This window comes from Microbacterium sp. Bi128 (assembly GCF_918698205.1).
Genome location: NZ_CAKKMM010000001.1, coordinates 1 through 55600, shown reverse-complemented (window position 1 = coordinate 55600; position 55600 = coordinate 1). Strand labels below are relative to the sequence as shown.

Sequence of the window (55600 nt, the reverse complement as noted above, 5' to 3'; positions counted from 1 at the left end):
TACGAGATCCAGGAGATCCCGGCCGACCTCGCCGACAAGGCCGCCGAGTACCGCCAGCAGCTGCTCGAGACCGTCGCCGAGTCCGACGACGCGCTCCTCGAGAAGTTCTTCGGTGGTGAGGAGCTCACGGTCGCCGAGATCAAGGGCGCCATCCGCAAGATGACGATCAACTCGGAGCTGTACCCGGTCCTCTGTGGCTCGGCGTTCAAGAACCGCGGCGTGCAGCCCATGCTCGACGCGGTCGTGGACTACCTCCCGTCGCCCCTGGACGTGCCCGCCATCGAGGCGCACGACCCCAAGGACGAAGAGATCGTCATCGAGCGTCACGCCGACCGTGAGGAGCCCTTCGCGGCGCTCGCGTTCAAGATCGTGACGCACCCGTTCTTCGGTCGCCTCACCTACATCCGCGTCTACTCGGGTCACCTCGACTCCGGCGCCCAGGTCGTCAACGCGACCAAGGGCAAGAAGGAGCGCATCGGGAAGATCTTCCAGATGCACGCCAACAAGGAGATGCCGGTCGACTCGGTCACCGCCGGTCACATCTATGCCGTCATCGGCCTCAAGGACACCACCACCGGTGACACCCTGTGCGACCCGGCCAACCAGGTCGTCCTCGAGTCGATGACGTTCCCGGAGCCGGTCATCGAGGTCGCCATCGAGCCCAAGACCAAGGCCGACCAGGAGAAGCTGGGTGTCGCCATCCAGAAGCTCGCGGAAGAGGACCCGACGTTCCGCGTCGAGCAGAACTCCGAGACCGGCCAGACGGTCATCAAGGGCATGGGCGAGCTGCACCTCGACATCCTCGTGGACCGCATGAAGCGCGAGTTCAAGGTCGAGGCCAACGTCGGAAAGCCGCAGGTGGCCTACCGCGAGACGATCCGCAAGTCGGTCGACCGCCACGACTACACCCACAAGAAGCAGACCGGTGGTTCGGGTCAGTTCGCGAAGATCCAGTTCGCGCTCGAGCCCCTCGAGGTCACGGCCGACAAGACCTACGAGTTCGAGAACAAGGTCACCGGTGGTCGTATCCCGCGCGAGTACATCTCGCCGACCGACCAGGGCTTCCAGGACGCCATGAACGTCGGCGTGCTCGCCGGCTACCCCATGGTGGGTGTCAAGGCGATCCTGCTCGACGGTGCCTCGCACGACGTCGACTCCTCGGAGATGGCGTTCAAGATCGCCGGTTCGATGGGCTTCAAGGAGGCCGTCCGCAAGGCGAACCCCACGATCCTCGAGCCGATCATGGCCGTCGAGGTCCGTACTCCCGAGGAGTACATGGGTGACGTCATCGGTGACCTGAACTCCCGTCGTGGCCAGATCCAGTCGATGGAAGACGCCGCCGGCGTCAAGGTCGTCCGGGCCAACGTGCCGCTGTCGGAGATGTTCGGCTACATCGGTGACCTGCGCTCGAAGACCTCGGGTCGCGCCGTCTACTCGATGGAGTTCGACAGCTACGCCGATGTCCCGAAGGCCGTGGCCGACGAGATCATCCAGAAGAACAAGGGCGAGTAACACCGCTCTCACGGATGCCGGGAGCTCGTGCCCCGGCCGGGTTCCCGGCATCCGCTCAAACTCAATACCGACTCTCTAGTAACCTGAGAACCATCCCCGTAGAGAACCGGTCGCAATCCAGCGCCCGTGACTCTGCACGACCGTCCTGAGGAGGACCCAGTGGCTAAGGCCAAGTTCGAGCGGACCAAGCCGCACGTGAACATCGGAACGATCGGTCACGTCGACCACGGCAAGACCACGCTCACCGCTGCCATCTCGAAGGTGCTCGCCGACAAGTTCCCGTCGGCCACCAACGTTCAGCGTGACTTCGCGTCGATCGACTCGGCGCCGGAAGAGCGCCAGCGCGGTATCACCATCAACATCTCGCACGTCGAGTACGAGACCCCGAAGCGTCACTACGCTCACGTCGACGCGCCCGGTCACGCCGACTACATCAAGAACATGATCACCGGTGCCGCTCAGATGGACGGCGCGATCCTCGTGGTCGCGGCGACCGACGGCCCGATGGCCCAGACGCGTGAGCACGTGCTGCTCGCCAAGCAGGTCGGCGTCCCCTACCTGCTGGTCGCGCTGAACAAGGCCGACATGGTCGACGACGAGGAGATCCTGGAGCTCGTCGAGCTCGAGGTGCGCGAGCTCCTCTCCTCGCAGGACTTCGATGGCGACAACGCCCCCGTCGTGCGCGTCTCGGGCCTCAAGGCTCTCGAGGGTGACGAGCAGTGGGTCAACTCGATCGTCGAGCTCATGGAGGCCGTCGACGAGTCCATCCCCGACCCGGTGCGTGACAAGGACAAGCCGTTCCTCATGCCCATCGAGGACGTCTTCACCATCACCGGTCGTGGAACGGTCGTCACGGGTCGCGCCGAGCGCGGTACCCTCGCGATCAACTCCGAGGTCGAGATCGTCGGCATCCGCCCGACGCAGAAGACCACGGTCACGGGTATCGAGATGTTCCACAAGCAGCTCGACGAGGCCTGGGCCGGCGAGAACTGTGGTCTGCTCCTGCGCGGCACCAAGCGTGACGACGTCGAGCGCGGCCAGGTCGTCGTGAAGCCCGGTTCGGTCACCCCGCACACCAACTTCGAGGGCACGGCGTACATCCTGTCCAAGGAAGAGGGCGGCCGCCACAACCCGTTCTTCACGAACTACCGCCCGCAGTTCTACTTCCGTACCACGGACGTGACCGGCGTCATCACGCTGCCCGAGGGCACCGAGATGGTCATGCCCGGTGACACCACCGAGATGTCGGTCGAGCTCATCCAGCCGATCGCCATGGAAGAGGGCCTCGGCTACGCGATCCGTGAGGGTGGCCGCACCGTCGGTGCCGGTACCGTCACCAAGATCCTCAAGTAAGTCCTCTTCGGACTGACCGGCAAGGGCCGGGCCTTCGGGCCCGGCCCTTCGTCGTGCGTGGGGGTCGCCCTTCGGGGCCGTGCGATGTCGCCGGGTAGAGTCGCTCGGGTGAAGCCGCTCTCCCGCATCCTCGGCGTCGTGTCCCTCCTGCTCGCGATCGCGGCGGCCGGGGTGCCGGCGATCGGTGCGCTGCTGCTCCTCCAGGCCGATTCCGCCACGATCGTCGACCGGGCGCCGCTGCTCGGCCTGACGGTCGCCGGGGTCGGGGTGGTGCTGGCCGTCGTCGGGTACCTCGTCGGCCGCCGGCCGGGCACGACGGCCCTGCCCATCATCGGTGGGCTCAGCTCGGTCTTCGTCGGGATCGGCTTCGCGCTGGCGCCCCTCTTCGTGTGAGAGATCGCGATGCCGATGGGCGGGCGAACAGAAGCCGTCCAGGTCGTCTGACCTAGGATTCACCGCATGGGTGAGAACCTCCGTCGGGATGCCAGGAACAGTGCGTCGTCGAGTCCGCGCGACGACGCCGAGTCCTCCGCCCTCGCGGCGGAGCACGGCGCGGACACCACCGAGGGGACGGGGGCGACGTCGCGTCGTCGGCGCGCGTGGCCCTGGGTCGTGGGAGGAGTGCTGGGTGTCCTCGGCGGAACGGTCGCGGTGGTCGGCGTCTTGGGCGCCACCCTGACCGTCCAGGCCGTGGAGGTGCGCGAAGACCTCTTGGCCTCGAAGGCCGTCCTCGGAAAGCTCACGTCCCTCGTCGAGGCGAAGGACGAGGCAGGCCTCCAGGCGGCCGCGGAAGACGTGAGCGTGCGCACAGCCCGCGCAGCCGCGACTGTGCAGGGGCCCCTGTGGCAGATGGCATCCGACGTCCCCGTCGTCGGGGCGAACATCGATGCCGTCTCGCGCGTGACCCGGGCGGTCGACATCCTCGTGCGCGACGCGTTGCCGCCCGGGATGCAGATGATCGCCGACCTCGACATCAAGAAGCTCGCGCTCGAGGGCGGCGGGTTCGATCTTCAGCCGTTCCAGCAAGCGCAGGCGTCGATCCCCGCCGTGTCGCAGGCGTTCGCGGCCGCGAAGGCCGAGACGGACGGCATCCGGTCGGATCAGCTCCTCGGACCCGTCGCGGGACCGGTGGGCGAGATCCGCGACGTCATCGATCGGACGGCCCCGACCCTCGACGTCGTGAACCGGTACCTGCCGACCCTGCTGAGCATGGCGGGCGGCGAGGGGAGCAAGACGTATCTCATCGTCTTTCAGAACAACGCCGAGATCCGGGCCACCGGCGGAAACCCGGCGGCGAGCATCATCATGAAGGTCGACCAGGGCAAGTTCGAGCTGCTGGACCAGGCGAGTTCGGCGACGTTCTACGAGGAAGGCACCGCGGGAGAGCAGTTCAGCGACATCCCCGCGGAGACGCTCGGTCTGTATCCGTCCACGTTCGCGCGCTACTCGCAGGACTACACGATGACGCCGAGCTACCCGACGACCGTGCAGCTCTTCCAAGACCTGTGGAGCAGGACGAACGGCGAACGGTTCGACGGGGTGATCTCCATCGATCCGGTCGTGCTGTCGCACATGCTCGCGGTCGCGGGTCCCGTGGACGTCGCGGGCGAGCAGATCACCGGCGACAACGCCGTGAAGGTGCTGCTCAGCGACGCATACGAGCGGTTCCCCTCCGGTCGCGACTCGGATGTGTTCTTCTCCGAGGTTTCGCGGGCCGTCTTCAGCCACCTGACCTCGGGCGCGTGGGATCCGGCGAAGATGCTGGACGCGCTCAGCACCTCGGCGCAGGAGCAGCGTCTGCTGTTGTCGTTCACGGACGAGGAGGCGCAGCGACTCTCGAGGGAGCTCGGGTTGGACGGCGCTCTGCGCACGGAGAACACCGAGGCCACGCAGGTGGGGACCTACCTCAACGACTACTCGGTCGGGAAGCTCGAGTACCACCTCGGCCAATCGGTCGCGGCCACGTGCGACGCCACCGCGCGAACGATCACGACGACGACGACGTTGACGAACTCGATCCCCGACAGTATCCAGAGCAAGTACACGCTCGGCGCCCGGAACGGCAACTTCGGTCTGCCCCGGACGTCGATGATGCTGGACGTGCTGTTCTTCGCGCCGCCGGGCGGTCAGGTGATCGCGACGGAACCCGCGACGAGCGAGGAGTCCGGCTTCGACCGTTCCGGATCCCAGGACGGCAACAGCGCGCTGAGCCGGCTCGTGGTGGTCCCTCAGGGGCAGTCGCGGACGGTGTCGTCGACCGTCCAGCTGCCCGAGGGTCCGCTCGGTCCACTGCAGCTGCGGCACACGCCCACGGCGTCGGAGACTCCGGTCACGGTCGACGCGTCCTGCGGTGCGCTGTTCGCCGCAGCGGGCTGAGAGGCGCTGCGGACGACCGCGCCGCAGGGTCGTGGCATCCGGGGCCGCGTCCTCCGCAGACGGCGCGTTCAGCCGCCGTCGGAGAACAGGCGGAGGCGGTCGAGCGGCCACACGATCGAGACGACTTTCCCGAGCATGTCCCCGCGGGGGACGAAGCGCGCGCACCCGGCCGACGCAGAGGGAATTCCTCGGCAGGCGATCACCGAATCAGCGGAATTCGCCCGATTGTCGCCCATCACGAGGAACTCTCCGTCGGGAACGGTGATCGGTCCGAAGCAGCGGGGCGACAGGGGGGTGGTGGTGCAGTCGCTCACCCCGGGGGTGAAGGGAAGATCGTTCACGACGTACTCTTCGGCGAGAGGGATGCCATTCACCTCGACCGCGCCCTGGTCGGTGCAGCAGCGGACGGTCGACCCCGGTTCGCCGACGATGCGCTTGACGAGCGCATCGTGATTGCTCGGGCCGAACCCGACGATGTCGCCGACCCACCCGACCGCGATGCGGAGAGGGCTGCGCTCCGCAGTCGGGCCCCAGCTCTCCGGGCGTGAGAACACCGCGATGTCGCCGGCCCCGGGAGCGGAGACGGAGTAGGCGATGCGGCTCGCGAGGATGCGGTCACCGGTCTCCAGGGTGGGGGACATGGACTCGGACGGGACCTGGAACGGCTTAATCACGAAACCCTGCACGAGTGCGAGCAGGAGGAGAGCCAGCGCGAGATGCGTGAGGGGGGAACGACGGACGCGTCGCCAGCGGGTCGGCCGGACCGTGGTGTCGGCGGAGGAGGTCATGCGGGCGAGACGAAGCCGTGGGTGCGGAGCTCGTCGAGCGTCTGGGCGATCAGCTCCGCGGCCGCGCCGTCGGCCGGGGCGCCGAACGCGGTGATCGCCGCCGCCGTGATCTGCTCGGACGTCGCGCCCTCGAGGCACATTCTCCAGACGAGACAGCCGCGGTGGTCGAGGGCGGTGACGACGCCATCGCGAAGGATGCATGCGCGGCCCTCGACCAGGATCGCGTCGTCGACCTCGGCGCAGCGCCAGGGGCCCGTCTGCGCAGGGCGCGGCGCCACCGACCACTCCTGAGCGGCGGCGGGCTGCGATGCGAACATCGCCGTCACCATCTCGGGCAGCTCAGCGGCATCCCGGTAGACGAGCCGCGTGACGGCACCCACCTGATCGACGATTCGCGCGACGTACTGCAGGGGGGAGGGGAGCTCGGGCAGATAGCTGATCTGCGGGGTCAGCTCGCAGATGGCGTCGATGAGATCGACGGTCCGAAGACCGGGGTCGTCCGTGTCGGGCTGTCGGTCCAGGAGGGTGATGCCGGCCAGACGCAAGGGCGCATCGGGGAGCGGCCGCAGGCCCAGGTCGCTCGGAGCGATCTGCTGCTTGAACGGCTTTCCGTCGACGATCACCGACAGCGGCTTGCGGTACGGCCACACGGCCAGGTCGAGGTCGACTGCGACGCTCTCGTCGCTGACATACCCGAAGTGCCGGCCGAGGTGGGTCGCGGCGGTCGTCTTACCGCGCCCGGAGGGACCGACCAGCGCGAGGACGCGTCCATCGTCTGCGGTGACACCCGCGGCGTGGAGGAGGAGCCGAGTACCCCGGAGTGCATCCAGGGCGGCGAGGGTGACCTGGGTGGAGAGGTCGGAGAGGCCGCGAGCGAGGTCGGAGAACATCGTCTCGGAGACCTCGAGCGTGCGAAGGGGGCCGCCCACGCCGGTCGGGACGAGGCAGTCCCGCCATACTGTTGCAATCAATCCCCGAGTCTCTTCCGGGAGCTGGCCAGCACCCGTAAGCCGGAACTGCGCCCCGAGGGCATCGATCGAGGGAGGATCGGGCGTGGCGAACTGCATTGTCCCAGTCTCCTCTGCCGTCGGCCCCCACTGTTCTGTTTGGAACAGGACTACGGGTCCGGCTCATGATACCGAGGGCCTGACCCCGGCCGTCACGGCACGGATGGCAGTATCGAAAGGGATGAGACGACGGAGGAAGGACGGAACACCGGTGACGCACGAAACCCTGCGGGAGCACATCTGGCTTGTTCGGGGCGCGCTACGGGACGTCGAGACCGGTGAACTCGTCTTGGTCGTCGGCGGGACGGAAGCGGAGGGGAGGCAGATCGCCGTTGATCGTGCCGGGCGTGTTGACTCCAACGGACGGCTGCGAGAACTTTCCGGCGTAGCCTTCGTTGCCGAAGACAGCTCCCTCGGTGGCGCCGAGGCGATCCACAGGGCCTTCGAGTCGACCGTCCGGGGAGCCGATCGCCCCGGGCTCTTGTCTTTTCTGCGCGCGATGATTGACGAGCAAATGCCGATGGGACCGAAGATCGGGCTCGTCGTTTTCTCGGCCGCCCCGGCTCGCGTTCCCTGGAACGGCGGGTTAGACCTTTCTCGGCGTTCCACTTCCGCGCGGCCGGACGGGCTGTGGCGCGGAGGCGTGAAGGAAGCAGTGCGGGCCGCGACCTCAGTAGTCGTTCTCACGCAGGACAATCGACTCGTTATCCTGGCTGATGACCTCCTGACGGTCTGGTGCCGGCTGAATGGAACACCCGGGGACGAGCTCGCCCGGTCGTTGGGCTTCGCACCGACTCGGCTGAATCACGCTGTTCGGTCGCTCCGCGAGCTTGGTGTGATGGCCGCCGAGGCGCAATGGAGCCTCGGCGATGACGTCGTATGTGCGACGACCGACCAAGCTGAGGTCTATCTCGCCCGTCGCGGGTCAATGGAACCCCCCGTGGTGCTGGACGGCTGGGGAGCGGCCATCTGGTCGATCGTCGCGGAGAGCGGGCCGATCTCCGCGGCACAGATCGTCGCGCGACTGAGTGAGGAAGCGGAGTCTCTGCACGACGACATCGCAAACGACGTGGAGGCGTTCCTCGTAGATCTAGGTCAGCGGGGTCTGGTTCGTTGCTGAGGATGCGGAGTCTTCTCTCCGGCTGAAGCGACCCATTCTTCGCGCATAGGACACCATTCGAGGAATAGCGGCGACGCCACCCTTCCAGCGTCGCGCGTACGCAAGGAAGAGGCCCCAACGGCCAGGACCCACCTCGTGGAAAAGGCGGAACGTCTTCTCGGGAGGGAAGACTGCGCGCCATACCACGACGAATCGTACCCACCCGCGGGCGCGGACCAGTTCGGAAACATGGGCGAGATCGCCGTGCGGCGCATCGGAGATCGCGAGATCCCATTCCGCGAGAAGTCGCTTTTCCTCGCGGCCCGGGGGCGCGAACTGCCACCCCCACGATCCGAGGCGCTCGCGAAGGGGCTGCGCTGCCCCGAGCGTCACCGCTCGCTCTCGAAGACTCAGGAAGGCCTCGGGGGGCATGTTCCGAGCCCCTTCCTCGAGTTGCTCCAGCTGGGCGACATTGCCATCGCGGAGAGAATGGAGCATCGCGAGGAGCCAGTGATCGGCGGTTTGGGGGACGGGGCACCATTGTCCACCCAACTCGACGAACTCTCTTGCGGCCCAGATCTCGTCGAAAAGGTGCGTCGGCGGGGCGAAGAAGCCGGGGTAGCACCGGTGGACGTCCAACGCGATCGGCCAGCCCGGCCCGTTGAGGGTGACCGAGTGAACCGTGAAAACGCTGGCCGGCCCGGTGAGGGGCGCAAGCACCTTCTCGTCGCGGTCGTACCAGCCGCGCGACTTCATCTCAGTGACGAATATCTCGAAGTCTGCCGGTGCCACCCAGATGTCGACGTCGCCGGAAGTACGGGGAGGGCGTAGACCCTGGATGGAGAGGCCCTGTCCCTTGATGATGAGAGCGCGAGATCCGACTTCGCGAGCGACGCCCAGAACGACGGCGGGAAGCAGCTCGACGGCTTCGGCGGTCCGCAACTCCGGCACGCTAAGAGCCCTTCGTCCGCCGTACGCAATCGAGTCCGTTATGTCATTAGACGGACACACATGAATGGTACCGTCTCATCCGCGGCCTAGCCCGATGACCTATCTGGCACCGCACGCGATCACCCGGGGGTATCCACTACATGGCGAGGATCATCTTCCTCCAACCGCACCTAAGGTTCGGCGGCGCGGAACGTCAGACGGTCATCGTAGCCAACTACTTGGCGAGTCAAGGCCACGAGATCCACGTCATCCTCCATCGCGGCGGGCAGGGGCTCGCGTCCGAGATCTCAGATGGCGTGATCGTTCACGATCTCGGGCTCGAGAGCCACCTGGCTACTGCGGACGTCGCTCGTCGTCTTTATGTCGTCCTGCGGCGCATCCCACCCGCACTCGTGATCGTCAAGCTGTGGTCGAGCATCTTGGCCTGCGCCATGGTCGATGGTCTTCCGGGCGCGCGCCACCATGTCTACAACTACTGCGAGGACCTCGACCCGACTGATCACGCCGAGTACATCCGCTTCGGCCGTGCCAAGCAGAACCTCATCGGTTGGATCTTCAATCACCGCGAGCACATCAGCGCCAACACGCAGACCGTGGCGGACTCGATGGTGGACGTCTACCGCCTCCGGACGCGGCCGGCGATCATTCCGAGCACCGTCGATATCGCCAAGACCAACGATCTCGTTGCGTCCGCCTCGGTGGACTTCGGGTCTGGCCAGCACATCGTGTCGGTCAGCAGCCTGATTCGTCGGAAGGGCTTGGACATCACCCGCGATGCGTTGCTCTCCATCGATCGCCCGTTGCACTGGCACATTGTCGGCGAAGGGCCGTTGCGTGAGGAACTCGACGCGTTCCACGACCCGCGCGGGCTCTTGACTATCACGGCGCACGGCGGGCACAGCAACCCGTACCCGTTCATGGCCGCGGCCGATGTCCTCGTCCACAGCGCGCGAAGCGAAGCGTGGGGCATCGTGCTCCTGGAATCCATGGCGGTGGGCACGCCTGTCCTCGCGGCCGACGCCATCGGGCCGGACGAGATGCATCGCGCTCTGGGGGACCGCGACGACATCATGCGCACTTATCCGGTCGGCGATTCCGCTGCCCTGGCCGATGGAGTGGTCGACATGCTCGACGGCGCCGTCGCACCGGCCGAGGAGATGATCGATTACATCCGCCCCTTCTCGATGCAGAGCGCTGCGGACATGTGGGTACAGCGGGCGGAGAGGCTCAGCTCGTGACCACATCTACGCGTGTCCTGTTCGTGTGCAGCAGCGGCGGTCACCTCGACCAGCTGCTTGCTCTTCTACCCCAGCCCGAGGGCGTGGATATCGCGATCGCCACGTTCCTGAAGCCCGACGCGGCCAGCAAGATCAGCGGAATGAGGTCCTACGGCCTGTACTGGCCGACGAATCGAAGCGTCAAGGCGTTGCTCATCAATCTCAAGCGAGCGTTCTCGGTGCTGAGACGAGAGCGCCCAGAGATCATCGTGAGCAGTGGGGCGGCGGCGGCGGTCCCCTTTTTCTTCGCCGGGAAGCTCTTCTTCGATACGAAGAACGTATTCATCGAGTGCTTCGATCGCGTCGACAACGCCACGATGACCGCCAGGCTGACGAAGCCGGTCACGGATCTTTATGTGTGCCAGTGGGATACGCAGCTGACGGACTACCCGCATCGGGAACAGGTGACGAGAAGCCGATGAACATTTACGTCTCCGTCGGAACCCATGAGCAACCGTTCCAGCGCTTGCTCGACGCCGTCGCTCTTGCCGTTGACGAGGCGGGAGACCACCACTACATCGTCCAGTACGGCGTCGGGGAGTGGTCTGCGATTTCCGATCGCGTCGAGCGTGCGGTCGACTATCTTACGCCTCAGGGCGTCGCCGAGTCGCTGGAGTGGGCCGACATCTTCATATCGCAGGCCAGTCCCGGCAATGTCTTTGGCTCCCTGGATGCTGGTGTGTGGCCGTTGGTCCTCGGTCGGCGTCACGCGAACGCCGAGCACGTCGACGATCATCAAGTGCGATTCGCCTCGGTACTGGAAGAGATGGGGCTGGCGACCGACATCCACGACGCTGGCACACTCGCCCAGAAGATCGCCGAGGCGGCTACCGTCGATCCCGAGGAACGCCGGGCACGGATCGCGGATGTCATGCGGTCGAGCGAGGCGCGCCGAGAGATGTTCCGCGAGCAGACGTGGTCGTTGATCCTTGGATTGCGTGGCGCGCGCGCGTGAGCGGCTCGCACGCCCGCCATGTGGCGCTGTCCATCCTGGGCAATGGATTTCCGCCGATAGCCGTCCTCGTCACGGCGCCGATTCTGGCGCGCGCGCTCGATGTCGACGGGCGAGGAGATCTCGCGGCCGCGACGGCGCCGTTCATGCTGGCGGTCGCCATCGCGACGCTGGGCCTGCCTGATGCAGTTACGAACGTCCTCGCCCGGAGATCGTACCTCCGACGCGTGACGTGGCTCGCGCTGGTGTCGTCCCTGCTGGGCACGGGGATGCTCTCCGTAGTGATCGTGTGGCTGGCCTCCCCTATCCTCACGCAAGGCGGTTCGTCCGGGCTCGCTACGCTGATGACCATCGCGACAGTGGCAACGATCCCGGGCCTCTTGGTCGCGTTGTTGCGCGGGACAGCCGCTGGGCTGCACATGTGGGGAGTTGTCGCAACGGAGCGCGTTCTGAACGGCAGCCTGCGCATCGCCGGAATCGTCGGCTTCGCTCTCGCGGGCCAGCTCACGCTTTTTACTGCCACGCTCGTCACCGTGCTCGGTCCAGTTCTTGCCGGTTTCGCCTACGTGCGACTCATCGGGGCGAAGCCGAGTTTGGCTCGTACCTCTCGACCCACATCCTCCCGTCGTACGTTCGCGTATGGGACGAAGGCGTGGCTCGGATCGGTTGCGGGGGTGCTGCTCATGCGCATCGATCAGCTCCTGATCCTCCCCCTGGGAGGTGCGGCGCAGCTGGGTCTCTATGCGGTCGCTGTCAACGTGAGCGAAGTGCCGCTGATCATCAACTCCGCGACGCGAGAGGTTATGTTCTCCAGCGACGCCGCGCAACGGGACAATGCTCGGGCGGGTCTGGCCGCTCGAGCGACCTTCATCGCCTGTCTGCTCTGTGCCATCGTCGTTCTCGCGCCGATCGGGTGGTGGCTCCCGCTCGTTTTCGGCGTCGAGTTCTCGGGGGCTATCCCCATCGCCTTGGTTGCGGCCCTCGCGGTCGTCGTTGGCGTGCCGGGCTCCATCGCGGGCGCGACGCTGAGTGCGCGAGGGCGCCCAGAGCTGCGCAGCTACAGCATCCTCGTCGCCTGCGCACTCAACGTCGTTTTGCTTTTCGTTCTGGTTCCGCCGCTGGGCGGGGTTGGTGCGGCGCTCGCGACGCTGGCGGGTAACCTCGTATCCAGCAATATGTGCATCGCCTTTACTATCAGGAATCACCAGTTCAGTTGGGCAGACTTCTATCGGATTCGTCCGAGCGATTTCAGGTCACTAGCGCGAGCGGGCGCCCGACTGTTGCGGCGAGCATCCGAATGACCGGAAAGTTCATCCAAAGGGTTAGATATGCATAGAGGATTGCAGCGATACAGTGACCTGCTGGCGCGAATGTTGCAGTACGCTCTCGGTTCTGTGACGAACAGGTTCAGTCGACGCCCCGTGACTGGGGATGCGAATGTCGCTATCAGCCTGACGTCACACGGGCGCCGGCTGCGGACGGTCCATCACGCGATTGAGAGCATCGCTGCTGGTGAAGTACGCCCGGGTCGGCTGATCTTGGCTTTGGACAGCGCTCAGGATCGCCAGGCAGCTGATGGCCTGAAGACGCTCCGACGGTTGAGGCGTCGCGGTCTCGAAGTTATCGAAGCGCCAAAGATGGGGCCACATGCAAAGTACTTCCCCTACGTGAATTCGATCGACGATCACACGGTGCCGCTAGTCACGGCAGACGACGATATCGTGTATCCGCGGGATTGGTTGCGAGCTCTGTTGGCGGCTCATTCCGAGAACCCTTCGATCATTCACTGCTTCAGGGCGCACTCCTTTGGAATCAGTGGAGGTAGACCGTCGCTGTACGTGACGTGGGGGCCAGTGCTCACTAAGACAGCTAGTTATGGCACATTTTTAACCGGCGTGTCGGGGGTTATTTACCCACCTTCATTCTTGAATCATCTTCGCAAGGCCGGCGACGCGTTTCGGGAGGTTTCGCCGCAAGCGGATGATGTCTGGCTCCACGCGCAGGCAGTAAATGCGGAAATCCGAGTTTCCCAGATCAGCGATCGCCCCAGAACATTTCCTGTCTTGCTCGGAACCCAGATCTCTGCGTTGTGGCGCCATAACACGCGGGGGCATGATCGGGCGAACGACGCGGGTGTTCTACGTACACCAAATGACGACCAGATCGCGCAAACCTACAGCGATGCACTCGTCAGGCGTATCATCGACGACGGTGTCCTGCCCCCCGCGGGCGGGATCACGTCGAACCCGTAGGAGGCGCGACCATGGCTCAACTAGCCGTCTGGATGGTGGTGTGTGTAGCGATCGCCCTTACGCTACAGAGACGACCGATTCTCGTCCTTGGTGTAATCCTCGCCTTGCGGATTCTCATTCCCTCAACGGGCGGATGGGTCCTTATCGGCAACTGGCAGGGCAGCGCCGCCATTCATCCCGCGACGCTCTTGCTCCTAACCTGGGCGCCCTTCTTCTTCCTGTCCAACGTCCCCTCTGTGGCGGAGGAGTTGCGACGCCATAGGATCATTCACGGACTTCTGAGCCTCGCGGTCGTACTCTTTGCGGTTGTCGCGATTGTCCAGAGCGGGCCGACCTCGCTCATCGGGCTGACGAATTCGGTTCTAGCGGGAGTTTTGTTCTTCTTCTCCCTGCGCGTTTCGGAAATTTTGCGTCCCGGCACGATCACGAAGATTGCCAGAATCCTCATATCCCTGATGATCTTCGAGTCTCTTCTCGTCGTGTTTCAATGGATCACTGGTACGCTGCTCCCTTGGAGCGCCTTGCTCCAATTCGCTCTGGCAGTTCGGCCTCTCGGCACGTTCGACAGCCCCCTCGATCTGGGCTTGGCGGCCGCACTAGTAATTCCACTTCTCGTAGGCGTGCGAAGGGCTGTGCTCCGTTACGTTTTCGCGCTGATCCTCGCGGTCGCGGTCGTGCTCTCCGAGTCGCGCACGCCCACGATTTTTGCGGCTATCGGTCTACTATTTCTCGTCTTTGCCGCAATGAGGACTGTGCGTTCCTTCGTGACCATGATCGTTGTCGTCGGGCTCGGAAGCGCGCTGGTTTTCAATCTGCAGATTTTTTCAGGTCTGGCCGAGCGATTCACGGGAGATGACGGTAACTCCGCTGCGGCTCGAAGTGTGGCGACCGACTACATCATGCAGAACATCGGCTCTGTGCTGATACTCGGGAATGGCTGGGGCTCGAGCTACCAGCTCAAGGGGACGCTGCTCGAAACCAGCCTGGAAAATGGGTATGCGATACTTGCTTTCGATCTTGGAGGCGTCGGAGTCCTCTGTCTCCTGCTTGCGCAGGTACTTATCGTCCTGCGAAGGAAGGGATATCCTGGATCGTGGCTGGCGGCTGTGTTCGCCATTGCAGGGGGCTTTGCGTACTCGGGGATAACGACAATGAGCGCGATATCGATCGTTATGTGGACCGTCTTTGCGTCCCGCCTCCACTCCGACGTGCCTTTGCCCCAAGAGCAGGACGCTACGACGTATTCTGCGTCCCCCGAGGCTCTCCCAAAGCTTGACGAATCGGTATCTGTACGTGCGCGGCCAGTCCACGGGGATTCGGGGAGGATCGGACCGAGACGTATGTGACAGGACTATCGAACACCCCCCCGGATTTTGGTATTGTCGACATGTGAGTGCAGAACGCGGAGACTCGACCGGCGCATTGGCTGTGCGGCTCGTGTACGTTTCAACGAGGCTTGGACGTCTCGGGATCATTCCTCAGAACATCTTGCGGTTTGTGTTCGGAGTCGAGTTCCCTCCCTCTACCCGCGTCGGCACGGGGTTGGATTTGCGTCACGGCGCGAGAGGTCTGGTCGTGCACGATCGCAGTGTGATCGGGAACAACGTAGTACTGCACCACAACGTCACACTGGGTGCTCGTCGTTCGGGTGGCTCGGCACCGACCCTTGGTGACGGAGTTCATGTGGGTGCGGGTGCCGCGATTCTTGGGGAAGTAACGATCGGTGCGGGCGCGACGGTCGGGGCAGGAGCGATCGTATTGACGGACGTCCCGGCTGGAGCAATAGCAGTGGGCAACCCGGCTACGATCCGGACCGGAACGCGAGGGTTCGAGAGCTAACAGCAGTTCGGGGCACCGTCGGGCACCGTGGCAGTTGGAAGTCCTACAACCAAGTTCGGTCGAAGAGCTGTTATGTGGGCCGAGCTTGAATTTCTTGACAAGGGGTCACGCGCTCATGGCGTATCTGCGGAATGCGAAGCGCCCTGGGTCTGATGGAGACTTGCGCTACTTGATTCCCGCTAGCTGATCGCGGCGGGCTTGGTCAGTATAGAACGCCTGCTCGAACTCGACGGGCGGGATGTCGCCGAGGTAGCCGTGGAGGCGTTGCGTGTTGTGCCAGTGCACCCAGCTGAGGGTCGCGAGCTCGAGGTCCTCGATGGTCTTCCATGGCCCGGATCGGGCGGGTCCGCGGACGAGTTCGGCTTTGTAGTAGCCGTTCACCGTCTCTGCCAGGGCGTTGTCATAGCTGTCACCGACGGTGCCGATTGACGGGGTGGCCCCGATCTCCGCTAGCCGTTCGCCATAGCGGATCGATGTGAATTGAGATCCCGCGTCGGAGTGACACCGTAGGTCGTCGTGGTGCCGGCCCCGGGACCGGCGGGCCATCCCGACCGCGTCGAGCACCATCTCGGTGCGCATGTGCGATGCGACCCGCCAGCCCACGATCATGCGACTGAACGCGTCGATGATGAAGCAGACGTAGGTGACGCCTGCCCAGGTCGGCACGAACGTGAGATCCGTCACCCAGAGCCGGTTCGGGGCGGTCGCAATGAACTCCCGCCGCACCAGGTCCGGATGCCGTGCCGACGTCGGACCCGGTCTTGTCGTCTTGACCCGCTTAGACCGTCTCGCGCCCTCGATCCCAGCAGCACGCATCAACCGACCGGTCTGGTCCCGGCCGATCTGAAGCCATGCACGGCCGCCCGCCTCCAGAGCTTGCGAACCCCGTGGCGCAGTAGTCCTCCATCCACAGCCGCACCAGCTCCGGCGTCACGACCGCGTCGTTCACCGTTCGCGCCGACGGCGCCCGATCACGGGCGGCGTAGTACGTGCTCGGAGCCACCTGCAGTACTGCGCAGATGGGCTCGACTCCGAGCGGGCGACCCTCGACGGTTTGGTCCTTGTTCGCGTCGATGAACGCGACTACTTCCGGTGTTGGCGTTCGAGCTCCGCCCCGAAGAAACTCGCCGCACGCTTGAGGATCTCGTTGGCGCGACGCAACTTCCATACTTCTTGCTCCAGCTCCCGCACCCGAGCCGCTAGGGTCCGTCAGGGATGCGTTTGACAATTCCCTCGCGGAGTCGCAGATCGGGCCCTACAAGTCCGAGCTCATCCGCCACGACGGCCCCTGGCGGGACGTCGAACAGGTAGAGGCGGCGACCGCGTCCTGGGTGCTGTGGTTCAACACCGAACGCACCCACGGTTCGATCGACGACTTCACACCACTCGAGGTCGACCAGCTCGACTACGCTCGCATCGAACCGGTCGAGAGAGCCGGCTGACACCAGCAATTCGCTCTCCAGACATGCCGGGGCGAGTCAATGCGCCGGGGCTGGATTCCTTGGTAGCTGCCCAGTAGCATCTGGCCCCGAGCTTCAGTTCAGGGATGCAAAGCTGTACGCGGCAGTTCATGCCCGCACGTCGCCCGATTGTCCGAAGCAGTCCCCGCTCATTCGCCGCACGGTGTTCTCTCTGCGTCCAGGGCAGTGCGTTCCGATTAACCAATGATCGTTTCATCCAGTGTGGTGGCGAGGTTAGTGACGGTATGTTTGCTTTCAGTTTCAGCCCGCGGGGGCGAGGGTGATGTCGATGTAGGGGGCGGTGCCGCCTTCGCGGGTGGTGAGGGTGACAGCGATCGCGGTTGCGCCGGCGTCGTCTTGAGTGAACCCGAGTGTGTAGGCGCCGGGGGTGCCGGTCGCGGCCGCGGCGATCGATGCGGTCAGATCGCTGGTGACGATCTTCTTTGTGCGGTCGACGACGAAGCTGCCGACGGTATCGGTCAGGGTCGGCCGGTTCTGGTAGGTCAGGCCCGCCTCGGTGAAGCTGCCGGTCGTGGCGTGCGCGTCGACCCGGGAGACGTTTTGACTATCGCGGGTCTCGCTGATGACCATCTCGGCGGAGATCACCGCCGACGTCACCGTCTTACCCGCCAGAGTCGACAGATCGAACGTGGCATACGCGACCCGATCCGGGCTCCCGTTCCATGATGCTTTGATCGTGGAACCGCCCTGGAACCCGTACCCAACGGTCGGGGTTGAGCTCTGTGCCCACCCATCGGCCGTGGCATAAACCCGCAACCGCGTCGAATCGACCACCGACACCGACACCTGCGACGACACCGTGACTCCACCCCAGGACGCGATCACACCGACCACGTCGTCACCGACCTTGTTGGCCCGCACCTCTCCCGAGTTCGAGACGGACAAAGCGCCCGAACCGCGAGTGACGAATCGCACCGCGACATTGCTAGGGATTTCGCCCGTCGCACTGAACGTCACGGATGCGCTCGCGCCACTGCCCAGTTCCATTTTGGCAGGCACGCCGCCAACTGAAACGGCGGTCAGAGTGGTGGCGGGGAAGGTGTACCAATCGTCTGTCGGCGTCCGGGCGAACGCTTCGAACTCCCGTATCTCGATGGCCGTGGAGGCGGACAATCTCAGAAACCGCGCACTACTGACTCCGCTCACGGTGAAGATCTGGACATTCGCCGACGTCTTCCGGAGATCTGCGGATACGGACTGCCAAGACTGCCCGTCCGTCGACCATTCGAGCGTGTAAGCGTCTGACGAGGGTACAGCCCCCCACTGCACGACCAAGGAGGACGGTGAGACGGGGCCGGAGAAGTGCCAGGTGATCGCGGCACCGGACGCTGGCGCACTCCACGACGATGCGAGCTTGCCGTCGAACGTGAATGTGGGTGAACCTGCAGCGGTGGCGGTTGCGGTTGCAGCGCGGATGGTCAAATCAGTACGAGGGAAGAGGACCCGATACTTCGAGGTGGAGCAGCCGGAACCGGACACCACGAGGAGCGCGTTGCGGTTGTCTGCGGTGCCCTGCGACACCGAGACGCTCCCCTGCGCCGCAGTCGCGCTCACGGCTGGGGGTGCCGTCCCCACTGGCTGAGGCACCACATAAGAAGCGACAGCGGGATCGAAGCCGTCAATAGTGGCACCGTTGACGGCGAGGGAACTCAGGGTGCACGGAGTCGTGCTCGGCGGCACCCAGGTGCTGAGCGCAGCGCTCCCGCGGAGAGCGGGAGCGGCCTCCGCGCTGGACCCGAGAGGGAGTGGAGTGAGTTGGACGGCGATTGTCGCCGACCCGTCTACGGCCGCCGTGACCGCTAGTTTACGGACGCCAGAGTTTGCCTCTTGCGCCGGCTGCGGCGAGGTCGGCTGCGCGGTGGCCGCCATCGTTGTGAAGGTCCCCGCGCTGGCAGGCAAGAGCCGCGCGAGTAGCCTTTGGCCTCCCAACCAGAGCAGCGCCGATCGTCCATCTGAGGCGACGGAGATGTTCGCGGCGGTGTGCATGGACCACAGGACGTCGGTGTTCGATGAGGCGGAGAATTCGTCTTGGACGAGGAGCTCGGTTCGCCCATTGAACAACTGAACGCCGCGGCGCCACGAATACAGGTTCGAGGTGGCGTTTGTTAGATCGGCGACCGTCGTCGTCGAGTCGACCGACGACCACGAATTCACGAGGTTGCCGACAGTGCCCGAAGGCGGTTCGGCCAGCGAAGGGTGGGTCGATAGTGTGTTGTGCCCCTCGGGGGCGACGCGGTAGTACTGCCAGCGGGGCGCGGCGCTGCCTTCCGAAAGCAGATAGGAGGCCGGCTCTAGACCGAGGTCCATCGCCCACTCTTGACCGAGCGCCTGAAAATTGAAGTCTCCCACATCGAACTGCTGATGACTGGCTGAGGGCGTGCCGCTGTACTTGAAGGCAAAGAACGACGAGTCCGACTGAAAACCCCCGCGACCGGAGGCAATGCTCCCATCGAGAGAGGCGTCGAGCGGCGCTCGGGGCGGAGCCACGCCACCGAGCGTCGCTGGATCCCGCCACAAAAGCTGCTGCGGCGCGAAACCGGTCGAATCGGACGTCGCTGCGAGTGCCACGAGCGAGGGGTCTTGGAGCGCGGCACCAAGGCCACTCAGCGCGCCGCCGATCTGGATGTCTTGGGCGCTGTCCGCATACCCATACGCCGCACCATTCGGACCCACGAGAGACTGAATGAATGCGCCCGTCCGAGGGAAGCCGCCCTCAGAGCTCAGGCCGTAGTCGGAACCCATGCTGCTGCGAAGGGTCGTGATCGCTGAACTCAGGAAACGCGTTGCGTACTCCCAATATGTCGGGCCCTCAGCGAAGCTGCCATCGGCGGAGTATGCCCTGATGCCGACACGAAGGCTTGGAACGGCTTTACTCAGGACCGTGTTGACGACCGTCGAGGTCGAGTCACCTGCCACAGCGGAGGCACCGATGATCATCGCCGAGTTCACGACGACGTTAATGTTGTCGGCGCGCAGCGACCAATTGCCCAGGAACTTGAACGGCGACGCTGATGTTGTTGAGTCATATACGCGCAACGACGGTGCGAGCCCCTTGTCAACGATTGCCGTCCGCATGGCGCTGCGCTGCTGGTCGGTCCACGCGCTATATCCCCAGTCGTAGGCGATGCTCACGGCCTGGGTCATTTCCGCGGTCACGAGAAAGTGGTCGGGGTACCAGTCGGCGAGAGCGGTGGCCGCGGAGATGTCGGAGGCGAGTCGATCCAGGAAGGAACGGTCATTGGTCAGCCGCCACGCCATCGCGAGCGTGGTGCTTCGACTCGACAATGTCCGCGCTGAGGCGAGCATCGAGCCCGCGTCGGATCTGTCGAAGGTGACGACACCCGAAGACATCATCTGACCAGCGTCCTGCAGCGTGCGCGCGCGCAGGATGTTCGAGTAGGCATCCGTTCCGTGCTGGGAAGGGACGGCTTCGAAGCGCCCTGGTGTCGCTAGAACCCGCGGGTGCGGGGACGAAATGCTTGAGACCGTCGGGCTGGTTGGAGCCGCCGCACTAGCTGCCTGCGCGTGTACGAGCGTGGATACCACGAGAAGAAAGGCCACTGTAAGCGACCAGGATGCGAATTGTCTGCAGCGCAGCATGACCCTCTACCTCAAGACTTCCTCAAGATTGCGACAGTGTCCGCGCAATATTGTGCCAAGTCCAGCTTCGGCGGAAGATCGGACGCCATGCAAGAGGTCGCTGTTGGGAACTTTGTCATCCTGCGCAAAGTGGCCGATGGTGGCGCATCGAGGGGTGATGCTCCGCACGGAGGCGTCAACTACACGCAGGTAAGATGACCCGACGGGTGCGAGTGTGAGGAGCGTCGTGGAGCTTGGGGTGTATTTGCGTGTCTTTCGCGCGCACTGGGTGGCCATTGTCGTCGCGACCATTGTGGGGGGAGCGCTCGCGTATGGGTGGGCGGTATTGCAGCCCAAGACCTACACGGCCGAGGCGAGCGGGTACGTGGCGGCAACGGTCGGTGGAAGCGATGCGGGCTCTGCACTCATCGGCGAGAATCTCGCCAAAGCAAAAGTCAAGTCGTACATCGACTTGGGGTCGTGGCGCGCCGTTGCGCAGCACGCTATTGATGAGTTGGGCCTCAAAGTCACTCCGGAGTATCTGGTCAATCGGGTGGCTGTCACCAACCCGCTGGATACCGTCAACATCAATGTGCGCGCCCAGGCGTCCACGCCCGAGGGTGCTCGCGACCTCGCTCAAGCATGGCTGGCTGGGATGGCCGTCGAGGTGCAGAATTTGGAGGGCGGATCATCCGGCGGCGAGGTCGTCCGCCTCGTCGAGGGTGACTCGGCCCGGCTGCCGTCTTCCCCGAGCTACCCCAACGACCGCCTGTTCGCTGCGCTCGGTGTGGTCGCGGGGCTTGCCCTCGGCATAATCTACGCCGTAGCGCGCCACACCTTGGATCGACGTGTCCGTTCGGCTGAGACGGTTGAGAAGGAGACGGGGCGAGCCGTCGTGGGTATCTTGCCTCTCGAGAGGACATTCTCGAGTGCGTCCCGACTTCTTCCGGCCGGCGGCTCTCACGTCCCCCACGAGCTCTTTGCGATGAGCGAAGCGATGCGGGAACTGCGCACGAACATCCAATTCATGGATGTCGACCACCCTCCGCGCATCCTTGTCGTAACAAGCCCACTTCCCGGCGACGGGAAGTCAACGACGAGCGCCAACCTCGCAGTCACTCTCGCCGCAAGCGGACAGCCCGTCGTGCTCGTGGATGCCGACCTGAGGCGTCCGATGCTGGCGAATATCTTCGGCATCGTGGCAGAGGTCGGTCTCACCGACGTCCTCGCGCGCCGCTCGACTTGGCGGGAGGTTTCGCAGCCCGCCCACACACCGAATCTCACGGTCCTTGCCGCGGGACGGATACCTCCTAATCCGAGCGAACTCGTAGGGTCTGAACGGATGAATCTGCTGCTGCACGAACTCGCGGCGGAAGCGATCGTCATCTTGGATGCGCCGCCGCTCCTGCCAGTTACGGACGCCGCTGTGTTGTCTAGACAAGCCGACGGGGCGATCATTGTAGTGACAGCGGGGAAGACAACGTATGACCTTCTGAAGCGCGCGCTCGCGAACATCGAAAAGGTGGGTGGGCGCGCGCTCGGAGTTGTTCTCAACCGTGTTCCAAAGCGTGGCGGCGGATACTATGGCGGGCACTACGGGCGCGAGTACTACGCGTCCGCCGAAGTTCAGGCGGTCTCAGCCGTCCCGGCGGTGACCCCAGCAGCAGGTGACAACCCAGCAGACGGGCAAGGATTGCGGCGTCGCTCGCGCCGATCAGCATGATTCGCGCGGTGTAGCCCGTCTGCTAACGGCGAGCGGTCACGTCGCGCACTGCCTCCGTCAAGAAGAATGCTACTGATGCCACGGCGGGGATCAGCTGCGCGAAAGAGCGGCGGTATGAGTCGTCGGATCGCCCGAAGGGGTCGGTCACGTCGAGCTTGCGCTGATCTTCCACTGGGCCGACGGAACCGCGAAGCGCCGCGGCGCGCGCGACGGCGGCGCGCATCGAACTCGAGATGTCTAGCGGAGGAGTGTCTACGTCAATCTGGTCGAACCCCCCGCCCTGGGTCAGGTCCGCGATCCGGGCAAGCTCGCGCAGCGTGAAAGTCCGCCGTACCGCGCCTGGAACAGCTTCCACGATTGCCCGCCGATGGTCCCGGGCCATCGCTAGGATCAAATCCGCTTCTCGAATCTGGTCCTCCGTGAGCTGACGAGCGCGGTGCTCACTAGCGTCCAGTCCGTACTCCTGACACATCGTCAGCGTCGTGGGCGGAACGCCGCTTCCGACAAGCGCGTGAGAGCCGGCGCTCGCGACGAGGACTTCGGGAATGTCGCGTAGCGCAGCCGAAAGCTGCAATTCAGCCACGGGCGAACGGCAGACATTGCCGGTACACACCGTGAGGATTGTGAAGGTCACGATCGCTTCGCCGAGTTGCCAGCCGCCCGGCCTTTCAAGCCGGAGTCTTCGTCGAGTACTCCGGCATAGGAATACTCTCCGTACCCGTAGCTGTCCGGTCCTTTGGGGGGCATCTTGGTGACGACCACACCAAAAATCCGGCTCCCGATCGTGTTCAGCTTCTCTACGGCAGCGGAGAGCTGCGGCTTTCGCGTCGATCCCGATGCAGCGACGAGGAGTGTTCCGTTCGCGAGGCGAGAGATGACCGCGGCGTCCGTGACAAGAAGTAGAGGCGGGGCGTCGATCAAGACATAGTCGAACGCCGTTGTGAGCGCCTCAATCGTGCGCCGCATAGCCTCACTGCCCAGCAGCTCCGCGGGGTTGGGGGGGATACGTCCGGAAGGCAGAATGTACAACTTATTCTTGCCCCACTGCTGGAGAACGTCGGCGAGAGCCGCGCGGCCGATCAGCACATCTGTCAAACCCGCGCCACCCTCGAGACCCATGTACTCCGCAATTCGCGGAAGGCGAAGATCGCCATCGACGAGCGCAACCTTTGCGCCGGTCTCTGCCAGAGCGAGGGCCAGGTTAACGGTCGTCACGGACTTGCCCTCGCCCGGCCCAGCGCTCGACACGACGAAGGTGCGGGCAGCGCCATCCACCTCGACGAACTGGAGGTTTGTTCGGAGACTACGGAACGCTTCTGCGCCTGGGCTTCGGCGGTCAGATTCGACGATAAGTGGCCTCTTGGTGATACCAACGTCATAAGGGATGCCACCCAAGACGGGGAGGTCTGTGACGGCCTCGATATCGTGACGCGAATGGATGCGGGTATCCAGGACTGAGCGGCCCACCGCGAGAATCACACCGAGAGCGAGGCCTGCGACAAGGCCAAGCGCAATAGTGAGCGGGAAATTGGGAGACGAGGCCGTTGTGGGCACAAGCGCTGGCTCGATCGTTTCGATTCTCACGAGACTTGCGGTCTCACCTTGTGGTCGCTCGAGGGTGTTCACGACGACATCCGAGAAGTTTGTACCAACGGAATTGGCAATGGCGGCCGCCGTCGATGGGTCTGGATCGGAAACCGTCACCGAAATGATGACCGAGTTCAGCGGGGTCGATGCCGAAACGGCAGAGCGAAGATGATCTGGCGTCGTGTCCAGTCGCAACTGGTCGATCACTCGCTCGAGCACGATCGAGCTGTTTACGACGTCGACGAAGCTCACGACCGCCTGACGGGCGAATGACGTTCCCTGGGCCAGTTCGTTGATCCCCGCTGCATCGGAGCGTGCGGACACATACAGCTTCGTCGTGGCCTCATAGCGGGGCGTCTGTAGAAACGAGACGCCGACCGCAAGGCCCCCGCCTACCAGTGTGGCGACGAGAAGAAGTACCCAGTTCCTGTGCAGGATCTGGAGGTAATCGCGCAGTTCCAAGCTTCATCCGTTCGCTCGTAGGGGGGGCGAAGAGTTCGGTCTCAGCGTTACTGCACGTCGACCTCTCCTCGTCATCGAAAGCGTCTGCGCACAGCCTATGTCCAGATGTGCATTTGACACGGACGCGTCGATCGGATTGCGACGCCTAGGCAGCGGCTCGACGGGTGAATCGGCGGGTGAAGCGACGCCACTTGGTCGCCGCGTGCGCTTGCATGAGGGCACGCTGGCACCCGAAGCCGGCGCCGCGGCCCGTGCTCCGAAACACCCGCCGCGATCGTGTGATGCGTGGAGTGAGCGTCTTTTGTCGACGACACAGCACTGGTATTCGCCGTCGGCGACGCCCTTTGGCAGTGTGCGGGTACGTGCCTACTACGACCGGCGGCCCGGCGTGCCCGTTTTCGAGGCTCGGGAAGGCGAAGCCTGGATCGTTGTCTCCCTCGACCGGCCCCCGTCGGCCCAGGGCGGTGTCCACGAGCAGCGGGGGTGCGTCGCGCTCGTGGTCTCCGACCCCACGGCCATGCCGTCGCTGCTGCCGGCGCGGTGTCACGTGACGGTGGCGTTCCCCGCCGAAGTGCTGCAAGGGATCGGTCTCGAGGACGTCGGCGCGCTCGCCCTGGACGTGGGATCTGCTCTCTTCTGGCCTTTTCTCAGCTTCGCCTGGGTGTGCGCGACGGGGGAGAGCCGTCAGACGGGACTGACGCTGTACTACACCGAGCGTCTCCTTCAGGAGATGGTCGCGGGCATCGTGGTCGCCTCGCTCCGGGGTGGCCACGCGCGGAGCGCGGACCAGGGATATGCCGCGGCGTTGTCGATCATCGCCGCTCGGGTCGGTGACCCGGATCTGACGCCCGCCGCCGTCGCGGCCGAACTGAACACGTCCTTGCGTTCGCTTCAGCGTCGGTTCGCCTCTCGCGCGACGACGATGGATCGCAGTATCCGAAAGGCCCGGGTTGCGTATGCGGTCTCGCTGCTCGAGGACCCCCTGTACCGCTCGTTGACGATCGAGCGGATCGCCCACGCCTGCGGGCTCGCGAACGGTTCGAGCTTGGCGCGCGCTTTCGCGGCCGAGGGGCTCGCGGCTCCGGCGGTTGTTCGCGCGACGGCGAGCCGTCCTCGCTGAGCACGGACCTTCTTCTCCGCCCCAAAGCGACACATGTCATACGCGGCGCGACGGATCACCCGTATCCGTCTGAATTCACCCTTACGGACGGTGAATATCACGTAAATCGCACTCGGTACCCGACGCCGACTGCACCACCGAACCTCAAGGGGGGGCTCCATGAGCACCGAAACCACTCAGCCGGGGCGCGACGGTTCCGTCAGCCGCCGCACCGTGATCAAGACCGCCGCCTGGGCAGTGCCGGTCGTCGCCGTCGCCGTCGCCGCGCCGCTCGCCTCGGCGAGCACGACCGGACCCGAGCCCGTTCAGCCGGGGTCTGCCACGACCCTCGACGGGGGAACGTCGATCTCGACCTACCGCGGGGGCAACCCGAACGAGATCCGGATCAACCAGTCGACCTCGGGCTTCGGCTTCTTCATCTTCGACGCGAACGGTGTGGAGTACCCCGACGGCACGTACGTCGCGTCGACCCCGACCATCACCGTCACGTGGAACGGGGTCGGGGATTACACGCCCATCCTCCGCGACCTCCGCGGCTGGACCCAGTCCGGCGGGTCCACGGCATCCGGCACGACGGGATCGATCACGTTCCTCTACTCGGGTCAGTTGCTCAATGGCGCGTCCAACAGGGTCCCGGCCCCGTACGTCGTGCTGCGCCCGACGACCGGCAACGCGCTCGGACCCACACGCGCGACCGTGGAGGCCGCCGCCGTCAACTTCGACACGATCGACAGCTCCGTCACCATCTGATCGAGTTCTCCGGGGGAGCGTCGCGCCGCGACCGGTGCGACGCTCCCCCCGCGGATGACCGTCCCGGAGCCCGGAGCCCGGCTTCGCTCTTCCCCTCCGGCGTGTGGCGCAGCACAATGAACCGGAGCCCGGCAGAGGGGCCGGGCACCGAGGCGAATGAGGGAGACCCGCATGGGAGTCGACGACATCATCAATAAGGGCAAGCAGCTGCTCGATCAGAACCGCGACAAGATCGAAGAGGCCCTCAAGAGCGAGAAGGCCGAGGAGGTCAGCGACAAGGTCCTCGACGGTGCCGCGGACGCGATCAAGAAGGTCGTCCCGGCCGAGCACCACGCCAAGGTCGACGAGGTCCGCGAGAACGTCGACAAGAACATCGGCAACGCCTGAGTCCACCGCATCTGCACGGCGCCGTCCCCGGGAATCGGGGGCGGCGCCGTCGCGTTCTCGGTCGGGGGCTGAGGATATGCCGCACGCGACACGCCCGGGTTTGCGACACGCCCGAGTGGCCCGTAGACTATCCAGGTTCCACATTCCGGCGTGCGCCCGACGCGCGCCAGGATCACTGTCAGGGCAGTGCACAGGCGGCGCGTGAGCGCAGGGTCCTGGGCCGCGGGCAGCAGAACACACACCGAACCCCTCTTCCTTCGCGGGATTCGCACGCGTGCGTGCGAGGGGTGGGCCGGATGCCATGGCATCCGGTTTGACAGCTGAACAGCGGTGCAGCATCTCTCGCGCAAGCGAGGGGAAGTGCCAGGGCGCGAGAGCGCCACCGTGCGTCCGATGCCCTAGGTCGGGTAAGACGCGAGAAAGAGAGTGAGCAGACAATGGCGGGACAGAAGATCCGCATTCGCCTGAAGTCGTACGACCACGCCGGACTGGACTCGTCCGCGCGCAAGATCGTCGACACCGTGACCCGTGCCGGCGCCACCGTGGTGGGCCCGGTTCCCCTGCCGACCGAGAAGAACGTCGTGTGCGTCATCCGGTCGCCCCACAAGTACAAGGACAGCCGCGAGCACTTCGAGATGCGCACCCACAAGCGCCTCATCGACATCATCGACCCGACGCCCAAGGCCGTCGACTCGCTGATGCGCCTCGACCTCCCGGCCGATGTCAACATCGAGATCAAGCTCTGAGGTTCGACATGGCTGACATCAACTCCAAGATCTCCAAGGGCCTCCTCGGCACCAAGCTCGGCATGACCCAGGTGTGGGACGAGAACGGCAAGCTCGTTCCCGTCACCGTCATCGAGGTTGCGCCGAACGTCGTGACCCAGCTCCGCTCGGTCGAGAAGGACGGCTACAACGCCGTTCAGATCGGCTACGGCCAGATCGACCCCCGCAAGGTGAACAAGCCCCTGACGGCCCACTTCGAGGCCGCGGGCGTCACCCCGCGCCGTCACCTCACCGAGGTTCGCACCGCGGATGCCGCTGACTACTCGCTCGGTCAGGAGCTCACCGTGGACGGCCTGTTCGAGGCCGGCCAGCTGGTCGACGTCGTCGGCACCAGCAAGGGCAAGGGCACCGCCGGTGTCATGAAGCGCCACAACTTCAAGGGTGTGTCCGCTTCGCACGGTTCGCACCGCAACCACCGCAAGCCCGGTTCGATCGGCGCCTCGTCGACCCCGAGCCGCGTCTTCAAGGGCATGCGCATGGCCGGCCGTATGGGTGGCGAGCGCGTGACCGTCCTCAACCTCACGGTGCACGCCGTCGACGCCGAGAAGGGTCTGCTGCTCGTCAAGGGCGCCGTCCCCGGTGCTCGTGGCCGCATCGTCTACGTCCGCAACGCAGTGAAGGGTGCCTGATCTCATGGCTGACTCGACTCTCGCGCTCGACGTTCGCAAGGCCGACGGCAAGAAGGCCGGCTCCGTGGAGCTGCCCGCCTCGATCTTCGACGTCAAGACGAACATCCCGCTGATCCACCAGGTCGTCGTCGCCCAGCGCGCCGCCGCCCGACAGGGCACGCACTCGACCAAGCGTCGTGGCGAGGTCTCCGGTGCCGGTCGCAAGCCCTTCAAGCAGAAGGGCACCGGTAACGCCCGTCAGGGTTCGATCCGCGCGCCGCACATGACCGGTGGTGGCATCGTCCACGGCCCCAAGCCCCGCGACTACGGCCAGCGCACCCCCAAGAAGATGATCGCCGCCGCCCTCCTGGGCGCGCTGAGCGACCGTGCTCGTGGCGAGCGTCTCCACGTCGTGGAGTCGTTCGGCATCGAGGGTGCTCCGTCGACCAAGGCCGCTGCGGCGGTTCTGAACGGTTTCGGCGCCGTCAAGAACGTCCTCGTCGTGATCGACCGTGACGACGAGCTGACCGTCAAGAGCGTGCGCAACCTCGCGTACGTCCACGTGCTGACCTACGGCCAGCTGAACGCCTACGACGTGCTCGTCTCCGACGACATCGTCTTCACCAAGGCCGCCTACGACGCGTTCGTCGCGTCGAAGTCCGGCGTCACCGAGGAGGTCTCGGCATGACCACCGTCAACAAGGACCCGCGCGACATCATCCTGAAGCCGGTCGTCTCCGAGAAGAGCTACTCGCTCATCGACGAGGGCAAGTACACGTTCCTCGTGGACCCCCGCGCCTCCAAGACCGAGATCAAGCTCGCGATCGAGAAGATCTTCGGCGTCAAGGTGGCTTCGGTCAACACGATCAACCGCGTGGGCAAGGCCCGCCGGACCCGCTTCGGCATCGGCAAGCGCAAGGACACCAAGCGCGCGATCGTCAGCCTCAAGTCGGGCACCATCGACATCTTCACGGCAGTCGGCTGACGGTCGGGATAGAGGACAAGAACAATGGCTATTCGCAAGTACAAGCCCACGACGCCCGGTCGCCGCGGCTCGTCGGTGGCCGACTTCGCCGAGATCACCCGATCGACGCCTGAGAAGTCGCTGCTGCGCCCGCTGTCGAAGACCGGTGGCCGCAACAACCAGGGCCGCATCACCACCCGCCACATCGGTGGTGGACACAAGCGCCAGTACCGTCTGATCGACTTCCGTCGTAACGACAAGGACGGCATCGACGCCAAGGTCGCTCACATCGAGTACGACCCCAACCGCACCGCGCGCATCGCGCTCCTGCACTACGTGGACGGCGAGAAGCGCTACATCCTCGCGCCGAACAAGCTGTCGCAGGGCGACGTCGTCGAGTCGGGTGCCGGCGCCGATATCAAGCCCGGCAACAACCTGCCGCTGCGCAACATCCCCACCGGTACCGTGATCCACGCGATCGAGCTGCGTCCCGGCGGCGGTGCGAAGATGGCCCGTTCGGCCGGCGCCTCGGTGCGCCTGGTCGCCAAGGACGGCCCCTACGCGCAGCTGCGTCTGCCCTCGGGCGAGATCCGCAACGTCGACGTGCGCTGCCGCGCCACGATCGGCGAGGTCGGCAACGCCGAGCAGTCCAACATCAACTGGGGCAAGGCCGGCCGCAAGCGCTGGAAGGGCGTCCGCCCGACCGTGCGTGGTGTCGCCATGAACCCGGTCGACCACCCGCACGGTGGTGGTGAGGGCAAGACGTCCGGTGGTCGTCACCCCGTTTCGCCGTGGGGTAAGGCCGAGGGCCGCACCCGCCACGCGAACAAGGAAAGCGACAAGCTGATCGTCCGCCGTCGCACCGCCGGCAAGAAGCGTAAGTAGGAGTAGAGGAAGATGCCTCGCAGCCTTAAGAAGGGCCCCTTCGTCGACGAGCACCTGCTTCGCAAGGTCGTCTCGCAGAACGAAGCCGGCACCAAGAACGTCATCAAGACCTGGTCGCGCCGTTCGATGATCATCCCCGCCATGCTGGGACACACCATCGCCGTGCACGACGGTCGCAAGCACATCCCCGTGTTCGTGACCGAGACCATGGTCGGCCACAAGCTGGGCGAGTTCTCGCCCACCCGCACCTTCCGCGGCCACGTGAAGGACGACAAGAAGGGCCGCCGCCGCTGACGCGGGGGCGTAAGAGGAGAGAGAAATGGTGGAGTCCATCGCACGCGTGCGACACATCCGCGTGACCCCTCAGAAGGCTCGTCGTGTCGTCGCTCTCATCAAGGGGAAGCAGGCCGAAGAGGCCCTCGCCATCCTGAAGTTCGCGCCGCAGGGCGCGAGCGAGCCGATCTACAAGCTCGTCGCCTCGGCGATCGCGAACGCTCGCGTCACCGCCGACAAGACGAACGAGTACCTGGATGACGCCGACCTGTACGTGAAGAACGCGTACGTCGACGAGGGCACGACGCTCAAGCGTTTCCAGCCCCGCGCTCAGGGTCGCGCCTTCCAGATCAAGAAGCGCACGAGCCACATCACGGTCGTGCTCGCGACGCCGGAAGACGCTGCTGCGGCCCCGGCTCGCGCCAACAAGAAGGCGAGCAAGTAATGGGACAGAAGGTCAACCCGTACGGCTTCCGCCTCGGCATCACCACCGACCACGTGTCGCGGTGGTTCTCCGACTCGACGAAGCCCGGACAGCGCTACGCCGACTACCTCGCCGAGGACATCAAGATCCGTCGCCTGCTGACCACCTCGCTCGACCGCGCGGGCGTCAGCAACATCGAGATCGAGCGCACGCGTGACCGCGTCCGCGTCGACATCCACACCGCCCGTCCGGGCATCGTGATCGGTCGCCGCGGCGCCGAGGCCGAGCGCATCCGTGCCGACCTCGAGAAGCTCACCGGCAAGCAGATCCAGCTCAACATCCTCGAGGTCAAGAACCCCGAGGCCGACGCGCAGCTCGTCGCCCAGGGCGTCGCCGAGCAGCTCTCCGCCCGCGTGGCCTTCCGCCGCGCGATGCGCAAGGGCCTGCAGGGCGCGCAGCGTGCCGGTGCCAAGGGCGTCCGGATCCAGGTGTCGGGCCGCCTCGGCGGCGCCGAGATGAGCCGCTCCGAGTTCTACCGCGAAGGCCGTGTGCCCCTGCACACCCTGCGCGCGAACATCGACTACGGCTTCTACGAGGCCAAGACGACCTTCGGCCGCATCGGTGTGAAGGTCTGGATCTACAAGGGCGACCTCACCAACAAGGAGCTCGCCCGCGAGCAGGCCAACGCCCCGAAGTCGCGCGGTCGTGACGACCGCGGTGGCGACCGTCGTCGTGGCCCTCGCAACGAGGCCCCCGTGGCAGAAGGAGCGTCGGCGTAATGCTCATCCCCCGCAAGGTCAAGTACCGCAAGCAGCACCACCCGGGCCGTTCCGGCCAGGCCACCGGTGGCACCCAGGTGTCGTTCGGTGAGTTCGGCATCCAGGCGCTCACCCCCGCTTACGTGACCAACCGTCAGATCGAGTCCGCTCGTATCGCGATGACGCGTCACATCAAGCGTGGCGGAAAGGTGTGGATCAACATCTACCCCGACCGTCCCCTGACCAAGAAGCCGGCCGAAACCCGCATGGGTTCCGGTAAGGGCTCGCCCGAGTGGTGGGTTGCGAACGTCAAGCCGGGTCGCGTCCTCTTCGAGGTCGCCGGTGTCAACGAGGAACTCGCTCGTGAAGCACTGACCCGTGCCATCCACAAGCTGCCGCTCAAGGCACGCATCATCAAGCGCGAGGAGGGCGACGCGTAATGGCGATCGGCACCAAGCAGCTCGCTCCGAGCGAGCTCGACACGTTCGAAGACCAGCGCCTCGTCGAGGAGCTGCGTAAGGCCAAGGAAGAGCTGTTCAACCTGCGCTTCCAGTCGGCCACCGGCCAGCTCGAGAGCCACGGCCGCATCCGTGCGGTCAAGCGCGACATCGCGCGTCTCTACACGGTGATTCGCGAGCGCGAGCTCGGCATCCGTGCGACGCCGGCCCCGGTCGAGGCGACCAAGGCGAAGAAGACCAAGGCGAAGAAGGCGGATGCCGCCGACGACGCCGTGAAGGAAGAGGCGGAGTAATGGCTACCGCGAAGAAGGCAGAGGCCGAGGCGCAGGTCGTCGGTCACGAGCACGCCGCCAACGATGTGCGCGACGAGAACGCCCGCGGGTACCGCAAGGCGCGTCGCGGCTACGTCGTGAGCGACAAGATGGACAAGACGATCGTCGTCGAGGTCGAGGACCGCGTGAAGCACCCGCTTTACGGCAAGGTCATCCGCCGCACGTCGAAGGTCAAGGCCCACGACGAGACGAACTCGGCCGGCATCGGCGACCTGGTCGTCATCAACGAGACCCGCCCGCTCAGCGCCACCAAGCGCTGGCGCCTGGTCGAAATCCTCGAGAAGGCCAAGTAAGCCTCGCGGCTGCTTGGAATCCAAGGAGTAACAAGTGATTCAGAACGAATCCCGGCTGAAGGTCGCCGACAACACCGGCGCCAAGGAGCTGCTGACCATCCGCGTGCTCGGTGGATCGAACCGCCGGTACGCGGGCCTGGGCGACGTCATCGTCGCCACGGTCAAGGACGCCATCCCCGGTGGAAACGTCAAGAAGGGCGACGTGGTCAAGGCCGTCGTCGTCCGTGTGGTCAAGCAGACCCGTCGTCCCGACGGCTCTTACATCAAGTTCGACGAGAACGCCGCCGTGATCCTGAAGAACGACGGGGAGCCCCGCGGCACCCGTATCTTCGGACCGGTCGGTCGTGAGCTTCGCGACAAGAAGTTCATGAAGATCGTCTCGCTCGCCCCGGAGGTCATTTGATCATGGCGAAGATCAAGAAGGGCGACCTGGTTCAGGTCATCTCGGGCGCCAAGCCCGAGCGCGGCGGAGACCGCGGCAAGCAGGGTAAGGTCCTCGAGGTCCTCACCGAGCAGAACCGCGTCATCGTCGAGGGCGTGAACTACGTCACCAAGCACAACCGTGTGGGCCAGTCCCAGCGCGGGACCAAGACCGGCGGCATCGAGACGTTCGAGGCCCCGATCCACATCTCCAACGTCGCGCTCGTCGACCCCTCGACCAAGAAGCCGACCCGTGTCGGCCACCGCGTCGAGGAGCAGGTGAAGGACGGCGTCAAGCGCACCGTCCGCGTGCGCTTCGCGAAGAAGTCAGGCAAGGACCTCTGAGAATGAGCACTGTGACTGCCGCGGAGGCTGGCAAGATCCAGCCCCGCCTGAAGCAGAAGTACAACACCGAGATCAAGAAGGCTCTGCAGGAGGAGTTCGGCTACCCGAACGTCATGCAGATCCCCGGCCTGGTCAAGGTCGTCGTGAACACCGGTGTCGGCGAGGCCGCTCGTGACAGCAAGGTGATCGATGGTGCGGTCGAGGACCTCACCAAGATCACCGGCCAGAAGCCGATCGTGACGAAGGCCCGCAAGTCCATCGCGCAGTTCAAGCTGCGCGAGGGTCAGGCCATCGGCGCGCACGTCACGCTCCGTGGCGACCGCGCGTGGGAGTTCGTCGACCGCCTGGTCAACCTCGCTCTGCCCCGTATCCGCGACTTCCGCGGTCTCTCGGCCAAGCAGTTCGACGGCAACGGCAACTACACCTTCGGTCTCCAGGAGCAGTCCGTGTTCCACGAGATCGATCAGGACCGCATCGACCGCGTGCGTGGTTTCGACATCACGATCGTCACCACTGCCAAGACCGACGACGAGGGCCGTTCGCTGCTGCGCCAGCTCGGCTTCCCGTTCCAGTCGGCGGACGCTCAGGCCTGAGCCCCCGGGCCCCCGGGATCCCGGGGGCCTCTCATCGAAGGTCGCCTGTCGTGTAACGGCAGTCGAAACCTCATGATCGAAAGAAGCACCACATGACGATGACAGACCCGGTCGCAGACATGCTGACCCGTCTGCGCAACGCGAACTCGGCGCACCACGACTCCGTGTCGCTGCCGAGCTCGAAGCTCAAGACCCACATCGCCGCGATCCTCAAGCAGGAGGGGTACATCGCCGACTGGTCCGTTTCGGACGCTCGCGTCGGCCAGACCCTCACCATGACGCTGAAGTACGGCCCGAACCGCGAGCGGTCGATCGCCGGCATCAAGCGCGTCTCGAAGCCCGGCCTCCGCGTGTACGCGAAGTCCACCGAGGTCCCTACGGTCCTCGGCGGCCTGGGCGTGGCCATCCTGTCCACCTCCTCCGGTCTCCTCACCGACCGTCAGGCCGAGCAGAAGGGCGTCGGCGGGGAAGTCCTCGCCTACGTGTGGTGATCTGACATGTCGCGTATTGGACGTCTTCCCATCGACATCCCCGCCGGTGTCACCGTTTCGGTGAACGGCCGGGAGGTCGCCGTCAAGGGACCCAAGGGCGAGCTCACGCTCACCGTGGCATCCCCCCTCGAGGTGTCGGTCGACGAGAACCAGGTTCTCGTCACCCGCCCCGACGACGAGCGCGAGTCGCGGTCGCTTCACGGCCTGACCCGCACGCTCATCAACAACAACATCATCGGTGTCACCCAGGGCTACACCAAGGGCCTCGAGGTCGTCGGTACGGGTTACCGCGTGGCGCAGAAGGGCAGCTCGGTCGAGTTCGCCCTCGGGTTCTCGCACCCCGTCCTCGTCGACCCGCCGGCGGGCATCACCCTCACGGTCGAAGGCAACAACAAGCTGACCGTGAGCGGCATCGACAAGCAGGCCGTCGGCGAGGCCGCCGCCAACATCCGCAAGATCCGCAAGCCCGAGCCTTACAAGGGCAAGGGTGTGCGGTACGCGGGCGAGGTCGTGCGCCGCAAGGCCGGAAAGAGTGGTAAGTAGCCATGGCTCTCAAGACAAAGTCCGCTGCCCGCGCGCGTCGTCACGCTCGCCTTCGCAAGAAGGTCGTGGGTACCGAAGCCCGTCCCCGTCTCGTTGTGACGCGTTCGGCCCGCCACGTCTTCGTGCAGCTGGTCGACGACAGCAAGGGTCACACCGTGGCCTCGGCCTCGACCCTCGAGGTCGACCTGCGTTCGTTCGACGGTGACAAGACCGCCAAGGCGCGCAAGGTCGGCGAGCTCGTAGCCGAGCGTGCCAAGGCCGCCGGTTTCTCGGACGTCGTGTTCGACCGCGGTGGCAACCGTTACGCCGGTCGTGTCGCCGCGATCGCCGAAGGCGCCCGTGAAGGAGGCCTGAACCTGTGAGTGACAACAAGGAGACCGAAGTGACCGACCAGACGGCGCCGGCCGAGGGTGCAGCTGCGACGCAGGCGCCCGCCGAGCGTGAGCGCGAGCCGCGTCGCGGTGGTCGCGAGCGCAACACCAACCAGCGCGACCGTGGTTCGCGCGACCGCAACGAGAGCCAGTTCCTCGAGCGCGTCGTGACGATCAACCGTGTCTCGAAGGTCGTCAAGGGCGGTCGTCGCTTCAGCTTCACGGCGCTCGTCGTCGTGGGCGATGGCAACGGTGTCGTGGGTGTCGGCTACGGCAAGGCCCGCGAAGTCCCCCTCGCCATCTCGAAGGGTGTCGAAGAGGCCAAGCGCAACTTCTTCCGCGTCCCGCGTTCGGGTTCGACCATCCCGCACCCCGTCCAGGGTGAGGCTGCCGCCGGTGTGGTGCTCCTGCGCCCCGCCGCGGCCGGTACCGGTGTTATCGCCGGTGGTCCCGTCCGCGCCGTGCTCGAGTGCGCTGGCATCCACGACGTCCTCTCGAAGTCGCTCGGCTCGTCGAACACGATCAACATCGTGCACGCGACCGTCGAGGCGCTGAAGTCGCTCGAGGAGCCCCGCGCCGTGGCCGCCCGCCGCGGTCTGGAGTTCGACCAGGTCGCCCCGGCCCGCCTCGTGCGCGCCGAGGCCGCCGCTCAGAAGGTAGGTGCCTGATGGCCGAGCGTCTGAAGGTCACGCAGATCAAGTCCAAGGTGAGCGAGAAGCAGAACCAGCGCGACACGCTGCGTTCGCTCGGTCTGAAGCGGATCGGCGACTCGGTCGTCCGCCCCGACGACGCGCAGACGCGCGGCTACGTCAAGACCGTCGCCCACCTCGTCAAGGTTGAGGAGATCGACTAATGGCTGACAAGAAGGACGAGACCGCCACGGTCGACGCCCCGAAGAAGGCTCCGGCCCGTAAGACGGCCGCCAAGAAGGATGCCGCTCCTGCGGCGCGCCCCGGCGTGCTGAAGGTCCACCACCTGCGTCCGGTCCCCGGCGCCCACACCGCGAAGACCCGTGTCGGTCGCGGTGAGGGATCCAAGGGTAAGACCGCCGGTCGTGGCACCAAGGGCACCAAGGCCCGTTACCAGGTGAAGGTCGGCTTCGAGGGTGGGCAGATGCCTCTGCACATGCGCACCCCGAAGCTCCGCGGCTTCAAGAACCCGTTCCGGGTCGAGTACCAGGTCGTCAACCTCGACAAGCTGGGCGAGCTCTACCCGCAGGGCGGCGACGTGACCGTCGTCGACCTGGTGGCCAAGGGTGCCGTGCGCAAGAACGAGAAGGTCAAGGTGCTCGGCACCGGCGACATCTCGGTCGCGCTCAACGTCTCGGTCGACAAGGTCTCCGGCTCGGCTGAGCAGAAGATCGTCGCCGCCGGCGGCACCGTCAACTGACGTCACACCCGAGGAGGGGCCGGCGGCCGTATGGCCGTCGGCCCCTTCTGGGTTAGTCTGATTCCGTGTGCGCCTCGGTGCGCGCCGAGATCTTTCTGGAGGAATCCCCTTGTTCAGCGCCATCGCGCGGGTTTTTCGCACGCCTGACCTGAGGCGGAAGATCGCCTTCACGCTGGGCATCATCGCCATCTACCGGCTGGGTGCTCACGTGCCGACGCCCTTCGTCGACTTCCCGAACGTCCAGCGCTGTCTGGCGCAGTCGGGGAGCACCGAAGGCCTGCTGTCGTTGGTCAACTTGTTCTCGGGCGGCGCGCTCCTTCAGCTGTCGATCTTCGCGCTGGGAGTCATGCCGTACATCACGGCCACGATCATCGTGCAGCTCCTGCGCGTGGTCATCCCGCACTTCGAGACGCTGTACAAAGAGGGCCAGGCCGGCCAGGCCAAGCTCACGCAGTACACGCGGTACCTGACGATCGCGCTGGCGCTGCTGCAGTCCACGACGCTGATCACGGTGGCGCGGTCGGGCCAGCTGCTCGGCACGGGCGGGGCTCCCGAGTGCCAGCAGTTGCTCACCAACGACATCTGGTGGGCCCAGCTGCTCATGATCATCACGATGACCGCCGGTACCGGCCTGGTCATGTGGTTCGCCGAGCTGGTCACCGAGCGTGGCGTCGGCAACGGCATGTCGATCTTGATCTTCACCTCGATCGCCGCGACGTTCCCCGCCGCGATGCTCTCGATCCTCAACTCGCGCGGTGTCGAGGTCTTCCTCCTCGTCCTGGCGGTGGGCATCGTCGTGGTCGCGCTCGTCGTGTTCGTCGAGCAGTCCCAGCGGCGCATCCCGGTGCAGTACGCCAAGCGCATGGTCGGGCGTCGTACCTACGGCGGGACCAACACCTACATTCCCATCAAGGTCAACATGGCCGGTGTGGTGCCGGTGATCTTCGCGTCGTCGCTGCTGTACATCCCCGCGCTGATCGCGCAGTTCAACCAGCCGCAGGCGGGCCAGGAGCCGGCCGGGTGGGTGACGTGGATCTCGCAGTACCTCACGCGCGGTGACCACCCGCTCTACATGCTGGTGTACTTCCTGCTGATCGTCGGCTTCACGTACTTCTACGTCGCGATCACCTTCAACCCGGTCGACGTCGCCGACAACATGAAGAAGTACGGCGGCTTCATTCCCGGCATCCGGGCCGGTCGTCCGACCGCGGAGTACCTCGACTACGTGCTCACGCGCATCACGCTTCCCGGATCCATCTACCTCGGCCTCATCGCCTTGCTGCCTCTCGTGGCGCTCGCGACGGTCGGTGCCAACCAGAACTTCCCGTTCGGCGGCGCGTCGATCCTCATCATCGTCGGCGTCGGCCTCGAGACGGTGAAGCAGATCGACGCGCAACTCCAGCAGCGTCACTACGAGGGGCTGCTGCGATGACTGCGCGTCTTCTGATCGTCGGACCCCAGGGCTCGGGCAAGGGGACGCAGGGCGTCCGTGTCGGCGAAGCGCTGGGCGTCCCCGTCGTCTCCACCGGAGACGTGTTCCGCGCCAACGTCTCCCAGGGCACCGACCTGGGGCGCGAGGTCAAGTCGATCATCGATGCGGGCGATCTCGTGCCCGACGAATTGACCAGTGCGGTCGTCCGCGACCGCCTGTCGCAGGCCGACGCGGCGGAGGGTTTCCTGCTCGACGGCTACCCGCGCAACCTGGCGCAGGTCATGCACCTGGACGAATTCCTCGAGGGTCGCGACGAGAAGCTGGATGCCGTCATCGCGCTGGTCGTCCCCCGTGAGGAGTCCCTGGCCCGGCTGACGGCTCGCGCCACCGAGCAGGGTCGTGCGGACGACACCGAGGAAGCGATCGCCACGCGCCTGGGAATCTACGAGCGCGAGACGGCGCCGATCCTCAGTGTCTACGGCACCCGCGGCATCGTCGACGAGATCGACGGCGTCGGCGGGCTCGACGAGATCACCGTGCGGATCTTCGCCGCTCTCGAGGCACGCGGTCTGCGACCGGCACGCTGACGTGGTGCTGCGTTCCTCGATCTACAAGAAGCCCGCGCAGCTGCGCGCGATGGTCGAACCCGGCCTCATCACGGCCGCCGCGCTGGACGCGGTCCGCGACCTGATCGCGCCGGGTGTCACCACTCTGCAGCTCGACGCGGCCGCCGCGCGCGTCATCACCGACCGCGGCGCGAAGTCGAACTTCCAGATGGTGCGCGGATACCGCCACACGATCTGCGCCTCCGTGAACGAGCAAGTGGTGCATGGCATCCCGAACGATCGTCCGCTCCAGGCGGGGGACCTGCTTTCCATCGACGCGGGAGCGGAGTTCCGCGGCTGGAACGGCGACTCGGCCTTCACCGTCGTGGTGCCCGGAGATGCGCCCGAAGAGGTCGTGGGTCCGCGACGGACGCTGTCCGAGGTCACCGAGGGGTCACTGTGGGCGGGAATCGCCGCTCTGAGCCGCGCGTCCCACCTGGGCGAGGTGAGCGCCGCGATCGAGGAGTACGTCGACACCCACGCTCCGGCCGGGGGATACGGCATCCTGCGCGACTATGTCGGTCACGGCATCGGCCGAAAGATGCACGAGTCGCCGAGCGTCTTCAACTATCGGGTGCCCGACCGGGGCGCCGAGGTGCGGCCCGGGCTGGCCGTGGCCATCGAGCCGATGGTCGTGATCGGCGATCAGGCGACCGAGGTCGAGGACGACGGCTGGACGGTGTCCACGATCGACGGCACGGCCGGCTCCCATTGGGAACATAGCGTCGCCGTGCACGATGGAGGCGTCTGGGTCCTCACCGCTCCCGACGGCGGTGCAGAGAAGCTGGCACCCTTCGGTGTGGTGCCGAAGGAGATCGACTGATGATGGCTACTGCTCGCAAATCGACGAACTGGTTCGCGATCGGGGTGACCGCGGCGGCCGTCGTCGTGGTTCTCGTGATCGCGGGGGTGGTGTGGTTCGCCAACAACCAGGCGACCTCGCCCGGGACCGTGCCCGAGTCGTCGGCGGTGAATGCCGACACCGGCGCGATCTCGGTCGGCTCGGGGAACCAGACCGTGGACACGTACGTCGACTTCATGTGCCCGGTGTGCAACTCGTTCGAGCAGGCCTACGGCCCGACGCTCCAGCAGCTCGCGGACGGTGGCACCATCACGCTGAACATCCACCCCATCGCGATCCTCGACGCGCAGTCGCAGGGGACCCAATATTCGACGCGGGCCGCCGGTGCGGCGTACTGCGTCGCCGTGGACGACGCGGCGAACGTCCCCGCCTTCGTGAAGGCGCTGTACGCGCAGCAGCCCAAGGAGGGCACCTCCGGTCTCGACGACGCGACCCTCGCCACGATCGCGAAGGACGCCGGCGCCTCGGATGCCGTGACCTCGTGCATCCAGGACGGCACCTACACGAAGTTCGTCACGGCGATGACGAAGAAGACGCCGTCGCAGACGGGGTCGGGCATCTCCACGCCGACGATCGCGATCAACGGCCAGGTTCTCGTGAACCAGAAGGACCTCACGGGCGACCCCCAGAAGGACATCGTCGGGCGTCTGAACGGCTGAACACGGCGGCAAGTTGCCGCATTGCGTTCTACCACGTATGCTTGATCTTTGGTGCGTTGCGCCTTCATTGGCGTGTCGCAGCACCAAACCCCCATCCACCGCAGACCGGCCGGTCTGCAACGAGCGTGAGCGAGTCTATGGCGAAGAAAGACGGTGTCATCGAGATCGAGGGCACGGTGTCCGAGGCACTGCCCAATGCGATGTTCCGTGTCGAACTGACCAACGGTCACAAGGTGCTCGCCACCATCTCGGGCAAGATGCGGCAGAACTACATCCGCATCATCCCCGAGGACCGCGTCGTCGTCGAGCTGAGCCCGTACGACCTCACGCGAGGTCGCATCGTCTACCGCTACCGCTGAGCCCGGCCGAGAAGTAACGAACCGCTCCGGCGGATCGAAGACAGCGAGATCAGGAATCATGAAGGTCAACCCCTCCGTCAAGCCCATCTGCGACCACTGCAAGATCATCCGTCGCCACGGGCGCGTCATGGTGATCTGCAAGAGCAACCCGCGTCACAAGCAGCGCCAGGGCTGAGTCCGTACGGACTCGACGAATCACTTCCAACTGAATACACACCGGCAGGATCAGAACCCGCGATGCGGGGGACACCTCGGGGCGGAGGCCCGAGCACCGATCCTGCTCCACACCTCCACGACACTCTGAGGAGAGCCGTATGGCACGTCTCGCCGGCGTCGACATCCCGCGCGACAAGCGCGTAGTGATCGCACTTACCTACATCTACGGCGTGGGCCGCACCCGCTCCACCGAGATCCTCACCGCGACCGGCATCAGCCCGGACGTCCGCGTCAAGGACCTCACCGACGACCAGCTGGTCGCCCTGCGCGACCACATCGAGGGCACTTACAAGGTGGAGGGTGACCTCCGTCGCGAGGTGGCCGCCGACATCCGCCGCAAGGTCGAGATCGGTTCCTACGAGGGCCTGCGCCACCGCCGCGGCCTCCCGGTGCGCGGTCAGCGTACGAAGACGAACGCTCGTACCCGCAAGGGCCCCAAGCGCACCGTCGCCGGCAAGAAGAAGGCGCGCTAGGCCTCCGCCGGCGCAGGATCCAGGAGAACCGCACATGGCACAGGCCAAGTCCGCCGCGCGCAAGCCGCGCCGCAAGGAGAAGAAGAACATCGCTGTGGGCCAGGCCCACATCAAGTCGACGTTCAACAACACCATCGTCTCGATCACCGACCCCTCCGGGGCTGTCATCAGCTGGGCATCGTCCGGCGGCGTCGGCTTCAAGGGCTCGCGTAAGTCGACGCCCTACGCCGCAGGCATGGCCGCGGAGTCCGCTGCCCGCCAGGCGCAGGAGCACGGCGTGAAGAAGGTCGACGTCTTCGTGAAGGGCCCGGGTTCGGGACGCGAGACCGCGATCCGCTCGCTGACGGCTGCCGGCCTCGAGGTCGGCTCGATCCAGGACGTGACGCCGCAGGCGCACAACGGCTGCCGTCCGCCGAAGCGCCGCCGCGTCTGATGCACCGTTCCCGGGGAGCGCACGCCGCTCCCCGGGAACGCTCGCGCTTTCGCGCACCCCACGCATTCGGATGCCGTGACGCCCCCGGGCGGGCGGCATCCGACGAGTACAACTCAACACCTCACCCCATTACACGTGTCATATAGCGGGCACGTGATCGAAAGGAACACATAGTGCTCATCGCACAGCGTCCCACTCTGACCGAGGAGAAGATCGGGGAGTTCCGCAGCCGTTTCGTCATCGAGCCGCTCGAGCCCGGCTTCGGTTACACGATCGGCAACGCGCTGCGTCGCAGCCTCCTGTCGTCGATCCCCGGCGCGGCCGTCACGAGCATCCGCATCGATGGCGTCCTGCACGAGTTCAGCACCATCCCGGGCGTGAAGGAAGACGTCACCGAGATCATCCTGAACATCAAGCAGCTCGTGGTCTCGAGCGAGCGCGACGAGCCCATCACCGCGTACCTGCGCAAGACGGGTGCCGGCGAGGTCACTGCGGCCGACATCTCCGCTCCCGCGGGCGTCGAGGTGCACAACCCCGAGCTGGTCATCGCCACGTTGAACGACACGGCGAAGTTCGAACTCGAGCTGACGATCGAGCGTGGCCGCGGCTACGTCTCGGCGACCCAGAACCGCAACGAGTACGCCGAGGCGGGTCAGATCCCGATCGACTCGATCTACTCGCCCGTTCTCAAGGTCAGCTACCGCGTCGACGCGACGCGTGCGGGTGAGCGCACCGACTTCGACAAGCTCGTCCTCGACGTGGAGTCGAAGCCCTCGATCGCTCCCCGCGACGCCGTGGCATCGGCCGGCCGCACGCTGACCGAGCTCTTCGGTCTGGCGCGCGAGCTGAACGTCGAAGCCGAGGGCATCGAGATCGGCCCCGCGCCGGTCGAGACCGTCCTCTCCAACGAGCTGTCGATGCCGATCGAAGACCTCGACCTCTCGGTGCGCTCGTACAACTGCCTCAAGCGCGAGGGCATCAACACCGTTTCGGAGCTGGTCGCCCTCTCCGAGACCCAGCTGATGAACATCCGCAACTTCGGTCAGAAGTCGGTCGACGAGGTGCGCGACAAGCTCACCTCGCTCGGCCTGTCGCTCAAGGACTCGGTGCCCGGCTTCGACGGCGCCCAGTTCTTCGGCGGCTACGACGACGAGACCGTCTGACCCGTCGGACCCGACCGAACCTTCCCACTGGAGTAACACGACATGCCCAAGCCCACGAAGGGACCCCGCCTCGGCGGCGGCCCGGCCCACGAGCGCCTGCTTCTCGCCAACCTCGCGGCGGCCCTGTACACCCACAAGTCGATCAAGACGACCGAGACCAAGGCCAAGCGCCTGCGTCCGCTCGCCGAGCGACTGATCACGTTCGCGAAGCGGGGTGACCTCCACGCTCGTCGCCGCGTTCTCTCGGTGATCGGTGACAAGGAGGTCGTGCACACCCTCTTCACCGAGATCGCTCCGCTGGTCGCCGACCGCGAGGGCGGCTACACCCGCATCACGAAGGTCGGCAACCGCAAGGGCGACAACGCCCCCATGGCTGTGATCGAGCTCGTCCTCGAGCCCGTCACGAAGAAGCCGTCCGCCGCCAAGGCTGCTGCCGCGCCCGCCGCGGCCGCTGCCCCCGCCGCGGAGGAGGCTCCCGCCGAGGAGACCGCCGCTGACGAGACGCCCGCCGTCGACGAGGCCGCCGACGCCGGCGCCGAGTCGCCGGAAGAAGGCGCGGCGGCCGAGGCTGCCGCCGAGGACGCGGTCGAGGGCGACGCCAAGGCGTAAACCCTCTCCCTCTCGCACTGAGGCCCCCTCCCGGACGGGAGGGGGCCTCAGTCGTCTCCGGGGCCGTGCCTCTAGGCTGGATAGGTGCGCATCCGTCTCGACATCTCCTACGACGGCACGCATTTCCGCGGCTGGGCGCGTCAGCCCGGACTGCGCACGGTGCAAGGCGCGATCGAAGACGCGCTGACCCGCATCCTCGGTGGGGAGCCGCGCCTGGTGGTGGCCGGGCGGACGGATGCCGGAGTGCACGCCTCCGGACAGGTGGCGCACCTCGATCTCGACGTCGACCAGCTCGCGCGTCTGCCCCGTCGTCGGCGGGACGGTGACGAGACCGATGCCGTGGCCGCGCTGGCCGGCCGTGTGCGGGGCGTTCTCGGCGCGTATCCCGACGTCACGGTACGGCGCACGTCCGTGGCGCCCGAGGGCTTCGATGCCCGTTTCTCCGCCGTGTGGCGACGGTATTCGTATCGCATCGCCGACCTCTCAACCGGCTATGACCCCCTCGACCGGGCTCGAACGACGAGCGTCAAGGCTCACTTGGACGTCGAGGCGATGGATGCCGCTGCCCGCAGCCTCATCGGTCTCCACGACTTCGCCGCGTACTGCAAGGCCCGCGAGGAGGCCACGACGATCCGCACGCTCCTGGAGTTCGACTGGCATCGCGCCTCCGACGGCGCGGTCACGGCCAATGTCCGCGCGGACGCGTTCTGCCACAGTATGGTGCGCGCGCTCGTCGGCGCCTGCGTGGCCGTGGGCGAGGGGCGGATCGGCGTGGACCGCGTCCTGGACATCCGTGACGCGGGGGCGCGCACCCCGGACACGAAGGTTCTGGCCGCGCGCGGTCTCGTCCTGGCGGAGGTGGGGTACCCCGCCGACGAGCTGCTGGCATCCCGCGCGGAGCAGACACGCAATCGTCGCGATGCGGACGGAATCGGTTCCTGAGGGTTTGGCAACCCTGGGTGAGCTCCGGGGCTCGGCGTCCTAGGCTGGCTTCGCCATGAAGGTCATCTCGTACAACTTGCGCAAGCATCGCGCCGCGGGGGAACTCGCCGCTCTCGTCGACGCCCATGCGGTGGATCTCCTCTGCCTGCAGGAGTGCGACACCCGCGACATCCCGACCGAGATCTCAGGGCTGCGACTGGCGGAGGCCACGCAGCGCAACCGCTTGGGGCTTGCGGTCTACTATCGCGAGAACACGTTCCGTGCGGTGGATGTGCGCTCGATCGCCCTGAAGAAGTCGCTGCACGACTACGTCCTCAAGCCCGCGGAGGAGCGGATGCTCGGCGTGCGGCTGCGCGACATCGATGACGGGCACGAGGTCATCGTCGCGTCGTTCCATGCGGCCCCGCTCACGGCGCTCAACTCCCTGCGCCGGCATCAGATCCGCACCGCGTTGGCAGAGTTGCAGAACCTCGGACCGGGGCTCCCGACCCTGATGGTGGGCGACTACAACTACCCCGTCTTCAAGGAGAACCTCGGCCAGGCTGTGCGCGATCAGGGGTACGAGCTCACGCTGAGCGATTCCCGCACCTACACGCGGTACCGCTTCTTCCGCGGGCACTACGACTTCGCGACGTCGATCGGCTTCGACATCGCACACATCCGCACCCTGCCGCAGGGGCTCAGCGACCACCTGCCGATCCTCATCACGGCCGAGGTGCCGGGGACGCGCTCGGCTCTCGCTTCCTGACGAACGGCGAACGTGAGAAGCGGGGGCCGTCCGGATGGACGACCCCCGCTTCTCATGTTCGCGGCTGTCAGGCGGTGTGGTGGCGTCGGCGGACGGTCGCCCCGATGCCGACCACGGCTCCGGCGACGACCAGCGCGCCTCCGGCGATCCAGAGTCCGACGGTGTTGTCGGAGTCGATACCGGTGACCGCGAGACCGGCCTTGGACGGCGTCTTGGTGCCGGGTGCCACGACGGTGATGCGCGAGTGCAGGACGACCTTGCTCGTCACGCCCGTGAACGTCAGATCGTAGGTGCCGATGCCGTTCGTGGGGAAGGCGATCGGGACGTTCAGCTTGCCCTGCACGGCGCGGGTGCGCAGGGTCGCGTTGGTCTCGACGGCGGCCTTGACCATGGCGAGCTTCGCGCCGCCGGCGTTCTCGCCCGTGATCGAGATCAGGATCTCTTCGGAGGCGTCGTACGGGGCGAGATCGGTGGTGAAGGTGCTGGTGTTGCCCGCGGTGATCGTGCTCGGGGTGGCGATGACGACGGCGGGGTCGGTGTAGGCGTTGGCGGCCGTCGGGGCCATCAGCGCGACGGCCGCCAGCGAGAGCGCTGCGGCGGCACGGAGGATCGTGTTCTTCATGGTGGGCCCCATCTCGGTGGCGGGTTCGGCCGGGTATGCGGTCGAGAACGGCATCGATGTGATGCCGCTCGTGCAGCCAGTCTCCCGAGGCGGCGCGACCGACATCGTCGGGGCCAGCGAAGTTCACGCGGGGAGCTGCCGGATATCACCTCACCGCGACGGTGATCGCGAAGGGCCGCCCGCGATGCGGACGGCCCTTCGCGATCGACGTCTTCAGGTCTGCGGGTCGTGGCGGTGGCGTCGCACCGTCGTGCCGACCGCGATGGCCCCACCCGCGAGCGCGAGGGTTCCGCCGCCGATCCAGAAGCCGAGAGCGGGCCCGGTCCCGGCATCGGACCAGGTGGCCGAGGCGTGGGTGGTGGCATCCTCCGGCGTGTCGGCGGTGGTCTCCGCCGAAGCGGTGGCCGGGAGGACGAGGGCAGCACCCGCGACGAGGGCTGCGAGGGCGACGGAACGGACCAACGTGAATTTCATGCGGCACCCACTAGCTAGAGGACACGTGTCCGAGAACGGCACGTGCGGCAGTTCGGCGGAGATCGCGCCCCCACAGTGCGATGCGGATCCGTCTCTCCGACTATCCCTCATCTGCGCACGAGGCACCACCGGCGGGGGTTTCCATTGCGTAAAGGGTCGGCGTCGCGCGTGCTTCCAGGGCGGGTGTCGCGGGCGTCGCGACACGCAGGTCGAGGGTGGCGGACTCCCCGGGAGCCAGGAGCACGGACCACTTCATCACCTCGTGGCCGCCGTCGTCACCACCGGAGAAGCCGGTCGGCGCGCCGGTTCGGGTGGTGCGCCGCCCCTCGATCAGCGCACCCCGCGGGAGGTAGACGTAGACGCCGGTGAGCGTCTGGCCGGGCGGCACACCGTATGCGCCGCCGCCTGTCACGTAGTCCGGGAGGGTCTCGGCATCCGGGGCCTCGTTGCGCAGAGTCACGCGGAGCGCCGCCGTGGCGTCGGAGCACCACGCCGTGGCGACCCCGAGTCGCATGTAATAGTCCATCTTCGAGCCCGTGCCGTCGTTGACGTGGACGCCGAACGAGGTGCGACCGGCGTCATTCCCGGGCAGCGCTCCCTGCAGGTCGGTGCCGTCGAGCACGGCCTGTGCGGCGGGATCGGCGTTCCAGACGAGCAGACGGCGCTCCCGCGCGGCCTGATCGAGAGCCTCGACGAGCGCACGCGCTTCGGCTCGACCGGCGGCCACCGCCGCGAAGACGGCGGCGGAGGCGGACTGGAAGAACGCGTCCTGACGCTTCGGATCGTCATAGCGCCGGTACACCTCGTCGAGCAGCAGCGGGACGGCATTCTCGCTCGTGAGCACGTCCCCCGACGGGAGGGTCACCGGACCGGTCGCGCGCAAGAGGTACGAGAGCGCGACGGGATCGACCGCGACGACCCCGTCCACCTCGACACCGTGCTGTCGGCGCCACATCTCTCTCGCGATCGGGGCCCCGACGGTGAAGTCGGGCACCTGCGTCACGTTCTGAACGAAGCGGGCAGGACGATCGTCGAACAGCGCACGCAGACCCTCGGGCAGGTCGGCGACGGGCTCGCCACCGGTATCCTGGAAATCCGTCGACGACGCCTGCGCGCCGAGGGCGAGGCGCCCGTCTTCGGCGTCGATCTGCGCAACTGCTCCCACGACCCCGCCCAGGGAACGCCATTCCGCGCTGTTCTGGAACACCACCAGGTACGACCGCGTCCCGTCGGCACCGAGCATGCCCGGCACGAGCAGGGTCGTGCGGTGCAGGGCATCGGCTCCGTCGCGCGCGCGGGCGAGGAGTCCCCGTGCGTGCACGAGCGGCGCGGCGACCGGCTCCAGCAGGTCATCGGGGTCCACCGACGACACTTCGGCGCTCGCGTCGGCGAGGGCGACGGCGGCCGTGCGCGCCCCGGGCTCCCAGGATGCCAGCAGGTCGAGGTCGTATCTGCCGTCGTCGGTGCGCAGAGAGCCGGAGGAGAGGGCGGATGCCATCTCCTGCAGCGGTGCGAGAGCACCGACCGCGCGGTCGGTGGCGGAGGCGACGCGTGCCATGGCCGTCAGCTGAGGCCCGATCCACGGGAGCGACCCCGCTGCGGACCAGATCGGGTCGTCGGTCAGGGCGTGCGCCGCCGCGACATCGTCCGCCGTCGACCGCAGGAGGGCGGCCGCGGCGAGGGGGTCGTCGGTCGGGGCACCGGTCATCGCGGCGCGGGCCGCGGAGAGGTGGTGGAAGGCGAGGCCCCCGCGCACGGCGATCCACACCGCTCCGAGCGACGCGGACACCAGCATCGTCACGGTGAGGGTGACGAGGAGGCGTTCTGCGGTGCCGCGGGCACGGGAGGTTCGAGAACTCACGCCAGCACCCTAGGCCCCCCGGAGGGGCGCTCCGGGGCCGGAGCGCCCCTCGCCGCCTAGACTCGACGGAAGACCACAGGAGGATGCATGAGGCACCGGGTGCGACGCGGCCGTGCCGCGCTGGGCGCGATCGTTGCGGGGGCGACGATGGTCGTCCTCGCCGGATGCGGGTCTCCGCCATGGGCACAGGGCGGGGGACAGGCTGCGCCGTCGACCACCCCGTCGGCGGCCGTCGTGCCGGTGCCCGCGCCGGTGCCCAACGATCTCTCCAGCGGCTCCACGGAGCGTCAGGTCACCGCCGGAGCCATCGCTGCCACCGTGAACTACTGGTCGACGCTGGCGATGGACCGTTGGACTCCGACGGCCCTCAAGCCGGTGAGCATCTCGATGGCCACCACCGTCACGCCGGACGACGGGCAGAAGGTGTACCTCCAACGCGCGACGATGACGGCGGTCCCCGGCAACGAGACGCAGTCGTTCGCGCCCCTCGCACCCCAGACCGATCAGGGCAACCCGCCGGGCTATCTCGTGTTGTCGCCGTACAGCTACTCCCAGACCTTCAACGTCGGAGAGGTTCCCGCCGACGCCACCTACGTCACCCTGCAGTTCACCTACGAGTTCCTCCTGCAGACGACGCCGACCTCGAGCGAGTTCGCCAAACAGACTGCCAGCGACTCGATCACCGTCGCGATCGCGCGGTCCGCCGCCACGCCCGCCGGCTGATCAGGCGCGCACGCGCTCCCACCGGTCGCCGCCGAGGCCGGTGGCGATGAGGGCGGCGGCGTCGGCGCGCTCCACCAGCGTGGTCAGGTCGTACTGGGCCGACTCGGCCGGGACCCATCCGACACTGGCCGAGAGCTGGATGTCGACCCCGTCGGAATCCGCCTCGGTCAATCTCCGCAGGAGGGTCCGCACGTGCTCGCGAAGCACCGGTCCGGGGCGGCACACCAGCACCACCACGCGTCCCCGCGCCGGGCGTCCCAGGTCGGCCTCGGCCGGCATGGTGTCGGCGACGAGGGCCTCGAACGTCGAGACGATCCGAATCCAACTGCTCTCGCCCGTCGTGCTGCGGATCTGATCGGGGTCGTCGAGGCGGATGGAGAGCACCGCCCACGAGCTCTCCTGCGCCCGTCGCGCTCGCGCAAGGCGATCGGACGCGATCACCGAGAATTGCGGCCACGAGATCGAGGAGCGCTCGCCGCCGGGCGAGACCGAGCTGAAATACAGCAGGCTGACGGTCGCGCACACGAGGTAGATCAGCATCCCCAGACTGTTCAGGATCCGAGGCAGCTGCAGGTCCTGCGCGTTGGCGGGGAAGACCAGTCCCGCCACGACGATCGAGACGGCGAGCCCGACGAAGCCCGTCGAGACGATCATGAGGGGGAGCGCGAGCCTCTCCAGCCCGTCGGCGGCGCGGCGGATCTCCAGGACCGTGAGCCCGGCGAACACCGCGGCACCCAGGAACGCCAGTCGGAACGTCATCCCGTAGGCACCCAGATCCCCCGCGGCGATGAAGGCCCCGGCGCTCGCGATCGACTGGAGCACGGCGATCCACGGGAGGGCCCGGACACCCCGCCGCGCACGGAAACCCGCCCAGATGAGCGCGGGGGCGCCGAGCATGAGACCGAGCCCCGAGCGCCGTATCGCCTCGTCACCGATGACCGAGCCGGTCACCGAGACCCACGTGCTGGACATCGCGAGGACGAAGGCCAGCGACCACAGCAGCGAGGCCCGAGAAGGGCGGTGCAAGAATCCCAGGCCGATCACCATCAGCGTGGCAAGGGTGGCGATGGTGGCCTGCGCCAGACCGAGGTTCTCCAGCGTCTGCTGCACGGTCATCCGTTGCGGGCTTCCGAGGGGGAAGGCAGCCGCACCGTCACCGTCGTCCCCGTGCCGACTTCGCTCTCGAGCTCGAGGGATCCGCCCTGCTCCTCGACGATCCCGCGCACGATACCCATGCCCAGTCCCGTCCCCGGTGTGGGGCTCTCGCGAGCCGCCCGGGCACGGAAATAGGGGTCGAAGATCCGGGGCAGGTCATCGGGATGGATGCCGATCCCCGTGTCGGCGAACGTCAACTCCACGTGGTCATCGGAAACCCTGACCGAGATGTGCACGCTTCCCCCGCCGGGGGTGTACTTGATGGCGTTGCTGAGGATGTTGTCGAACGCCTGACGCAGACGGAAGCCGTCGCCCACGACCTCGGCCGAGGCGGGGAGGTCGTCGCTCACACTCACGCGCCGGGCAGCGGCAGCGGGACGGAACGACTCCAGCGACGACGCGATGATGCGCGTGGCATCCGTCGTCGTGGCCGCCTTCTCGTCGCGGAAGACTCCCCGCGAGTTGACGAGGATCTCCGAGATCAGCGTCTGCATGCGCTCGCCGGCTCCGACGATGACATCCAGCTGTTCACGCACCTTCGGCGAGAGGTCGGGGGCGTCCAGCGCCAGGTCGGCATGTCCGATGATCGCCGTGAGCGGGTTCCGCAGCTCGTGAGACACGGTGGCGGCGAGACGTTCGCGGGCGCGCTCGGCCTCGATGAGCGCGGTGACGTCGTGGACGATCAGCAGGCTGCTCTCGGGTTCGTCCGACGACACGAGGCGACGCGTCGAGGCGGACAACGCGTGCCAGTTGCCCTGCGCATCGAACAGCCAGACCCGTTCGTCCTCGAACTGCTCTCCCCTCGCCGCACGGGTGAAAGGGCGCTCCGACTCTGCCAGCGGCTCGCCGCGGAGCGCGGCGTACTCGACCGCACCGCCGGGGCGAGACGGGTCGTCGCGATCGATACCGTACAGACTGACGTAGGTGTCGTTGAGGGCCAGGACCTCGCCGTCGACGGAGAGCCGGGCGATTCCCGTGTCCAGACCGTTGAGCATCTGCGAGACCCGGCGCTCCTGGCCGGTGACCCGCTGCAGAGTGCCCTGCAGTCGGGTGGCTTGGCGGCGGAGCAGCTGTTTGAACGCGCGGGTCTGCCGGGAGGAGAGGTACGCCGTGATCCCGATGAAGGTCAGCGACAGCATCACGACGGTCAGTCGCAGCGCCGCCGCCGGGCCGACGCCGTTGACCGCGGCATCCGCGACGATGATGACGCCGGTGGCCGCCAGCGAAGCGATCATCATGCTCAGGATGAAATGCGTGGCGATCCACGTGATGGGGAAGACCCAGAAGTACCCGAAACGGAGGTCGGTTCCGAAGCTCAGCAGGCCGATGCCGATGATGTCCCCGAAGGGGATGAGCGCCACCGTATTGCGTGGCAGGCGATGCCAGGGAACCATGATCGCCACCGCGGTGAGGGCGATGACGACACCGACTCCGCTCGAGAAGGTCCAGACCGCGAACAGCGAGGGATCGAGGGCCTGCACGAGCAGGACCGTGATGATGACGCTGGCCCCCAGGACCAGTTGCAGCAGCCAGACAGAGCGTGTGCGGCTGCTCGGCCCGCTGGCGTCGTCGGTGTCGGAGCTGCCCGGCGACGTCGCGGGCTGAACGCTCCTCGCGGCTGCCATGTGATCGAGTGTATAGACGATGGTGTAGTCTTCTGCGCGCCATCCTGTCTCTGCTCGCCCTTTCGCGTCCTACCCGTCGCGTCGTCCGGTCAGACTCCCCCTGAGGCCTGCATCCCGCAGCGTGATGGTCGTTCGTCGACCTCTGCGCAGCCCGCGCCCTCAGACTCAGGAGATACCCGTGAGCAGCCCCTCTCGCCGTCGTCCCGTGCGCGCTCTCGCTCTCGCCGTCGCGCTCGCAAGCTCGGTCACCCTGACGGGGTGCACCCAGGTCGTCGATGCCTTCAACGCCCTCCAGGCCCAGACCTCTGGCGGGGGACAGCCGGTCGTGGTGTCCACGCCCGTTCCGCAATCGTCGGCCACGGCGATGCCGTTCGACTCCCGGTTCACCTACGACGGCTCGGTGTCGCTGTCCTCGGAGGTCGCGGACGGTCTCGAACTGCGCCTGGACGTCTGGGCGGTCGATCCCAAGCGCACGATGGAGTGGACGTCCTCGAACGAGAAGCAGTTCGGCTTCGCCCTCAACGTGCACGACCACCGTGTCGATGAGAAGGCGGTCCTGGCCCAGAAGCGTCGCGTGTACATCTCCTCGGTATCGGTCACGTCGCAGACCGCGCAGGCCGGCGGCCAGGTGTCGAATCCCTTCCAGTTCAGCGCCGACCCGCGCACGCTCGTGCCCTCGGACACGCTCCGCTCCGATCGCGGTCTGCTCCTGAACAGCTTCCAGGGCGGTCTCCTGGTGCCGACGACCTCTATCCGTCAGCTCCCCGCCGACACGTACGGGATCACGCTCGAGTTCGCGCTGAACATCGCGGTGGAGGGAACGGCGAACTCCGACACCTCTTTCACGCAGCAGACGGTCTACCAGTACCTCCCCGTTGCGATCTTCGACGGCGATGCCTCGTCGGACTCGCCCGCGCCGGCCGGCTCGGGCACGAGTACCGGTCGTGCCCCGGGGTGGGGTCAGAGCGGCAACCAGGGCTGAACGCCGCGGACCCGTCTCACGGGCGCGGTAGCGCCCCCGAGCCCGGGCGCAGCCGCCGGCTCTCCATGAGCAGCGACAGGTCGTGCAGGTCGCTCACCGCGTGGTGCTCGAACGACAGATCCGGGACGTCGGAGTAGTCGATCAGCGGCATGTGGCCGGCGAATGCGCGCCGCAGATCGTCCTCGGCCCCGGGCCGGGGCGCCGACTTCGGGTGCACGATGAAGACGGTGTCGCGGGCGGGGACGCCGGGGGAGGACCCGGGCATCGTCTCCTTCGCCGCATCCACGAGCACCAGGATGATCTCTTCCGCGCGCTCGGAGCTGTGCGCGGCGCGGATGAGGTCGATCTCGGGGATGCGCACGATCATGACGCCGATGCGGTCCCCGGAGAGGAGCAGGTCGCCCGCGGCGGCGCGGAGCGCCCCGCGGTCGTGTGCGCGGGTACCGGGGGCCGGGTCGTCGTCGAGTTCGCGCCCCAGCCGTACCGACCCGTACCCCATGCCGACGATGGCCAGTGCGCTCAGGACCGTCGTCACCTGCGCGGAGGCGGTGTGCTGCCACAGCGCCGACGGCATCCCCGTGAGGGAGGCCACGACGAGTCGGTAGAGGTTGTAGGAGCCGAAGGCGACGAGGGTGACCACGAGCACCCGCGACCCGGCGAGCTCGCCCAGAGGTCGCCGGCTGAACTCGGCGGCGGCCAGCGCGCTGAGGACTGCGATGGCGCCGGTCTTGACCAGCGTCGCGTCGTCGAGGGGCATGACGAACGTGAGACCCAGCATCAGGATGCCGCCGGCCGCCGTCGTGGCAGCCCCGATCGCGCGGCGGGCGTTCAGCCGCCGGGCGCCGCTCCACGCCAGGCCCACCGCCACGACGTTGGTGGCGTTGCCCACGGCAGCGGCGAAGGTCCCACCGCCGGCGATCTCGACGACGTTCGCGAGAGCGCACGCGAGGGCCGCGAGGGCTGCCACGCCCATGTAGCGCACCAGCTCTGCGCGCGGACCTCCGCGGTCGTCTCCGTGCCGGCCGTGGGCCAGGAACAATGCCGCCCCCGCGACGGCGGCCGCGGCGATGGCGGCGAGGAGGTCGAGGACGACCATCGTCGAAGCTCTTCCTGTGCCGGGGCCCCGGGGGAATCTTGCGGAAACCTTGCGGGGACGGTGGTCATGTGCGGCGTTGGCCTTGCGGCGAACCTACCAGAGTGAGACACGGCTGAACCGCCACCCTCCGACAGGAAGACACCACCATGACCGACGCGCGTAGCTACGCTCCCCAGACGCGAGCGTTGACCCACCCCATGGCCGGTGCGGGCTACGTCGTCGAGGAGCACGGCTTCGCCGACGACTTCGCCTCGGTCCTGGAGCACGCCACCGTCCACCGTTCGACGATCGGGTGCATCATCCCGGCGTACAACGAGGAGGAGTCGATCTCTCAGGTGATCGAGGCCCTGCTCGGGCAGACGCGCGTCCCCGACGTCATCCATGTCGTGGTCAACAACACCTCGGACGCCACGGTGAAGATCGCCTCGGAGTACAGCGGACCGCACGAGATCACCACCGACCTCGGCGAGCAGTTCACCGAGGTGTTCGTCCACGACATCGGCAAGAACCCGGACAAGAAGGTCGGCGCCCTCAACTACGGCTACTCGCTCGTCGAGGGCTACGACTACCTGCTCGGCGTCGACGGGGACACGATCGCCGACAGCAGGGCCGTGGAGTACCTCGAGACCGAGGCCGTGTCGGACTCGCGCATCGGCGGGATCTCAGCGATCTACACGATCGACGACAAGCCCATCAAGGGTCTTGTCGCGCGCTTCCTCACCGCCGGACAGCGAACCCAGTTCGCCGCGTTCAACCTGCAGAACCTGTTGCGCGGCCGCAACATGGCCGTTCTCGGCGGGCAGTTCTCGATCTTCTCGACGAACGCGCTGCGCGAGGCGATGAAGCAGAACCACCAGATCACGCCGTGGGTGAAGGACTCCGAGGTGGAGGACTCGCTCCTCTCCCTGCAGATCAAGAGCGCCGGGTACCTCACCAAGATCAGCCCGTACGCCCGTGCCAACGTCGGGGGCATGACGACTCTGTCGGGGTACGACGCCCAGCAGGTCAAGTGGACGTACGGCGCGATCGAGCTGATGTGGCCCGGACAGCGCGGCGACACCAAGGGTCAGCCGTTCCATCCCAACCTGCGACTGCGCTGGTTCGAGAACTTCGGCATGCTCACCAACCTCTTCGTGCGAGTGGCGTTCTTGACCCTGTTGGCGGGATCGCTTTCGATCAGTGCGTTCGTGTTCTCGCCGCTATGGCTCATCCCGCCGGCGGTCGCCATGCTTCTGAACCTGCGTATCGCGCGGACGATGGCCTCCTGCGACCGCACCGATGTGCTGTTCGCCGTGCTCTTCTTCCCTGCCGAGATCTTCATGTGGATCCGCATCAGCCACTTCGTCCGCTCCTGGACCCGCTTCCTCTCCCGCAAGAAGGTCGACAACTGGGCGATGCAGGCCAAGGCCGAGCGCGGTGGCGGGCTCGGTCACTGGGCGCCGATGGTGGTGCTCATCGCGGTGGCGATCGCCCTCGCCGTCATCTGGGTGCTGGTCGGGCCGATGGTGCAGTCCTCGATCCTCTGGATCGGGTGGCCCATCGTCGGTGTCGTCACCGTCCTGCAGACCCTCCTCATGTTCTCCAAGCTCGTCCGTCGCCACCACGGATACAAGGTCTGATCGCGACCCGAACGCATCAGAAGAACGGATGCCTCGGCCCTGGGGAGGGTCGAGGCATCCGTGACGTCGGGGGTCGGCGCGTCAGGGCGCGGCCATGAGCTCCGAGGTGAGGCGGTAGCCGACCCCGCGCACCGTCTCGATGTACCGAGGGTTGGCGGGGTTGTCGCCGAGCTTGCGGCGGAGGTTGGTCATGTGAGCCTCGATCGCGCGTTTGTCGGCCTCGCCCACGAAATAGCTCGTGACGTACGACTCACCGCGCAGCACGAGCGTCAGGTCCGCTTTGCTGCGCACGCGCCGCTTGGATTCCATGAGCGTCGCGAGGAGGTCGAACTCCGTGCGGGTGAGGTCGAGTTCGATGCCCTCGATCAGCACGATGCGGCTGTCGGGGTCGAGCTGCAGGTCGCGGTGGACGACCCAGGGAGAGCCGGTAGGCGTCAACTCGCCATGCGATCGGGAGGCGACCTCGGTGCCCGGCCGGGCTGCAAGCTCGTTTCCCGGCGCCGTTGCCCACGGCTC

The 55600-nt window shown here is 66.4% G+C and carries 65 protein-coding genes and 1 pseudogene (1 of these 66 cut by a window edge); 52 read left to right on the top strand and 14 right to left on the bottom strand.

What is annotated here, in order from left to right; translation table 11 throughout:
* The 4 genes from fusA to LQV45_RS00305 all read left to right on the top strand — a co-directional run.
* Positions 1-1512, top strand: partial view of an elongation factor G gene (gene fusA / locus LQV45_RS00320; protein WP_138176932.1) — the 3' portion only. It extends 603 nt beyond the left edge of the window; 1512 of the gene's 2115 nt are visible here — the last part of the coding sequence; its start codon lies off the left edge, out of view; the stop codon is at positions 1510-1512.
* 159 nt (positions 1513-1671) lie between these two features.
* Positions 1672-2865, top strand: a complete 1194-nt coding sequence (gene tuf, locus LQV45_RS00315) for an elongation factor Tu (RefSeq protein ID WP_077050668.1) — start codon at positions 1672-1674, stop codon at positions 2863-2865.
* Positions 2866-2973: 108 nt separating this feature from the next.
* Positions 2974-3258, top strand: a complete 285-nt coding sequence (locus LQV45_RS00310; protein ID WP_230005213.1) for a hypothetical protein — start codon at positions 2974-2976, stop codon at positions 3256-3258.
* A 66-nt stretch (positions 3259-3324) separates the two neighbouring features.
* Positions 3325-5241 carry a DUF4012 domain-containing protein gene (locus tag LQV45_RS00305; RefSeq protein ID WP_230005212.1) on the top strand — a complete coding sequence of 639 codons (1917 nt, stop codon included), beginning with the start codon at positions 3325-3327 and terminating at the stop codon, positions 5239-5241.
* Between the two features lie 68 nt (positions 5242-5309).
* On the opposite strand, the gene lepB is transcribed toward LQV45_RS00305, so the two are convergent.
* Together lepB and LQV45_RS00295 are read right to left on the bottom strand one after the other, a co-directional pair.
* A complete protein-coding gene (gene lepB / locus LQV45_RS00300; protein WP_230005211.1) occupies positions 5310-6029 on the bottom strand; it encodes a signal peptidase I in 720 nt (239 codons plus the stop codon).
* Positions 6026-7096: a hypothetical protein gene (locus tag LQV45_RS00295; protein WP_230005210.1), complete on the bottom strand. Its 1071-nt coding sequence runs from the start codon at positions 7094-7096 to the stop codon at positions 6026-6028. The genes lepB and LQV45_RS00295 overlap by 4 nt, the downstream gene beginning before the upstream one ends.
* Before the next feature lie 151 nt (positions 7097-7247).
* On the opposite strand from LQV45_RS00295, the gene LQV45_RS00290 reads away from it, so the two are divergent.
* Positions 7248-8156, top strand: coding sequence for a PqqD family protein (locus tag LQV45_RS00290; RefSeq protein WP_230005209.1), 909 nt, complete (start codon positions 7248-7250; stop codon positions 8154-8156).
* Here the strand turns inward: LQV45_RS00290 and LQV45_RS00285 are convergent.
* Entirely contained in the window at positions 8127-9077 is a 951-nt protein-coding gene (locus tag LQV45_RS00285) for a nucleotidyltransferase family protein (RefSeq protein WP_230005208.1), read from the bottom strand. The two genes, LQV45_RS00290 and LQV45_RS00285, sit on opposite strands and share 30 nt — an antisense overlap.
* Positions 9078-9226: 149 nt before the next feature.
* Between LQV45_RS00285 and LQV45_RS00280 the strand changes: the two genes are divergently transcribed.
* The 7 genes from LQV45_RS00280 (at position 9227) to LQV45_RS35845 (ending at position 15406) form a co-directional block, all read left to right on the top strand.
* Positions 9227-10324, top strand: coding sequence for a glycosyltransferase (locus LQV45_RS00280; protein ID WP_230005207.1), 1098 nt, complete (start codon positions 9227-9229; stop codon positions 10322-10324).
* Positions 10321-10785: a polysaccharide biosynthesis protein gene (locus LQV45_RS00275; RefSeq protein WP_171024351.1), complete on the top strand. Its 465-nt coding sequence runs from the start codon at positions 10321-10323 to the stop codon at positions 10783-10785. Before LQV45_RS00280 ends, LQV45_RS00275 begins: the two co-directional genes overlap by 4 nt.
* On the top strand, positions 10782-11318 hold the full coding sequence (locus LQV45_RS00270; RefSeq protein ID WP_230005205.1) for a glycosyltransferase: 537 nt from the start codon (positions 10782-10784) through the stop codon (positions 11316-11318). The genes LQV45_RS00275 and LQV45_RS00270 overlap by 4 nt, the downstream gene beginning before the upstream one ends.
* A complete protein-coding gene (locus tag LQV45_RS00265; RefSeq protein ID WP_230005203.1) occupies positions 11315-12616 on the top strand; it encodes an oligosaccharide flippase family protein in 1302 nt (433 codons plus the stop codon). Before LQV45_RS00270 ends, LQV45_RS00265 begins: the two co-directional genes overlap by 4 nt.
* A gap of 120 nt (positions 12617-12736) precedes the next feature.
* Positions 12737-13567 (top strand): hypothetical protein, encoded by an 831-nt coding sequence (locus LQV45_RS00260; protein ID WP_230005201.1) that lies wholly within the window; start codon positions 12737-12739, stop codon positions 13565-13567.
* An 11-nt stretch (positions 13568-13578) separates the two neighbouring features.
* Positions 13579-14913 (top strand): hypothetical protein, encoded by a 1335-nt coding sequence (locus LQV45_RS00255; protein ID WP_230005200.1) that lies wholly within the window; start codon positions 13579-13581, stop codon positions 14911-14913.
* The gene (locus tag LQV45_RS35845) at positions 14861-15406 is read left to right on the top strand and encodes a serine O-acetyltransferase (RefSeq protein ID WP_374208114.1); all 546 of its coding nucleotides are present in this window, start codon (positions 14861-14863) and stop codon (positions 15404-15406) included. Before LQV45_RS00255 ends, LQV45_RS35845 begins: the two co-directional genes overlap by 53 nt.
* Positions 15407-15571: 165 nt before the next feature.
* Here the strand turns inward: LQV45_RS35845 and LQV45_RS00250 are convergent.
* Positions 15572-16600 (bottom strand): annotated as a pseudogene (locus tag LQV45_RS00250) (IS3 family transposase); the annotation flags it as partial.
* Here LQV45_RS00250 and LQV45_RS35605 point away from each other — a divergent pair.
* On the top strand, positions 16573-16848 hold the full coding sequence (locus LQV45_RS35605) for an integrase core domain-containing protein (protein ID WP_290370185.1): 276 nt from the start codon (positions 16573-16575) through the stop codon (positions 16846-16848). The pseudogene LQV45_RS00250 and the gene LQV45_RS35605 overlap by 28 nt on opposite strands.
* A 279-nt stretch (positions 16849-17127) precedes the next feature.
* Here LQV45_RS35605 and LQV45_RS00245 read toward each other — a convergent pair whose 3' ends face one another.
* On the bottom strand, positions 17128-20241 hold the full coding sequence (locus LQV45_RS00245) for a DNRLRE domain-containing protein (protein WP_230005199.1): 3114 nt from the start codon (positions 20239-20241) through the stop codon (positions 17128-17130).
* A 472-nt stretch (positions 20242-20713) separates the two neighbouring features.
* On the opposite strand from LQV45_RS00245, the gene LQV45_RS00240 reads away from it, so the two are divergent.
* Positions 20714-22189, top strand: coding sequence for a polysaccharide biosynthesis tyrosine autokinase (locus tag LQV45_RS00240; RefSeq protein ID WP_230005197.1), 1476 nt, complete (start codon positions 20714-20716; stop codon positions 22187-22189).
* Between the two features lie 22 nt (positions 22190-22211).
* On the opposite strand, the gene LQV45_RS00235 is transcribed toward LQV45_RS00240, so the two are convergent.
* Complete coding sequence (locus LQV45_RS00235; protein WP_230005196.1) at positions 22212-22823, bottom strand: low molecular weight phosphatase family protein; 612 nt, start codon at positions 22821-22823, stop codon at positions 22212-22214.
* A complete protein-coding gene (locus tag LQV45_RS00230) occupies positions 22820-24238 on the bottom strand; it encodes a polysaccharide biosynthesis tyrosine autokinase (RefSeq protein WP_230005195.1) in 1419 nt (472 codons plus the stop codon). Before LQV45_RS00230 ends, LQV45_RS00235 begins: the two co-directional genes overlap by 4 nt.
* A gap of 352 nt (positions 24239-24590) precedes the next feature.
* Here LQV45_RS00230 and LQV45_RS00225 point away from each other — a divergent pair, with 352 nt between their 5' ends.
* From LQV45_RS00225 to LQV45_RS00055, 35 genes are all read left to right on the top strand, one after another.
* Complete coding sequence (locus LQV45_RS00225; protein WP_230005194.1) at positions 24591-25358, top strand: helix-turn-helix domain-containing protein; 768 nt, start codon at positions 24591-24593, stop codon at positions 25356-25358.
* Positions 25359-25517: 159 nt separating this feature from the next.
* Complete coding sequence (locus LQV45_RS00220; RefSeq protein ID WP_230005193.1) at positions 25518-26108, top strand: hypothetical protein; 591 nt, start codon at positions 25518-25520, stop codon at positions 26106-26108.
* A gap of 171 nt (positions 26109-26279) precedes the next feature.
* Positions 26280-26495 carry an Rv0909 family putative TA system antitoxin gene (locus tag LQV45_RS00215; protein ID WP_230005192.1) on the top strand — a complete coding sequence of 72 codons (216 nt, stop codon included), beginning with the start codon at positions 26280-26282 and terminating at the stop codon, positions 26493-26495.
* A gap of 437 nt (positions 26496-26932) precedes the next feature.
* Positions 26933-27241: a 30S ribosomal protein S10 gene (rpsJ, locus tag LQV45_RS00210; protein WP_013584016.1), complete on the top strand. Its 309-nt coding sequence runs from the start codon at positions 26933-26935 to the stop codon at positions 27239-27241.
* Between the two features lie 8 nt (positions 27242-27249).
* Positions 27250-27909, top strand: a complete 660-nt coding sequence (gene rplC, locus LQV45_RS00205; protein ID WP_134125042.1) for a 50S ribosomal protein L3 — start codon at positions 27250-27252, stop codon at positions 27907-27909.
* Between the two features lie 4 nt (positions 27910-27913).
* Complete coding sequence (rplD, locus tag LQV45_RS00200) at positions 27914-28576, top strand: 50S ribosomal protein L4 (RefSeq protein WP_230005191.1); 663 nt, start codon at positions 27914-27916, stop codon at positions 28574-28576.
* Positions 28573-28872, top strand: coding sequence for a 50S ribosomal protein L23 (gene rplW / locus LQV45_RS00195; protein WP_134125041.1), 300 nt, complete (start codon positions 28573-28575; stop codon positions 28870-28872). The genes rplD and rplW overlap by 4 nt, the downstream gene beginning before the upstream one ends.
* 24 nt (positions 28873-28896) lie before the next feature.
* Positions 28897-29736 carry a 50S ribosomal protein L2 gene (gene rplB / locus LQV45_RS00190; RefSeq protein WP_138174677.1) on the top strand — a complete coding sequence of 280 codons (840 nt, stop codon included), beginning with the start codon at positions 28897-28899 and terminating at the stop codon, positions 29734-29736.
* Positions 29737-29748: 12 nt separating this feature from the next.
* Positions 29749-30030, top strand: coding sequence for a 30S ribosomal protein S19 (gene rpsS / locus LQV45_RS00185; RefSeq protein ID WP_022878257.1), 282 nt, complete (start codon positions 29749-29751; stop codon positions 30028-30030).
* Positions 30031-30055: 25 nt separating this feature from the next.
* The gene (gene rplV, locus LQV45_RS00180) at positions 30056-30454 is read left to right on the top strand and encodes a 50S ribosomal protein L22 (protein WP_058623970.1); all 399 of its coding nucleotides are present in this window, start codon (positions 30056-30058) and stop codon (positions 30452-30454) included.
* Positions 30454-31212 carry a 30S ribosomal protein S3 gene (rpsC, locus tag LQV45_RS00175; RefSeq protein WP_058230882.1) on the top strand — a complete coding sequence of 253 codons (759 nt, stop codon included), beginning with the start codon at positions 30454-30456 and terminating at the stop codon, positions 31210-31212. The genes rplV and rpsC overlap by 1 nt, the downstream gene beginning before the upstream one ends.
* A complete protein-coding gene (gene rplP, locus LQV45_RS00170) occupies positions 31212-31631 on the top strand; it encodes a 50S ribosomal protein L16 (protein ID WP_077049577.1) in 420 nt (139 codons plus the stop codon). The genes rpsC and rplP overlap by 1 nt, the downstream gene beginning before the upstream one ends.
* Positions 31631-31942 (top strand): 50S ribosomal protein L29, encoded by a 312-nt coding sequence (gene rpmC, locus LQV45_RS35600; RefSeq protein WP_138174675.1) that lies wholly within the window; start codon positions 31631-31633, stop codon positions 31940-31942. The genes rplP and rpmC overlap by 1 nt, the downstream gene beginning before the upstream one ends.
* Positions 31942-32274: a 30S ribosomal protein S17 gene (gene rpsQ, locus LQV45_RS00160; protein WP_134125036.1), complete on the top strand. Its 333-nt coding sequence runs from the start codon at positions 31942-31944 to the stop codon at positions 32272-32274. Before rpmC ends, rpsQ begins: the two co-directional genes overlap by 1 nt.
* Positions 32275-32308: 34 nt before the next feature.
* Positions 32309-32677: a 50S ribosomal protein L14 gene (rplN, locus tag LQV45_RS00155; RefSeq protein WP_013584005.1), complete on the top strand. Its 369-nt coding sequence runs from the start codon at positions 32309-32311 to the stop codon at positions 32675-32677.
* Between the two features lie 2 nt (positions 32678-32679).
* Entirely contained in the window at positions 32680-33039 is a 360-nt protein-coding gene (gene rplX / locus LQV45_RS00150) for a 50S ribosomal protein L24 (RefSeq protein WP_094736303.1), read from the top strand.
* 2 nt (positions 33040-33041) lie between these two features.
* Positions 33042-33632, top strand: coding sequence for a 50S ribosomal protein L5 (rplE, locus tag LQV45_RS00145; protein WP_230005190.1), 591 nt, complete (start codon positions 33042-33044; stop codon positions 33630-33632).
* Between the two features lie 92 nt (positions 33633-33724).
* Positions 33725-34123 (top strand): 30S ribosomal protein S8, encoded by a 399-nt coding sequence (rpsH, locus tag LQV45_RS00140; RefSeq protein ID WP_138174671.1) that lies wholly within the window; start codon positions 33725-33727, stop codon positions 34121-34123.
* Positions 34124-34129: 6 nt separating this feature from the next.
* Positions 34130-34666, top strand: a complete 537-nt coding sequence (gene rplF / locus LQV45_RS00135) for a 50S ribosomal protein L6 (protein ID WP_138174669.1) — start codon at positions 34130-34132, stop codon at positions 34664-34666.
* A 2-nt stretch (positions 34667-34668) separates the two neighbouring features.
* On the top strand, positions 34669-35028 hold the full coding sequence (rplR, locus tag LQV45_RS00130) for a 50S ribosomal protein L18 (RefSeq protein WP_230005189.1): 360 nt from the start codon (positions 34669-34671) through the stop codon (positions 35026-35028).
* On the top strand, positions 35025-35705 hold the full coding sequence (gene rpsE / locus LQV45_RS00125) for a 30S ribosomal protein S5 (protein ID WP_171024263.1): 681 nt from the start codon (positions 35025-35027) through the stop codon (positions 35703-35705). The genes rplR and rpsE overlap by 4 nt, the downstream gene beginning before the upstream one ends.
* Positions 35705-35890, top strand: coding sequence for a 50S ribosomal protein L30 (gene rpmD, locus LQV45_RS00120; protein WP_013583998.1), 186 nt, complete (start codon positions 35705-35707; stop codon positions 35888-35890). The genes rpsE and rpmD overlap by 1 nt, the downstream gene beginning before the upstream one ends.
* Entirely contained in the window at positions 35890-36426 is a 537-nt protein-coding gene (rplO, locus tag LQV45_RS00115; RefSeq protein ID WP_138174664.1) for a 50S ribosomal protein L15, read from the top strand. The genes rpmD and rplO overlap by 1 nt, the downstream gene beginning before the upstream one ends.
* 109 nt (positions 36427-36535) lie before the next feature.
* Complete coding sequence (gene secY, locus LQV45_RS00110; protein WP_138174662.1) at positions 36536-37858, top strand: preprotein translocase subunit SecY; 1323 nt, start codon at positions 36536-36538, stop codon at positions 37856-37858.
* Positions 37855-38445 carry an adenylate kinase gene (locus LQV45_RS00105; RefSeq protein WP_230005188.1) on the top strand — a complete coding sequence of 197 codons (591 nt, stop codon included), beginning with the start codon at positions 37855-37857 and terminating at the stop codon, positions 38443-38445. The genes secY and LQV45_RS00105 overlap by 4 nt, the downstream gene beginning before the upstream one ends.
* 1 nt (position 38446) lies before the next feature.
* Positions 38447-39286, top strand: coding sequence for a type I methionyl aminopeptidase (gene map, locus LQV45_RS00100; protein ID WP_230005187.1), 840 nt, complete (start codon positions 38447-38449; stop codon positions 39284-39286).
* The gene (locus LQV45_RS00095) at positions 39286-39984 is read left to right on the top strand and encodes a thioredoxin domain-containing protein (protein WP_230005186.1); all 699 of its coding nucleotides are present in this window, start codon (positions 39286-39288) and stop codon (positions 39982-39984) included. Before map ends, LQV45_RS00095 begins: the two co-directional genes overlap by 1 nt.
* Positions 39985-40121: 137 nt before the next feature.
* Complete coding sequence (infA, locus tag LQV45_RS00090) at positions 40122-40343, top strand: translation initiation factor IF-1 (protein ID WP_013583992.1); 222 nt, start codon at positions 40122-40124, stop codon at positions 40341-40343.
* Between the two features lie 58 nt (positions 40344-40401).
* Positions 40402-40518, top strand: a complete 117-nt coding sequence (rpmJ, locus tag LQV45_RS00085) for a 50S ribosomal protein L36 (RefSeq protein WP_138174654.1) — start codon at positions 40402-40404, stop codon at positions 40516-40518.
* A gap of 139 nt (positions 40519-40657) precedes the next feature.
* Positions 40658-41032 carry a 30S ribosomal protein S13 gene (gene rpsM, locus LQV45_RS00080; protein ID WP_063256596.1) on the top strand — a complete coding sequence of 125 codons (375 nt, stop codon included), beginning with the start codon at positions 40658-40660 and terminating at the stop codon, positions 41030-41032.
* Positions 41033-41066: 34 nt separating this feature from the next.
* A complete protein-coding gene (gene rpsK / locus LQV45_RS00075) occupies positions 41067-41465 on the top strand; it encodes a 30S ribosomal protein S11 (RefSeq protein WP_013583990.1) in 399 nt (132 codons plus the stop codon).
* Positions 41466-41638: 173 nt separating this feature from the next.
* Positions 41639-42628: a DNA-directed RNA polymerase subunit alpha gene (locus LQV45_RS00070; RefSeq protein WP_022879045.1), complete on the top strand. Its 990-nt coding sequence runs from the start codon at positions 41639-41641 to the stop codon at positions 42626-42628.
* A gap of 42 nt (positions 42629-42670) precedes the next feature.
* On the top strand, positions 42671-43237 hold the full coding sequence (gene rplQ / locus LQV45_RS00065) for a 50S ribosomal protein L17 (RefSeq protein ID WP_138174652.1): 567 nt from the start codon (positions 42671-42673) through the stop codon (positions 43235-43237).
* An 84-nt stretch (positions 43238-43321) separates the two neighbouring features.
* Complete coding sequence (gene truA, locus LQV45_RS00060; RefSeq protein ID WP_230005185.1) at positions 43322-44179, top strand: tRNA pseudouridine(38-40) synthase TruA; 858 nt, start codon at positions 43322-43324, stop codon at positions 44177-44179.
* A gap of 55 nt (positions 44180-44234) precedes the next feature.
* Complete coding sequence (locus LQV45_RS00055; RefSeq protein WP_138174648.1) at positions 44235-44927, top strand: endonuclease/exonuclease/phosphatase family protein; 693 nt, start codon at positions 44235-44237, stop codon at positions 44925-44927.
* Between the two features lie 67 nt (positions 44928-44994).
* Here LQV45_RS00055 and LQV45_RS00050 read toward each other — a convergent pair whose 3' ends face one another.
* The 3 genes from LQV45_RS00050 to LQV45_RS00040 form a co-directional block, all read right to left on the bottom strand.
* A complete protein-coding gene (locus tag LQV45_RS00050; RefSeq protein WP_230005184.1) occupies positions 44995-45603 on the bottom strand; it encodes a hypothetical protein in 609 nt (202 codons plus the stop codon).
* Positions 45604-45762: 159 nt separating this feature from the next.
* Complete coding sequence (locus LQV45_RS00045; protein WP_230005183.1) at positions 45763-46023, bottom strand: hypothetical protein; 261 nt, start codon at positions 46021-46023, stop codon at positions 45763-45765.
* 100 nt (positions 46024-46123) lie between these two features.
* Positions 46124-47884, bottom strand: coding sequence for a DUF4012 domain-containing protein (locus LQV45_RS00040; protein WP_230005182.1), 1761 nt, complete (start codon positions 47882-47884; stop codon positions 46124-46126).
* 87 nt (positions 47885-47971) lie between these two features.
* Here LQV45_RS00040 and LQV45_RS00035 point away from each other — a divergent pair, with 87 nt between their 5' ends.
* Complete coding sequence (locus LQV45_RS00035) at positions 47972-48607, top strand: hypothetical protein (RefSeq protein ID WP_230005181.1); 636 nt, start codon at positions 47972-47974, stop codon at positions 48605-48607.
* On the opposite strand, the gene LQV45_RS00030 is transcribed toward LQV45_RS00035, so the two are convergent.
* Together LQV45_RS00030 and LQV45_RS00025 are read right to left on the bottom strand one after the other, a co-directional pair.
* Entirely contained in the window at positions 48608-49723 is a 1116-nt protein-coding gene (locus LQV45_RS00030; RefSeq protein ID WP_230005180.1) for a hypothetical protein, read from the bottom strand.
* A complete protein-coding gene (locus LQV45_RS00025; RefSeq protein WP_230005178.1) occupies positions 49720-51387 on the bottom strand; it encodes a cell wall metabolism sensor histidine kinase WalK in 1668 nt (555 codons plus the stop codon). The genes LQV45_RS00030 and LQV45_RS00025 overlap by 4 nt, the downstream gene beginning before the upstream one ends.
* A 178-nt stretch (positions 51388-51565) precedes the next feature.
* Here LQV45_RS00025 and LQV45_RS00020 point away from each other — a divergent pair, with 178 nt between their 5' ends.
* A complete protein-coding gene (locus tag LQV45_RS00020; protein ID WP_230005177.1) occupies positions 51566-52369 on the top strand; it encodes a fructose 1,6-bisphosphatase in 804 nt (267 codons plus the stop codon).
* 16 nt (positions 52370-52385) lie between these two features.
* Here LQV45_RS00020 and LQV45_RS00015 read toward each other — a convergent pair whose 3' ends face one another.
* Positions 52386-53465, bottom strand: a complete 1080-nt coding sequence (locus LQV45_RS00015; RefSeq protein ID WP_230005176.1) for a hypothetical protein — start codon at positions 53463-53465, stop codon at positions 52386-52388.
* A gap of 146 nt (positions 53466-53611) precedes the next feature.
* Between LQV45_RS00015 and LQV45_RS00010 the strand changes: the two genes are divergently transcribed.
* Complete coding sequence (locus tag LQV45_RS00010; RefSeq protein ID WP_138174632.1) at positions 53612-55084, top strand: glycosyltransferase; 1473 nt, start codon at positions 53612-53614, stop codon at positions 55082-55084.
* A gap of 81 nt (positions 55085-55165) precedes the next feature.
* On the opposite strand, the gene LQV45_RS00005 is transcribed toward LQV45_RS00010, so the two are convergent.
* A partial coding sequence (locus LQV45_RS00005) for a response regulator transcription factor (protein WP_230005175.1) occupies positions 55166-55600 on the bottom strand: 435 nt, incomplete at its 5' end.

Excerpts from the sequence above, each read along its gene's own strand:
- LQV45_RS00215 (WP_230005192.1), top strand. The coding sequence starts at position 26,280 with ATGGGAGTCGACGACATCATCAATAAGGGCAAGCAGCTGCTCGATCAG.
- rplB (WP_138174677.1), top strand. The coding sequence starts at position 28,897 with ATGGCTATTCGCAAGTACAAGCCCACGACGCCCGGTCGCCGCGGCTCG.
- LQV45_RS00010 (WP_138174632.1), top strand. The coding sequence starts at position 53,612 with ATGACCGACGCGCGTAGCTACGCTCCCCAGACGCGAGCGTTGACCCAC.
- rpsJ (WP_013584016.1), top strand. The coding sequence starts at position 26,933 with ATGGCGGGACAGAAGATCCGCATTCGCCTGAAGTCGTACGACCACGCC.
- LQV45_RS00035 (WP_230005181.1), top strand. The coding sequence starts at position 47,972 with ATGAGGCACCGGGTGCGACGCGGCCGTGCCGCGCTGGGCGCGATCGTT.
- LQV45_RS00295 (WP_230005210.1), bottom strand. The coding sequence starts at position 7,096 with ATGCAGTTCGCCACGCCCGATCCTCCCTCGATCGATGCCCTCGGGGCG.
- LQV45_RS00055 (WP_138174648.1), top strand. The coding sequence starts at position 44,235 with ATGAAGGTCATCTCGTACAACTTGCGCAAGCATCGCGCCGCGGGGGAA.
- rplD (WP_230005191.1), top strand. The coding sequence starts at position 27,914 with ATGGCTGACTCGACTCTCGCGCTCGACGTTCGCAAGGCCGACGGCAAG.
- rplR (WP_230005189.1), top strand. The coding sequence starts at position 34,669 with ATGGCTCTCAAGACAAAGTCCGCTGCCCGCGCGCGTCGTCACGCTCGC.
- LQV45_RS00280 (WP_230005207.1), top strand. The coding sequence starts at position 9,227 with ATGGCGAGGATCATCTTCCTCCAACCGCACCTAAGGTTCGGCGGCGCG.
- rpmD (WP_013583998.1), top strand. The coding sequence starts at position 35,705 with ATGGCCGAGCGTCTGAAGGTCACGCAGATCAAGTCCAAGGTGAGCGAG.
- LQV45_RS00095 (WP_230005186.1), top strand. The coding sequence starts at position 39,286 with ATGATGGCTACTGCTCGCAAATCGACGAACTGGTTCGCGATCGGGGTG.
- LQV45_RS00220 (WP_230005193.1), top strand. The coding sequence starts at position 25,518 with ATGAGCACCGAAACCACTCAGCCGGGGCGCGACGGTTCCGTCAGCCGC.
- rpsQ (WP_134125036.1), top strand. The coding sequence starts at position 31,942 with ATGGCTACCGCGAAGAAGGCAGAGGCCGAGGCGCAGGTCGTCGGTCAC.
- rpmC (WP_138174675.1), top strand. The coding sequence starts at position 31,631 with ATGGCGATCGGCACCAAGCAGCTCGCTCCGAGCGAGCTCGACACGTTC.
- rplE (WP_230005190.1), top strand. The coding sequence starts at position 33,042 with ATGAGCACTGTGACTGCCGCGGAGGCTGGCAAGATCCAGCCCCGCCTG.
- LQV45_RS00255 (WP_230005200.1), top strand. The coding sequence starts at position 13,579 with ATGGCTCAACTAGCCGTCTGGATGGTGGTGTGTGTAGCGATCGCCCTT.
- rplQ (WP_138174652.1), top strand. The coding sequence starts at position 42,671 with ATGCCCAAGCCCACGAAGGGACCCCGCCTCGGCGGCGGCCCGGCCCAC.
- rplC (WP_134125042.1), top strand. The coding sequence starts at position 27,250 with ATGGCTGACATCAACTCCAAGATCTCCAAGGGCCTCCTCGGCACCAAG.
- LQV45_RS00025 (WP_230005178.1), bottom strand. The coding sequence starts at position 51,387 with ATGGCAGCCGCGAGGAGCGTTCAGCCCGCGACGTCGCCGGGCAGCTCC.
- rplP (WP_077049577.1), top strand. The coding sequence starts at position 31,212 with ATGCTCATCCCCCGCAAGGTCAAGTACCGCAAGCAGCACCACCCGGGC.
- rpsK (WP_013583990.1), top strand. The coding sequence starts at position 41,067 with ATGGCACAGGCCAAGTCCGCCGCGCGCAAGCCGCGCCGCAAGGAGAAG.
- rpsM (WP_063256596.1), top strand. The coding sequence starts at position 40,658 with ATGGCACGTCTCGCCGGCGTCGACATCCCGCGCGACAAGCGCGTAGTG.
- infA (WP_013583992.1), top strand. The coding sequence starts at position 40,122 with ATGGCGAAGAAAGACGGTGTCATCGAGATCGAGGGCACGGTGTCCGAG.
- LQV45_RS00305 (WP_230005212.1), top strand. The coding sequence starts at position 3,325 with ATGGGTGAGAACCTCCGTCGGGATGCCAGGAACAGTGCGTCGTCGAGT.
- lepB (WP_230005211.1), bottom strand. The coding sequence starts at position 6,029 with ATGACCTCCTCCGCCGACACCACGGTCCGGCCGACCCGCTGGCGACGC.
- rpsH (WP_138174671.1), top strand. The coding sequence starts at position 33,725 with ATGACGATGACAGACCCGGTCGCAGACATGCTGACCCGTCTGCGCAAC.
- rpsC (WP_058230882.1), top strand. The coding sequence starts at position 30,454 with ATGGGACAGAAGGTCAACCCGTACGGCTTCCGCCTCGGCATCACCACC.
- rplF (WP_138174669.1), top strand. The coding sequence starts at position 34,130 with ATGTCGCGTATTGGACGTCTTCCCATCGACATCCCCGCCGGTGTCACC.
- LQV45_RS00245 (WP_230005199.1), bottom strand. The coding sequence starts at position 20,241 with ATGATGTCTTCGGGTGTCGTCACCTTCGACAGATCCGACGCGGGCTCG.
- LQV45_RS00050 (WP_230005184.1), bottom strand. The coding sequence starts at position 45,603 with ATGCCGTTCTCGACCGCATACCCGGCCGAACCCGCCACCGAGATGGGG.
- rplW (WP_134125041.1), top strand. The coding sequence starts at position 28,573 with ATGACCACCGTCAACAAGGACCCGCGCGACATCATCCTGAAGCCGGTC.
- rpmJ (WP_138174654.1), top strand. The coding sequence starts at position 40,402 with ATGAAGGTCAACCCCTCCGTCAAGCCCATCTGCGACCACTGCAAGATC.
- LQV45_RS00045 (WP_230005183.1), bottom strand. The coding sequence starts at position 46,023 with ATGAAATTCACGTTGGTCCGTTCCGTCGCCCTCGCAGCCCTCGTCGCG.
- rplO (WP_138174664.1), top strand. The coding sequence starts at position 35,890 with ATGGCTGACAAGAAGGACGAGACCGCCACGGTCGACGCCCCGAAGAAG.
- rpsS (WP_022878257.1), top strand. The coding sequence starts at position 29,749 with ATGCCTCGCAGCCTTAAGAAGGGCCCCTTCGTCGACGAGCACCTGCTT.
- LQV45_RS00270 (WP_230005205.1), top strand. The coding sequence starts at position 10,782 with ATGAACATTTACGTCTCCGTCGGAACCCATGAGCAACCGTTCCAGCGC.
- rplV (WP_058623970.1), top strand. The coding sequence starts at position 30,056 with ATGGTGGAGTCCATCGCACGCGTGCGACACATCCGCGTGACCCCTCAG.
- rplX (WP_094736303.1), top strand. The coding sequence starts at position 32,680 with ATGGCGAAGATCAAGAAGGGCGACCTGGTTCAGGTCATCTCGGGCGCC.
- LQV45_RS00030 (WP_230005180.1), bottom strand. The coding sequence starts at position 49,723 with ATGACCGTGCAGCAGACGCTGGAGAACCTCGGTCTGGCGCAGGCCACC.
- LQV45_RS00105 (WP_230005188.1), top strand. The coding sequence starts at position 37,855 with ATGACTGCGCGTCTTCTGATCGTCGGACCCCAGGGCTCGGGCAAGGGG.
- LQV45_RS00015 (WP_230005176.1), bottom strand. The coding sequence starts at position 53,465 with ATGGTCGTCCTCGACCTCCTCGCCGCCATCGCCGCGGCCGCCGTCGCG.